Source organism: Duncaniella freteri, assembly GCF_004766125.1.
GTDB classification, from domain to species: Bacteria; Bacteroidota; Bacteroidia; order Bacteroidales; family Muribaculaceae; genus Duncaniella; species Duncaniella freteri.
Genome location: NZ_SJSA01000002.1, coordinates 1 through 57671, shown reverse-complemented (window position 1 = coordinate 57671; position 57671 = coordinate 1). Strand labels below are relative to the sequence as shown.

The following is a 57671-nucleotide window of genomic DNA, read 5'->3' as shown; positions in this document are numbered from 1 at the left end:
CCCAGCCTATGGGCGCAGGCATTTCGCTCACAGGACTTGCCATAGAAGGTGACTATGTGGTATATACCATAGAGATAGCCGACGCTGATACGTTCAATGCAATCGAAATCAATGAAGAAGCCAAGCAGATGGGACTCCAGAATATCGGTGCGCAGGGCAAGACTTTTATAGATGCGAATCTCGGTGCGAAGTTCAAATACACCAACAAAGACAGCAAAGAGAGCAAGGAGTTCTCCATCACACCCGAAGAGCTTGAAGCAAATTACAATGCCAATACAAAGTAATCGCGGACTGAGCTCATAGAAATAAAGCGTAACGGACCGACTGACACAGTGTCCGTTACGCTTTTTATTTTGCATCAGAGCCAAAGCGGAACTGCATGTCAGCTACATTTCAAACGTCTGTTCAATAAGATGCATATATCTTTCCCTTTCATTGGTCAGATTAACAACAGGGATATTTTCTATCGCTCCAGTATGATTGAAATTAAAGTTCATCAAGCTCTGTTTAAAACGGGAAGAATCTTCATACTTATGTATCAATGGGATTGTATTATAATCAAAGGCTATCATTTTGGGAGAGCAGCCGCTGATAAACCGGAACGTTCTCACGTCTGCAAAACTGATGGTATGATTAGTTTTATCGGTCGGTTTCATTACTTCGTTACGTTTTATTGCATGAATGATTCGCGACACAAATTTACTATATGTATAGCAGAAAACCTTGCGCCAATACATGCAAAGAGCTTGAACTAAACGAGGAAGCTGAAATTATATCACTTTTTACGTATGATTTTGCAGTTACAGAGTCTTTTCCATACATTTATTTGATATTTGAACTTCTTTTTATACGGAGAATAATTGGCAGTGTAACCATAAATATAAACCACCCTCTTGTAATCCTGCAATCTCAATTCTCTAATTTACGCCCAGTTTTATCAATATAATACCAGCCATCACTTTCCCAGTAATGGCATTCACCATTACTTCCTTCCACTTCTTTCTTTTCACCATAATCAGCAACCCTGGCTTTTCCATTTTCAAAAGGGAATCCATATACAAACCGAGGTGTTATCACAGTGTTTCCTTGCTCATCGGCATATCCTATCTTTCCTCGTTGATCGACAATACGATAAAGCCCATCCTTAAGGGGATCATCGCCATTGTCATATTTAAATGCCAGATATTTTTTATTCTTTCTTTCATTGTAATCCGACAGTTTAAACATTATTGGTAATGTCATCCATTGATCAATAGGAGTGAGATCAAACTTGCCTGGAATAAGCCTCGGAAAAGACTTTATAATCCTAAGAGCCTCATTATCAAGATAAGAGTCCTTGCTTTTCACTATTTTAACTGAGTCTATTATACCTGTCTTATCAACAAGAAACTGCACAACAACACGACCTTGTATGTTTTCAATATATGCTTCTTTTGGATACCGAAGATTATCGTATATATAATTCAGCATAGCGGAATCTCCACCTGGAAACTGCGGTGGTAATTCATGTGTCACATATGCCTTTTCGTCAATGTCAACCACCTCAAAATCATACATAATGCCAACTTGTTGAGCTACTTTGAACCTCAAGATGGGAGAATCGAATACCAATCGTCTAAACAGATCTATAATCGAATCGTTTTCGCCTTGAATACAGATATTTATAGTACCGTCAGGATTAGAACCAGATGTTAAATTACCTTTGGCTATTTTGTTATAATTCCTGCTTATTGCCTCATCCAATAATTCGCGGGTCTTTATATGTTCTTTCATAGAACATACACCCACCCCCAGATCAAACTCATTTCCTCCAAGTAATTCTGTCAACATTGAGCGTAGCCTTAAAGTGTCTCCAATCACATTTATAGTCAATCTATCCCGGTCATTGACAAAACAACCGGAATACCAGTCAGGGAAATCCATGTCATCAGTAATGCCGACACATGAGGAATCAGCACTGAAAACATGAGAGAGCCGTTCATAATAAGTCCATGCAGGTTCTTGCACCGCTCCGTCCTCCTGTGGAGCTGTGATATTTTCCATGTTTCCATTGTTTGCAATTGATTTATATGTCTTATACGAACAACTCATGGATATCAGTACAAACACTGTCGACAGTATATATATTGGCTTTCTCATATTTTTAATAATGTGAACACTTAGATAATTGGATAGTTTGTCATTGCTCCAGTACAGTATTACGATCAGGTGCATAATTGTTTACGCCCAGTATATTGAACATGTCACGTCTTTCAACAAATTGAATCATAGACAAATCTATTTCAACAATTTACGACCGTCACATTCACTCTCCAATACACTCATCTGATGAATGGCTATCCGGTTAAGCTTAACAAGTCTCTCGCTTTGTGTCATTCCCTGCTCGATAAAAACCGCATTGAGGTTTTCCATATTCGACAGGCAGATAAGTTCGTTGATTGTGGCGTAATCTCGTATGTTGCCTTTCAGGTCGGGGTGAGCCTCGCGCCATTGCTTTGCCGTTACACCGAACATCGCCACATTCAGCACGTCGGCTTCATTGGCATAGATGATGCTTGCCTGTGCAGGTGTAACCTCCGCCGGGATAAGGTTCTGCTTTATGGCATCGGTGTGTATGCGGTAGTTGATTTTCGACAGTTCACGCTTTGCCGACCAACCTAATAACCGCTGCTCCTCCGTTTTTAATCGCTGGTACTCTTTAACAAGCAATAACTGAAATTTTGGGCTTATCCACATTCCGAAATGGTAAGCTATATCACGATGTGCGTATGTGCCGCCATAACGACCGGCTTTTGAACGTATGCCTACGGCATTTGTCCGTTCAAGCCACGTTTTTACCGATAGCACAAAGTTGTTGCTTCCTGCGGCATTTTTAATTGTACCGAATTCGGTACAATTAAAATCGGGATTATAGAGCATTTCCCATTCTCCGAGATACTCGATGGTGCTTTTAAGGCTCAACCAACGGAAAATTATATGCTCCTGCATCTGACTGCGAGCCATGTCTGTCAGGCTGATATAATCCTCCTCGTTGTATTTTACAACTGCTATTTCGGTATTTTGAACTGTGATCTTTGCCATTGTTTCAGATATGGCGTATATGCCAATACGCAAAGTTATACATTTTCGCTGACATCCAGTGTATTCCCTTGAAATTTAGTGTCTCTTTGCTTTCAACCCTAAAACAGAATATGTAAGGGTTAAACTCTTCCATGTATTCATGGTGCCATTGATGAAACAAAGTTAATATAAATACATGAGATTCTATTCATCCTGCATATAATTCAAAGTCCGTTATTGCGAAAAACAAACGTTTTTATGAACCATTTGTTCCTTGCATGATTCTTAAACCCGGATATAACGTTGAGCCCCAACGGCGGAGAGCAATTCTCCGACAAAATGCAAACAGGGCGGATGGGGATGGAAAAATTTGGCTGGGTGGGAGATTTGTTGTAATTTTGTGTCATTGAACTGATTTAAACCAATCACAGACATAGCCAGCTACTTATGGTCGTATTTTTTAAGAAAGGCGCGAATCTGATCTACGCCGTAGAGACGAATCACAAGTTCTCCGCCGAGGAGGCTGCCAAACTCACATGGCTCTTTGACGGAGCCACCCCCCTCAGCTCCACATCAGTGAAGGGGCGTTTCGTAGGTCCCCGCAAGGAGATGATCACCCCCTGGAGCACCAATGCGGTGGAGATCACTCTGAATATGGGCCTTGAGGGGATCACCCGCATCGAGGAGTTTCACCGCACCACCGAGGAGGAGCCAGCATTTGACAAGATGCTCTCCCGCCTGTATGACGGACTGAACTCACGAGTGTTCAGCACTTCGACAGTCGCTGCTCCCATAGAGCACATAGCCGACATAACCGAGTACAACAAGCGTGAGGGACTCGCGCTCTCGAAGGAGGAGGAGGATTATCTGCGTCAGCTCGCCGAGAAGCTCGGACGTGAGCTCACGGACAGCGAGGTGTTCGGATTCTCGCAGGTGAACAGCGAGCACTGCCGCCACAAGATATTCGGGGGCTCGTTTGTGATTGACGGCGAGGAGAAGCCAATGTCGCTGTTCCAGCTCATCAAAAAGACATCGAAGGAGAATCCCAACCGCCTGGTGTCGGCGTACAAGGATAATGTGGCATTCGTGGAGGGCCCGACTGTGGCACAGTTCTACCCTACCCATCCGGAACGCCCCGACTATTTTGAGGTGCGTGACCTCCCCACTGTGCTCTCACTCAAGGCAGAGACCCATAACTTCCCGACAACAGTGGAGCCGTTCAACGGAGCAGCCACAGGCAGCGGCGGCGAGATCCGCGACCGTCTGGGCGGAGGACGCGCATCGCTACCCCTTGCCGGCACTGCTGTGTATATGACCTCATATCCCCGCTTAGGGGAGCATGCGTGGGAGCTTATGATGAATCCCCGTGCGTGGCTCTACCAGACCCCCGCAGAGATCCTCATCAAAGCTTCGAACGGAGCTTCGGATTTCGGCAACAAGTATGGCCAGCCTCTGATATGCGGCTCGCTCCTGACATTCGAGCATGACGAGAACGGAAAGATGTATGCCTACGACAAGGTGATAATGCTTGCCGGAGGTGTGGGCTATGCCGCTGCAAAGGATGCCATCAAGGGCACCCCCGAGGCCGGAGAGGCCGTGGTGGTGATGGGCGGTGACAATTACCGTATCGGCATGGGCGGCGGAGCAGTGTCGTCGGTAGAGACAGGGCAGTATGCATCGGGCATAGAACTGAATGCCGTGCAGCGTGCCAACCCCGAGATGCAGAAGCGAGTGTCAAACGTGATACGCGCACTCGCCGAGAATGACAACAACCCTATAGTGTCGATCCATGACCATGGTGCAGGCGGTCACCTCAACGCTCTCTCGGAGCTTGTAGAGGAGACCGGAGGCAAGATCGAGATCGATGCACTACCGATAGGAGACAAGACTCTCTCGTCAAAAGAGATAATAGGCAACGAGAGCCAGGAGCGCATGGGCATGGTGCTGAAAAAGGAGGATCTCGACTATGTGAGGACCATCGCAGAGCGCGAACGCGCCCCGATGTATGTGGTGGGCGAGACCACAGGCGACCACCGCTTCGTATTCGAGCAGAAGGACGGCGTTAAGCCCATAGACCTGGCAATGAGCGACATGTTCGGCTCGTCGCCCAAAACGACTCTCACCGACAGCACTGTAGAGACCACCTACAAGGATGTGCCCTACAACGAAAAGGATATCGAGAAATATGTAGCCGACACACTCTCGCTTGAGGCTGTGGCATCGAAGGACTGGCTCACCAACAAGGTGGACCGTTCCGTGACCGGCAAGATAGCCCGCCAGCAGTGCCAGGGTGAGATACAGCTCCCTCTCAGCGACTGTGGCGTGGTGGCACTCGACTACACAGGCTCCAAGGGTATAGCCACCTCTATAGGACATGCCCCCCAGGTAGCCCTCATAGATTCAGCAAAGGGCTCTGTGATGGCTGTTGCCGAAGCTCTCACAAACATAGTAGGGACACCTCTCGCCGACGGCATCAAGACACTGTCGCTCAGCGCGAACTGGATGTGGCCGTGCAAGAATCCGGGAGAGGATGCGGCTCTGTACCGCGCAGTGGAGGCGTGCAGCGATTTCGCCTGCGCCCTCGGCATAAACATACCTACCGGCAAGGATTCATTGTCGATGACGCAGAAGTATGGCGACGACAAGGTGTATGCCCCCGGCACCGTGATAATCTCAGCAGCCGGCGAGGTGAGCGATGTACGCAAGACCCTTTCGCCTGTGCTCCGCGCGAAGGACTCCACCTTATATTATATAGACTTCTCAGGTGACAGCCTCAAGCTTGGCGGCTCGGCATTTGCCCAGACACTCGGCGCACTCGGCGCGGAGGCTCCCACGGTCACTGATGCGAAGGGATTCGTGAACACGTTTGACACCGTGCAGAAACTCGTAGCCAAGAAGATGCTTCTTGCCGCCCACGACGTATCAGCGGGAGGACTTGTGACCACTCTTCTTGAGATGGCTTTCGCCAACACAGCGGGTGGCATAGAGCTTAACACGGATGCTTTCGGAGAGGATGACCTGGTGAAGATACTCTTCAGCGAGAATCCCGCTCTCGTGGCACAGGTGGATGCCTCGAAGGTGGCCAAGGTGGACGAGGCTCTCAGCAAGGCAGGGGTGAAGTACTACCACATAGGAGCTCCCTGCGAGGAACGCACACTCATCATAAACCACGGCGGCAGCCAGAGACTCCTCGGCATAGACCATCTGCGCGACGTGTGGATGCACACAAGCTATCTCATGGACTCGATTCAGAGCGGGGAGAAGTGTGCCCGCGAGCGTTTCGAGAACTACAAGAAGCAGCCTATACGTTACCGTATGCCATCAGGATTTGACGGCAAACTCGCATCGAGGGGGATAGCCCTGCGCCGCGATGGTCACGGCGACGGATGCGTCAAGGCTGCGATAATCCGCGAAAAGGGTGTAAACGGCGACCGTGAAATGGCTTATTCGCTCTACCTTGCGGGATTCGACGTGAAGGATGTGCACATGACCGACCTCATGAGCGGACGCGAGACGCTTGAGGATGTGAACATGATAGTGTTCTGCGGCGGATTCTCCAACTCCGACGTGCTCGGGTCGGCGAAGGGATGGGCTTCGGGCTTCCTCTACAACGAGAATGCCAAGCGTGCGCTTGAGAACTTCTATAAGCGCGAGGACACACTGTCGCTCGGCATATGCAACGGCTGCCAGCTGATGATAGAGCTTAACATCATCAATCCTGAGCATCCGAAAAAGACACGTATGCTGCATAACGATTCGCACAAGTTCGAATCACAGTTCATAGGCCTGAGCATACCTCAGAACAATTCAGTGATGCTCGGCTCCCTGTCAGGAAGCAAGCTCGGAATATGGGTGGCTCACGGAGAGGGCAAATTCAGCCTGCCGATGGCTATGGAGAACTATAATGTGGTAGCGAAATATGCCTACAACGGATATCCCGCGAACCCCAACGGCTCACGCTGCTCAGTGGCCGGCATATGCTCAGCCGACGGCCGCCATCTCGCCATGATGCCCCACCTTGAAAGGGCTATCTTCCCATGGCAGTGCGGATTCTATCCCACAACACGCGCAAATGATGAGGTGACACCTTGGATAGATGCCTTCATCAATGCCAGAAAGTGGGTTGAAGAGCACGTTTCACATTAATTTGCATAAAAATCGCTCCGTTTTTCCTAAAAATGATTATATTTGTCGGAAAAACGGAGCGATTAGTTTCCTATTAGATGTGCAAGCCTTGCCGGGCAAGGCACACACTGATACCTGAAAGCTTACAAAACGAATCTTAAAAACCTTAAACGATAACAAAAATGAGTCTCAACATCATCGTGCTCGCCAAGCAGGTGCCTGACACCCGCAACGTGGGCAAAGATGCAATGAAAGAGGATGGCACCATCAACCGTGCAGCGCTGCCAGCCATCTTCAATCCCGAGGACCTCAATGCACTTGAGCAGGCACTCCGGATCAAGGATGCCAATCCCGGGTCGACAATCACATTGCTCACCATGGGCCTGCCCCGCGCAGCCGAAATAATCCGTGAAGCCATATACCGCGGAGCGGACTCAGGCGTGGTGCTCACCGACCGTGCCCTGGGCGGAGCGGACACTCTCGCAACCTCCTATTCTCTCGCCCAGGCCGTGAAGAAGATAGGGAACTATGACATAATACTCGGCGGCCGTCAGGCAATCGACGGAGACACGGCACAGGTGGGCCCGCAGATAGCTGAGAAGCTCGGCATACCTCAGGTGACTTATGCCGAGGAGATCCTTGACCTTAAGGACGGCTATGTGACCGTGAAGCGCAGACTTGAGAACGGCGTGGAGACGGTGAAGGCTCCCCTGCCCTGCGTGGTGACCGTCAACGGCTCTGCCGCAGAATGCCGTCCCCGCAACGCTATGCGCGTGCAGAAATACAAGTATGCCGCATCGCCCAGCGAAGCAGCCGCACTCAGCGACGAGCGCAAGGCTCTGCTTGAGAAGCGTCCCTACCTGAACCTCCAGGAATGGAGCGCGGCCTATGTGGACGCAGATCCCTCGCAGATAGGTCTGCCGGGCTCGCCCACGAAGGTGAAGAATGTGGAGAACGTGGTGTTTGCCACGAAGGAGTGCCGGGTGCTCGATGACAGCGATGCAGCCATCGAGGATCTCATCAAAGAACTTATTACCAACCATACAATAGGATAAGCCCAATGGACCAGAATAATCTTATAGTATATCTTGAAATCGAGGATGGCAAAGTTGCCGACGTGAGCCTCGAACTTCTGACCAAAGGGCGTGTGCTCGCCGAGAAACTTGGTGTGAAGCTCGAAGCCGTGGCTGTAGGTGACAACCTGGACAGCGTGGCAGAGCAGGTGTTTCCCTACGGAGTTGACCGTCTGTACCGCGTGCAGGACAAGCGTCTCTCGCCCTATACCTCGAATCCGCATTCGGCAGTGCTCATCAACCTGTTCAAAGAGATCAAGCCTCAGATATGCCTGATGGGTGCAACCTGCATAGGCAGAGACTTGGGTCCGCGTGTGAGCTCATGCCTGCACAGCGGTCTGACCGCCGACTGTACGGCACTTGAGATAGGTGACCATACCGATGCCCGCACCAAGCAGGAGTACAAGGACCTGCTATTGCAGATACGTCCGGCATTCGGCGGAAATATCGTAGCTACAATCGTCAACCCGGAGTGCCGCCCGCAGATGGCTACCGTGCGCGAGGGCGTGATGAAGAAAGAGGTGTTTGACGCTGCGCACAAGGGTGAGGTGATCGACCTTGAGGCAAGCAAGTATGTGAGCGATGCGGACTTTGTGGTAGAGATCATAGACCGCCACATAGAGAAGTCAAAAATCAATATCAAGAATTCGCCCATTATCGTAGCCGGCGGCTATGGCGTAGGGTCGAAAGAGAATTTCCAGCTACTTCATGAGCTTGCCGATACTCTCGGCGCAGAAGTTGGCGCGTCGCGCGCCGCTGTGGATGCCGGACTCACCGAGCATGCCCGCCAGATAGGTCAGACCGGTGTGACAGTGCGTCCGAAGCTCTATATCGCATGCGGCATATCAGGCCAGATACAGCATATAGCCGGTATGCAGGAGAGCTCGATAATCATCTCAATCAACAATGACCCTGCCGCTCCCATCAACTCGATCGCCGACTATGTAATCACCGGCAATCTTGAGGAGGTGGTGCCAAAGCTGATCAAATACTACAAGAAAAACTCGAAGTAATATGGCTAATTTCTATACTGACAATCCCGATCTCAGACACCATCTCACCCATCCGCTGATGGAGAAGATTGTGGCTCTGAAAGAACGTAACTATACCGATGCAGAGAAGTATGACTATGCTCCTCTGGACTATGCCGACGCTCAGGACAGCTATGACAAGGTGCTTGAAATCGTAGGCGAGATATGCGGTGACATCATTGCTTCCAATGCCGAGGATGTGGACCATCAGGGCCCGTCGGTGGCTGACGGACGTGTGATCTATGCTGACGCCACAAAGGTGAATCTGGATGCCTGCCGCAAGGCCGGGCTTATGGGCATGGCTATGCCCCGCAGATACGGCGGTCTGAACTTCCCTATCACTCCTTACATCATGGCTGCCGATATCGTGAGCCGTGCCGATACTGGTTTTGAGAACCTGTGGGGACTTCAGGACTGTGCGGAGACCATCTATGAGTTTGCCAACGAGGACCAGAAGCAGAGGTTTATCACCCGGGTGTGCCAGGGGGAGACTATGTCGATGGACCTTACCGAACCGGACGCCGGCTCGGACCTCCAGAGCGTGATGCTCAGAGCTACCGAGCAGCCTGACGGAACATGGAGGCTCAACGGCGTGAAGCGTTTCATCACCAACGGTGACAGCGATATACACCTGGTGCTTGCCCGCTCGGAGGCCGGGACTAAGGATGGCCGCGGACTGTCGATGTTTATCTACGACAAGCGCGACGGCGGTGTGAATGTGCGCCGCATCGAGAACAAGATGGGTATCAAGGGCTCTCCTACCTGTGAGCTTACTTATAAGAATGCCAAGGCTGAGCTGTGCGGCTCACGCCGTATGGGCCTCATCAAGTATGTGATGGCTCTTATGAACGGTGCTCGCCTGGGTATTGCAGCTCAGAGCGTGGGTGTGAGCGAGCTTGCTTACCGCGAGGCTCTCGCTTATGCACGTGACCGCAAGCAGTTCGGCAAGGCTATTATCGAGTTTCCGGCTGTGTATGAGATGCTTTCGGTGATGAAGGCTAAGCTCGATGCGTCACGCTCGCTGCTGTATGAGTGCGCCCGATTTGTGGATATGTACAAGGTGTATGACGATATCGCCAAGGAGCGTTCGCTCACTCCCGAGGAGCGCAAGGAGTCGAAGATGTATTCCCGTCAGGCTGACGCGCTGACCCCGCTCGCCAAGGGTATGGGCAGCGAATACTGCAACCAGAATGCATATGACTGTATACAGATACACGGCGGCTCGGGCTTCATGAAGGATTATGCCTGTGAACGTCTGTACCGCGATGCGCGCATCACTTCGATCTATGAGGGCACTACCCAACTCCAGGTGGTAGCTGCTATACGTCACGTCACTACCGGCACTTACCTGGGGCTTATCAATTCTTATCTTGAGAATGATGTGAAGCCTGAGCTCCAGAGCATCAAGGAGCGCATCAGGGTCATGGCTGAGGTATATGCCAAGGCTGTCGAGACTGTAGGCAAGGTGGAGGATCAGGCTTATGGTGACTTTATGGCCCGCCGCCTTGTGGAGATGGCCGGTGTCACTGTGATGAGCTGTCTGCTTATGCTTGACGCTGAGCGTAACGATTCGTTCCGCCGTTCAGCTGAGGTGTATCTCAATCTTGCTCAGGCTGAGGTGACGAAGCATGCTGAGTTTATCAATACTTTTGATCCTGAGAGGGTTGATGAGTATAAGGTGATGTAAAGACTGCTTCATAGTATAAATAAAACAGAAGATATTCCTAAAGACGGGGATATCTTCTGTTGTTTTTTGACGGTGGCGGTGGGGGCACGCCCCACCCTACGAGGCGAGGTTATTGGCGAGAGAGGTGGTTAGTGGGTGGTGCGAGGGGTAGTTGAGTAGTGGATTAATGAATTGAAAGCCAGCCTGATTTGTCAATGTTGACAAATCAGGCTGGCTGGATGTTTTGGATATTGTCTGTTGCTTGGTTTTAGATGTTGTCGAGGACTGAGGTGAGAAGCAGTGCGTTGTGTCCGACAAATGCGATCTTGCCCTGTGGGTCGATCAGCACCATGTGGGGGATTCCTTTGATGCTGTAAGGCTCAACTACTGCCTGGAACATTTCGTCGGGGGCATAACGCTGGTTCCATTCCATCTTTTCCTGTTCCATTGCCTGACGCCATGCCTTTTCGTCCTGGTCGATGCTTATGGCGTATATGTCGACCTTGTCGCTATATTTCTTGTATATCTCACGTACGATGGGGATGGCGGCGCGACACGGCACACACCATGATGCCCAGAAGTCGATGAGTACGTATTTGCCTTTGCCGATGTATTCGGACATGTTGTGACGGTTGCCTTCGGTGTCAAGGAGTGCGAAGTCGGTGTAGTCCTTGCCTTTGACGTATTTTCGGGCATATTCCATGGCTTTGCGGACAGCATCAAGGCGCGCGGGAGAGTTGTTGGTCTTGACCTTGTTCCATATCTCCTGGATCTCAGCTTCGGTGTGTGCGAATGGTGTGTACAGCTCATTGGTCCACATGCCTGTGCAGAAGTGGTATGCGGCATGGTCTTCCTGGAATTTCCTCACTGCGTCAGCATGCTCACCGAAGGCTTTGTTGTAGACTTCTTCGAGGCGTTTCTGCCCTTCAGGTGAGGTGTCGCGCTTCTCGTCCATGAACATGTTGTAGGAGGCATCATAGGAGGCTTTCTCGTAGGGGCGTATTGTCTCAAGGTACTCCATGTATTCCTTTTGCGCCTCGCCTGCCTTGATGGAGAAGCATTCGTAGTTGCCTCCGAACAGATTTCCGGTACCAACATATAAAGGCAGGCTGTCAAGGTGGGTTGCCGAAACCTGTATGGGAAGGTTCTCTACCATGAACTGGAGAGCCTTGATGTCGGTTAATTTTTCAGGATTGGTAAAGCGCAGCTCGAAGAGGGACGGCATGTCGACGGAGCCTTTTATCTCAAAGGAACCATCGGCGGCTGTGGACTCAACACGGCTCTGCGACTCGGTGTTGATAAGCTCGATTTTGCTTCCAGCCTTAAGTCCGGGGATCCTGCCTGTGATGGAGAAGCCAGGGGCTGTCTGTGCCACCATAGCTGCGGACGAGAGGAGCGAGATGAGTGTAACGAAGTGTTTCATAAGTAAGATTCTGCTATCTAAGATTGTTTTCAAGGTATACATCTATATCAATAGGACGGTAGGTAGAGCAGACGAGATTGCCTGCGGGATCGATGAGTATGAGACGCGGGATGGTGCTTATGGCATAGGCGCGTGAGGGCTCTTTGACCTGGTCGGGGTTGAGGCGGAGCTGGGTCCACTCCATTTTTTCTTCGGACATTGCCTTGTCCCAGTCAGCCTTTTCCTCGTCGCAGGAGATGCTATAAACGTTGAGCTTGCCGGCATACTGCTCATGAAGCTTGCGCACATGGGGTATAGCCGCACGACATGGGGAGCACCATGATGCCCAGAAGTCGATGAAGGTGTATTTTCCAGGGGTCACATAGCTTGACATCGGGCGAGCCACACCATCGGTGTTGTCGACGTTGAAATCAAAGAATTTCTGTCCGAGGCAATGCTTCATAGCCCTATCCCCTGCCTTGCACACATAGTTAACACGAGCAGTGTCGGGACAAGCATTGACGCTTTCGACCATTGCCTTGATCTCATCTCCGGTGTAGGCGAAAATCTTTGCGAGCTCCTTTACGGTAAGGTATGCCGAGAAGTGATAGGCGGGGTGAGTAGCGATGAAATCACGTCGGGCCGCTGCGAGCCCAGCTTCGGCTTCGTATTTCATTTTATCATATATCGCCATTGTGTCGGGGTGGTTCTTGGTCTCCATCCACTTTCCAGTATGCTTAAGTCCGATAACCTTGACATCCTCTTCAACACCAGCACATTTAGCCAGATACTCAGTAAACTGGTCGTGAGACGCGCTTCCTGAAACTTTCATGAATTTTTCATTGACAACAAACGGATTGGCTTTGACAATGCTGTCGAACGGGAGGGTGTAGGATACATCGATATCGGAATTCTCGACCATTATACGCGAGGATAGAAGGCGATATAAGCCGAAACTTTTGTTGCGGACCTGAGAGAAGGATAACTCGCACATCGAAGGCATATCCACGGAATTGGAGAAGGAGAAGTTTCCGTCGGTGGTGATGACTTCGGCAATCATCTTAGGATCGGCACCATCAACATTCACGAGAGTCACTTTGGTGCTGTCAGCAATCCCGGGGATGAAGCCCTTGATGGTGAAACTGTCACCCGCCATGGCGGGTGACACGATTCCCATGGCAAGCGCACTTACGAAAAACAAACTTGCTAATCGAGTGTTCATAATATTACATTAAAGTATTTAGTGATTTTTACTGCTTCATGAATCAACGCTGAGCATCGCGGCACCAGCGGACGGATAGAAGGTTGGTGCGATCGGTGGCGTCGCGCCCTACCCTTTCATTGCCGAATACGACCTTGCGGAAATAAGCGGTCTTCTTGAGCCCGGCATCAGGGGCTGTAGTAGAAGTCCAATAGTAGCCATACTCTTTTTCGTGACTTATATTCTTGTCGATCCATCCGTTATTCCTGACTCCTATCATGGCACCGCCGAGGAGCAATCCGATCTGCGGTCCTGAACCCTCAGTCATCAAAGCCTGACCGGCACTGCCACGCATGCCGAAAGAATCCACATCGGCGCTGCCGAGGGTTCTCTCAAGGTTCTTCCAGTCCTCGTCGGTTGGCAATCTCCATCCTTCAGGGACAGAGGCAAGAGCGTCGTCGTAGGTGAGGAGGTTTCCATAGCGAGGCATATACTCGGTCTCAGCATATTCCAACTGGCCGCCAAAGGCGAGTGCGTTACCCCAGTCCTGTTCGTTATCGAACTCATATTCAAGCATTGATGCTCCATTGCGGGCGTTGGAAGTGGTCCATTCAAGGTTTCCGATGCGTACCCATCCGTACTCATTGCCAAGATCGTCGGTCATAGTACCGGAGGCTGACGGAGACACTACCACATCGTCATCATCGCTGCATGAGGCGAACACACACGGAATAACCGCGAGAACCATATATAATAACTTTCTCATAAATAATTCATTCTAAAAATATAGTACGTCAAAACACATATCCTACCGATATGAATGCATCCTTAACGGAATTATACTTGACCATCACCTTGGGATATTCGCCATACATCTCTTCGACCTCTTCAACGGAGTGATCAAACGCAAGGTTGAAAAAGTCGTTGAAGTCGTCGGTGCCGTACATATAGAACATGTCGTAAGCCGGATAGCCCAAATTAAAGAAGCCTATATAACCCAAATTGTATATTAGAGACATATTGATACCATCCCATTCGGGCACGACACTGGATATGTACTTGTTGAGATAGGCACCGGAGAGCTGACGGAACTCTTCAAATTCGGGAGCATTCTGGTACATGCTGCTTACCTTGGTGCTGAGCATGTCCTTGCATACTTCCTTGAAGTACTCCTCAGCTTCGGCATCGGTGGCATCCATTATATCACCGACAGCAATGGCACGGCAGCTCACATTATTGACGGTCTTGATATCCTTTGTCCCATTATAATCAGTCGAAGTAAGAGACTTTGCCACAAGGATGGAGAACGGACGCAACTTCTCACCGAAATGCGGCATAAGATACTTGGTCATAAGTTCAACAGCCCTTGACTTGTCCTGATCGGACTCCAGGAACTCCAATCCGTATTCGATGTACTCATTGTAGGATGTGACGTTGTATCTGAAATCGATCTTATTCTCTTTCCACACATCCTCACCGAAAGCATCCTTGCCTACATATTCCCTTTTGAGGACATCGGAGAACAACAGGTTGACTTTTGTGTCATTGTAGAACTTGCGACGCATATCCGCCTCGGGGCCTATAGCGTCATCGGGGACCTTATAGAAGTTCTCTTCCTGACCAGTTGGCTCAAGGACTTCATCACTATCGGAACATCCTGCAAATGAGAGCCCAATAATCACGCAAAGAGTATATAGAATTGTTTTTTTCATTGTAGGTATTTTTAAGCCATAAAACTGTCAATCATATCACCATTCCCATTCCCAGCCGCTGCCACCTTGGTCACCGCCTTCGGTGTCGGGCTCGGGACGGTCAACACGCACCACCTCACGCCGGGGGCGGTTGTTGTTGCCGATAGAGGGTTGGAACTCCCTGATAGGACGAGGTATGGGCAGGGTGTAGCCTTCGTCGAATTCTTCAAGACGGAACACTTCAGCATAACTGAACTCCTTAAGGCCCCAAGGTCCTGTAGCGGCAAAGTAGCCGTGGGCATGCTCTATGACAGTTGACCATGGATAGGGCTGGCAAACAGTGTAGCGGCGCAGGTCGAACCATCTGTGCCCCTCAAGAATGAACTCACGAGCACGCTCCTCACGGATGAGGTCGATAAGATCATTGCCTGACTGGCTGACAGTGACAGCAGAACGGTAGCGAGTAAGCATAAAAGCCTCAAGTGTGGTACGCGCCAAGTTCTCATTATTGTCAAAAGCGGAAGCCTCGGCGAGTGTAAGATAGGCTTCGGGGGTGCGGAGCAGGAATGTGCTTGAGACATCGGAAACAGTGCTTCGCTTGCTGAACTGCCCATTGCGCTTGAGGAATACCGGCGACACCCCCAAGATCTCGGACTTGCCTATATAAAGCCCGGAACGCAAATCATCGGCGGAATACTTCTGCTCCATCACATCAGAAACGCAGAAATGAGGGGATGTCTGAGAGCCGAAATCGTCAACATTGTCAGAGAAAGCGTCAGCAATCCTGTATCCTCCCATGGAGAAGAGGGTCTCGGGGGATGAGAGATAGACACAATCGTCACCTACAGCCTTGGTGTGGAGGTCGAGAAGACGGCGGTTCTGATCAAGTGTGAGCGAGGCGTAGCGAGCTGCATTCTTCCAGTCCTGCATGTAAAGATACACACGGCTCCTGAACAGAAGGACGGCTGAATAAGTCGCCCTGTGGAGAGTCTTCACAGGGGTGTCCTTAAGAAGAGACTCCGCCTGAGAGAGATCGTCAAGAATCCTTGTGTATGTATCAGCAAGGTTCTCGCGGACATACTCCTGATCCTCCACAAACTCAGTGGTCTTAACAGGGACTCCCGGTGTGGATGCGGCAGTGGAAGGGTCGTAGGGCTTGGCATACATGTTGGCAAGCAGGAAATAGTAGGCGGAGCGGAGGAAGTAAGCCTCACCCTTTACGCGGCGTTTCTGTATCACGTCGTCAGGATCGTTCTCGGGCTGCTCGTCAATAAGGTATATGACCATATTGCACACATTGATGCTGCTATAGAGCTTATTCCAATATTTGTCATCGCCTCCGACATACTTCTTGAGAGGATTGTATCCCATCTCAGCCTGCCATGTGTAATAGGCATACATCGATGAGAGATAACTGTGAGTATCATACTCACTGACATAGGTCTGCTTCATCTCATCTGCCATAAAGTGGAGGCAGTCGATATCATCACCGTTCCTTCCCTGTGCGGACATGGCGGACGGCTGCATGTAGCCGGAACCGAGAAGCACCTCGTCAAGATCCTGCCAGCTCTCAACCTTAGCGAGATCCTGGGAATACTCCTGAAGGAAATCCGAACAGGATGACATGCCAACGGCGGCAAACGCCCCCACGGCAAGACTTAGAATATATTTATTTACAGTTTTCATTGTTGCTGTCGGAATGTAAAGATTAGAATGAGACATTTAATCCGAATGAGAAGCTCGGACGGTCAGAAAGCTGAATGGTGGTGAATCCGCCCTGGGTAGGTGTCTGACCTTTGAGATCCTTGGCACACCATGTGTGAAGGTTATTGCCTGCGGCATGCAGCTCAAGGCGAGAGAGTCCCCATGGAGAGATGAGACGTTCTGGCAGCTCATAGGATATATTGACACTTGCGAGCTTAAGATAGTCGGCACTCACGACACGCAGGTCGCTGTAGTCGTACATGTCCCAATAGCTGTTGGCGATAACATTGATGTAGTCAGAGCCAGAACCTGTGGTGGACCAATGGTTGATATACTTGAAATAACTTGGGTGACCATTGGGGATGATAGCCGGGATATCGGTGTGAAGCTCATCGCCAGGCTGCTGCCAGCGGTCAAGATAATCGCGGCTAAGGTTGAGCTCGGGACGGATCTCGCTTGCGGTGGCAATATTAGCTCCGGAATAGGATTTCGCCGAAGAGCTATACATTCCGAACAGGCGTGTCTTAGCACCGAGACTATAGTTGAATGATGCGGTGACATAAAGACGTTTCCAACGCAGACGAGTGCTGAAGCTGCCTGACATGTACGGCTCACGCGAACCGGTAGCTGAAAGCACGCGGGTGTAGGTGTCGTATTTGCTAAGTCCGATCAGCTCGTCGACATGATCATACCAATCATCGAACATTGGACCACCGTCGATAGGGCTCAGACCGAGATAGCGGTAGGAGTAGAATGTGCCTACAGGCTGTCCCTTCACGATAGCATTACCGTTGAGGAAGTCCTGGAGATTGTAGGACTCACCTGCGGGAAGAGACTCAATGGAGTTGATGACTCTGGAGAAAGAGCCTGAGACACTCCATTGCCAGTAGCGGGTCTGGATAGGGCGTCCGGTGATGCTGACACTGTAGCCGTTGTTGGAGATGTTGCCACCGTTCACCACATAAGAGCTGTAACCGTTGACGGTGGATATGCTCTTGGTCATGAATGCATCCCTTGTGCGCTTGAAATATACGTCGCCTTCAAGTTCCAGACGGTTGTTGAGGAAAGCGATGTCGAATCCGAGATTGACGCTTGTGGTCTTCTCCCACTTTAGATCAGGGTTAGGGTTGCGTGAAACGGTAGATGTGAACTCTCCGAAATAGTCGTCCATGGGACCTTTCTTTATAATCATTACAGGGGACTGGTCGCTGAGCATGTTGCCCTGGAATCCATAGGAAGCCTTAAGGATGAAGCGGTCAATCCACGTCGCCTGCCTGATAAAGCCGAGCTGAGCGGGGTCGAATGACGCAGACACCGACCATATGGGAAGGATTTTGTCGTTAGCCCTGTCGCCGAAATTATTGGAGCCGTCGATACGAGCATTGGCATTAAGGAATATCATGCGACGCCAATTGTAGCTCGCGGTGGCATATGCCGAGATGACATTAGCCTTATTATTTGAGAGCGTGGGAACGTTATTGGAGATCCAAGCCTTGTAGTTGGGATAGTTGTCAAGATTGATACCTGAAACAAAAGTCATGCCACGGTCAGGGAAATATCCTCGGTCGATGCGGTTGTAACCGTCGTAAGTGTTAGAGGATGCTTCAAAACCTATGCCACCACTTATGTTGTGAATCTCATTCTCACCCAGATACCTGTTGGCGTCAAGTTGCAGACGACCGGTCCAGCTGCTGTTACGAGTATTGTTGAATGTGAGCTCTCCGCCCTGAGGCATTACGCTTTCAGCACTCGGTGGCATACCATACTCGCTATCGCGCAGCTCGGCGGCATACCATGTACGGTCGCCCCAGTAGCTATGCATGTCGGTGGAGCTTGTGGTGTAAGAAAATATGGCATTAGCGGAGAGCCAGTCAGTGAAACGGAAACGGAGGTTGGCATTGAGAGAAACAGTTGACTGTTTCTGCTTATTGTAGCTGTTCTCAAGCTCGTTAAGAATATTATAATTGTGTCCGTAAGAGTAACGCTGGAGCTTGCTGTAATAGTAAGGGGAGCCATCGGCATTGAAAGCAGGGATGGCACGGCTCGCGCTGTAGGCATAATCAACAGGATTTATCGACTCCTGATTGTACTGACGCTCGTTGACATTTCCGGTCACACCAAAAGCAGCCGAAAGCCATGGGGCAAAATTGATGTCAAGATTGACCATCGCACTGTAACGGCGGTTGGTGGTGCCCTTGATCACATCATCGTTGTCCATGAATCCGAGAGAAGCGTAGTAGACACCGCGCTCACCACCGCCGCTCACGCTGGCATTGTGCTGCTGGGAGAAGCTGTCGTGGGTGAGGAGGTTGAACCAGTCGGTGTTGACGGTCTCGACATATGCAAGCTCGCTGTTGAACTGCTCCTGAGTAATCTCCTTGTTAAAGAGACGCATCATTAGCCCTTCGTAACCGACCATAGAGGAGTTGGCGTTGTAGACGTAATTGTCGTTCCACAATTCACGGGAGAGCTGTATGCGCTCCTTGGAGTTCATCACGTCGACCGACTTGTCGGAATAGCGTGGACGGATCTTCCAGGTGAATGTGTTGTTGTAGCGTATCTGCGGCTTGCCCTCGCGACCACGCTTTGTGGTGATCACGATCACACCGTTTGCCGCCTTTGTGCCATAGAGGGCTGTGGCGGATGCGTCCTTGAGGATGTCGAGACGCTCGATGTCCTGTGGGTTGAGTCCGGCGATGGCGTTGCCTATACGGTTGACATAGTCAGGGTCGTTGAGGTCCTCGGCCGAGATGGGCACAGGGTCCTGCACTACGATACCGTCGACAACCCAAAGGGGCTCACGGTTGCCGATGATGGAGGATGTGCCGCGGATACGGATCTTGGGTGCAACACCCGTCTCGCCGGAATTGGACATGAACATGAGATCGGGCACCTGACCTTCGAGCATCTGGTCAATAGAAATGGCATCGGGGCGCAGGATATCCTCAGCCTTGATAGAGGTGATGGCACTGGTAGATGCACGTTTATCAATGACCTGATAACCTGTTACCACAACATCTTGAAGCACATTAGTGTCATCCTCAAGCATAATCGAAAGCTCGCCTCCACGCCATGTGACCTCAGCTCGCTTCATGCCTATATAGGAGATTTCAAGGGTTACACTCTTACGTCCTTTTGTCGGTAGAGTAAAAACTCCGTTAAGGTCGGTTGCCGTTGCTGTTTTGGGCGATTTCTTTTCCCATACAGATGCACCAGGAAGAGGTTCTCCGGCAGCATCGAACACAATACCCTTTATTAGGTTAACCTGCTTTATATCAGATTGTTGTGGGGGGGGGACAAATTGCCCTACTGATGTCCCAGAGCCGGCAGCAAACACACCAGGCACTGTCAAAGCAGCCATAGCTACTATAAGACACAGTAATTTCCAAAAAACGTAGGTTCTCATGGAGTGAGAAAATAAAAAAGGTTTATATTATGATTGGTTGACTTATAGAGGCAAATTTAGAAAATAATTCTTAAAGTCGCATAGCTTTAGTAAAGAAAAATTGCATTTTTCGTCCGAATTTAACACCAATGCTATCAAACGATGTTTTTTAACATATTTATATAGCATTCTGACATTAACACAAGCATACAAAAACAGATCAAAAGTAAAATTTTCCAAGAGAGAAAAAACACCACTCCGAAGGCGCATCGCCAATCCGACATATCATAATCTTAAGAATTATTAACTGCGGGAGGCTCCTCCTTATACATATATATAATATATCTTTGCAGTCAAACACGATAATTATCACATTTCACTCTTATGAAACACAGCCTCAGTTCAGCATTGCTAATGACCATAGCACTTGCCGCCCAAGGTAAATCACCGGAATGGGCGGACCCAGGTGTCAATGAGATCAACCGGATGCCAATGCGCACTTCGCACTTCGCCTACCGTGACGGCGAACCACACGACAAGACAGCCTCAGCGAACTTCCTCAACCTTGACGGAAAATGGAAATTCAAGTTTGTGGAAAACCGAGACGAGCGACCGTCGGAGGATGTGTTCTCCAAAGAATACGACGACACCTCATGGGGCACCATGCAGGTGCCAGGGATGTGGGAACTGAACGGTTACGGCTCGCCAATGTATCTCAACGTAGGGTATCCATGGCGCGGCAATTTCAGAAACAACCCGCCCATAACCCCTGACAAGGAGAACTCTGTGGGCACATACCGCCTATCCATCACCGTGCCAGCAGAATGGGAGGGCAAAGATGTGATAGCGCATTTCGGCTCCGCCACATCCAACCTTGCGGTGTGGGTAAACGGCAAGCGTGCGGGATACGGCGAGGACAGCAAGCTCGCCCAGGAATTTGATGTCACCCCTTACATCATACCAGGAAATAAAAACCTTATAGCCTTGCAGGTGGACCGATGGTGTGACGGAACTTATCTTGAGGACCAGGACTTCTTCCGCTTCGCAGGGCTTGCGAGAGAGAACTATCTGTATGCCCGAGAGAAGAACCGCGTGGAGGATATCCGCGTGAACGGTGACCTCACCAACAATTACACCGACGGCAGACTATACTATGAAGCAGACATAAAAGGATCCGGCACACTAAGCATCAGACTGACATCGCCCGAGGGGGAGGTGGTGGCCAATGCCGAGCGTAAAGACGCCAAAGGGAAGGTGAGCATAACCATGGATGTAAAGAACGCTGACAAATGGAGCGCGGAATCACCTGCCCTATACACCCTCACAACAACTTTCACGCCGAAGAAAGGGGCAGCTGAAACCATACCTATCAAGATGGGATTCCGCAAAGTGGAGATAAAGGATTCGCAACTTCTCGTGAACGGCCAGCCTGTGCTCTTCAAGGGAGCCAACCGCCATGAGCTTGACCCTGACGGGGGGTATGTGGTGAGCGAAGAACGCATGCTACAGGACATAAAGAGGATGAAGGAGATGAATATCAATGCGGTGCGCACATGCCACTATCCTGACGATCCACGATGGTATGACCTGTGTGACCAATACGGCATATATGTTGTTGCCGAAGCAAACATAGAATCGCACGGCATGGGCTACGGCAAAGAGAGCCTTGCCAAGAACCGCGCCTACCACAAAGCCCACCTTGAACGCAACCGCCGCAATGTTGCCGCCAACCGCAACCATCCTTCAATCATAGTGTGGTCGCTCGGCAATGAAGGCGGATACGGCAAGAACTTCGAGGATGCCTACGACATGGTGAAGGGAATGGACGCTTCGCGCCCGGTGCAGTATGAGCGCGCAGGCCATGACGGCAAGACCGACATATTCTGCCCTATGTATTTCCCATACGAAGCGTCGGAACGATATGCCTCCAACCCCGCCAGCACAAGACCGCTGATACAGTGTGAGTATGCCCACGCCATGGGCAACTCGGAAGGGGGATTCAAGGAATACTGGGACCTCATAAGAAAATACCCTAAGTTCCAAGGCGGATACATATGGGACTTCGTGGACCAGTCGATACGCCATACCACCCCTGAAGGGAAGATGGTCTATGCCTACGGCGGAGACTTCAAGAGCACAGATCCAAGCGACCAGAATTTCTGCGACAACGGACTAGTCTCCCCGACCGAGTGTTTAACCCTCATGCCTATGAAGTACAGCGAGTGTACCAGGATATACACACCACCCTCACACCGGAGGGTGATATCGAGGTGTTCAACGAGCGTTTCTTCGCACCGCTCGATGACGTGAGGATGGAATGGACCCTACTCACAGACGGCAGACCGACCCGCACAGGAAGCATAAACGACCTGAATGTGTCGCCACAGGGACGCAGCAAGATAAAGATAGACTTCGGTCCTATAAACGATGACACAGAGGCTCTGCTGAACGTAGCCTACACACTGAAAAAATCGACCCCTGTCCTTGACGGCGGCACAGTGATAGCCCGCGAGCAGATAAGACTCACTCCGGAGAGATGCAGAATGGCTCGGCCAAGTGACAAGCCGGTGGACTACATAGACCGGAGCGGAGGTGTCCTTACCATTAAAGGTAAGAATTTCACAGTGGCATTCAATGAGAACAACGGTTTCATAGCCCGCTATGAGGTGGACGGAAAGGAAATGCTCAACAAAGGTGCGATGATAACGCCCAACTTCTGGCGCGCACCAACCGACAATGACTACGGAGCAGGATTGCAGAAGAAGCTTGCCGTATGGAAAGATCCCGGAATCAAACTCAAGAGCATGAAACCGGGACACAGAAACGGAGTGGCTACGGTCAAGGCTGTGTACACCATGAGCAATGTGGCTGCGACTCTGACTATGGAGTATGCTATAAACGGAGACGGAGCAATAAGCATAGTGGAAAAGATGACCCCGGAGGCGGATAGCAAAGAGGTGCCCATGCTTTTCCGTTATGGCATACAGATGCCTATGCCGGCAAGATACGAGACTGTGGATTACTACGGAAGAGGACCGGGGGAGAATTACTGCGACCGCCAGCAAGCCTCAGACCTCGGCATATACCGACAGAGCGTGACATCGCAGGCTTACCCATACATACGCCCGCAGGAGACAGGGACCCGCACCGATCTGCGCCGCTGGGCTGTGCTCGACGAGTCGGGCTCCGGAGTGGAGTTCACATCCACAAAGCCGTTCTCCGCTTCTGCAATCCATTATACCATCGAGTCTCTCGACGGCGGACCGGAGAAGCCTAACAGCCACTGGGGAGAACTGACGCAGGATGATGTGACAAATGTCCTCGTTGACTATGCTCAGCTCGGCATGGGGTGTGTGGACAGTTGGGGCGCGCTCCCTCTCCCACAATACAGGGTGCCATTCGGGGAATACACTTTCAATCTCACTATCACTCCTGTGAAAAACAGGTTCTGACAGTAATTACATTATAATATCGGTATCAAACACCGGTAAAACCCTAAGGGGATTTACCGGTGTTGTCTTATGGGCAAGGAGGCGGGAAACAGCAGCCAAAGGAGGCTGTGGCGCGCTCCTGCCCTACTTGTAAAAAACTATAAAAAACAACCGGAGGTAGGATTTTTAGAAATAATCCACTAAATTTGCAATTGAAAACAATCATTTCAATTGTGTCAGAAAGATAACCGAATCCATATGACATCCGGAGAAGTGGCAAGCTATGAAATGCTCCCAATCACCTGAGCATGTATGGCACTGACAACAATACAATCAATGATACTGAACTATGATACCATGCTTATTCAACCACCTGGGGACCGGTGAGATAATCGTGATACTTGCGGTGGTGCTTCTGCTCTTCGGCGCGAAGCGCATTCCGGAACTCGCCCGCGGAATAGGCCGCGGCGTGAGCTCTTTCCGTCAGGGGCTCAATGAAGTTGCCGACGAAATAGACAACGCTGAAAAGAAAAAGAAAGAGGATTGAGCCAGGAACAACAGGGATTCTGGGATCATGCCGAGGCGTTGAGGAGAGTGCTCCTACAGAGCATCGGGGTGGTAGTGGGGCTTATGTGTATCTATTTTGCTGTGATGCCTGAGCTCTTCGACAGGGTTATACTCGCACCCTGCCACGCGAATTTCCCATCCTACCTACTGCTTGACACCACAGGGGGATCAGCTGACGGAGGACGCCAGGACATACAGATAATAAATATACAGCTCGCCTCGCAGTTTCTCACCCATATGACAACATCGATGTGGCTTGCTGTGGTAACGGCTTTCCCTGTGACAATATACCTGCTGTGGAGGTTTGTGTCTCCGGGGCTTTACGAGTATGAGAAGCGCGGGGCAGGCGCGGTGTTTTTAGGCGGGAATGTGATGTTCTATCTCGGAGTAGCCACCGGGTACTATCTTGTGTTCCCGCTGACTCTGCGTTTCCTTGCCGGATATCAGCTGAGCCCATATATAGCCAATCAGATATCCCTGGACTCGTACATAGACACATTCATGATGCTCCTGCTTGTGACAGGGATATTGTTCGAGCTTCCGGTCGCCGCATGGCTCTTAGGGAGAATCGGTGTGCTGAACAGGGGATTTTTCCATACGTACCGCCGCCATGCCATAGTGGCACTCCTCGTGTTGGCCGCTGTTGTCACACCGACAGGCGACCCTTTCACTCTCGCTGTAGTATTCATACCTATATATATTCTGTGGGAGCTATCGGCACTTACTGTGCCTGCCGGCAATCCCGCAATAACCGTTAACACAGCCAAGACATGACAATAGGAATAATCGTAGCCATGACTAAGGAGCTGAATCTGCTCCTGCCCCTCATGGAGAACCCTGAGGTACAGAACACAGGGGGCACAGAGTTTCACCTGGGAAAGATATCCGGGCACAATGTGGCACTCATGGAGTGCGGAATAGGCAAAGTGAATGCCGCCATAGGGACTGTGACCCTGATAGACACTTTCCATCCCGATCTCGTGATCAATACCGGCGTTGCTGCCGGAGCTGGAGATGATGTAGCCGTGATGGACTCAATAGTGGCAACGAATGTGGCTCACCATGATTTCTGGTGCATAGGCGAGGAATGGGGACGCGTGCCGGGATGTCCGCGCCTCTTCCCTGCGCTGACGTTCGCCAAAGCAGTGGACGGAAGCAATGTGAAACGCGGACTGATAGCCTCAGGGGAGCTCTTCATCACATCGAAGGAACAGGTGGACGGAATCAAGGAACATTATCCAGATGTGCTTGCCATAGATATGGAAAGTGCGGCTATCGCCCAGGGATGCTATATGAGGGGGATACCTTTCTTCTGTATGCGCGTGATCAGCGACACCCCATGGTGCCATCACGATAATTCAAGGCAGTACGAATCATTCTGGGATGATGCGCCACGCCAGTCATTCTCTCTCATACAAAAACTGATATCTTCGCTATAAAGCGGACCTTAACCTGTATTTGCATAACCCATACATGCTGAAAACTATGGAGAAAATAGCGAGCTTCACCATCGACCATGAGCGACTGCTACGCGGCATATATGTGTCACGCCGCGACACCACTCCCGCTGGGGACACTGTGACGACCTTTGACATACGCATGACCGAGCCTAACCGAGAGCCGGCTCTCACACCCGAATCGCTCCACGCAATGGAGCATCTTGCCGCCACTTATCTGCGCAACCGTCCAGACTGGCGCGACCGGGTGGTGTACTGGGGCCCTATGGGGTGCTGCACAGGAAACTATCTTCTAATGCAAGGGGCTCTTGAGCCCTGCGACATACTCCAGCTTATGCGCGACACCATGGATTATGTGGCATCATTCAACGGAGAGGTGCCCGGAGCAACGAGCCGCGACTGCGGAAACTATTCATTCATGGACCTCGCCGAAGCCAAGCGCAATGCCCGCAGATATCTCGATGAGGTGCTCAATTGTATAACCGACGAAAATCTCAGCTACCCGCGGTGAAGGACATCAGGGGAATAAAAGGGAAATTCTACATAGCCTCGCTCATAGAGGAGGGGGAGTACGAGCATCAGGACTTCAAATTCGCTGTGTCAGATGCCCGGAAGATAGCCCGCAGCCTGTCGGCTTTCGCCAATAATGACGGAGGACGGCTGCTCATAGGGGTGAAGGACAACGGCGCGATAGCGGGAGTGCGCAACGAGGAGGATATCTTCGTGGTGGAACAGGCTGCCGAGATGTACTGCGAGCCGCCTCAGGAGATAAAGGTGACTGCCTTCAAGGCTGAAGGCGGGCATACTGTGATGCGAGTGGAGATAGGACGTGCCCCAATACGTCCGGTGCATGTGAAGGAGACAGGAGGCGAATTGCGCGCATACTACAGGGTGCGTGACGAGAATATAGCCGCCCCTCCACTGCTTGTACGCGCCTGGAAGCACGCCTCGGGCAACGAAGGCTCTATCATAGAGGTAAACAGCCAGGGGCGCATGCTTCTTGAGATGGCATCAGACAGCGACGGTGTGACCATAGAGGGGTTCATGCTTGCCGCACATGTGTCGCGCCAGACAGCCGAGGATATCGCTGTAAGCCTCTACGGCATGGGGCTGATCGAATTCATGTATAACGGCACATGTTTCACTCTGAAATCATTATGACACGATACATATCGCGACATCTGCTGCCAGCAGTACTGACAGCCATGTTTCTTGCCGGATGCGGAGGCAGAGAGAATCCGCAGCATTCTGTGGCAGGATTCAAGGATCATGAGATAGTGGGTATAGACATCAGTGCGCATAACGGTGATGTCGACTTCAAAAAAGTAAGGGAAGGTGGGATAGAATTCGTGATAATCAAAGCCTCGGAAGGAGGCACATTCAAGGACCGGAAGTTTGTCGACAATGTGCGCAACGCCAGAAGAGCCGGGATGAAGATAGGCGCGTACCACTTTTTCCGTTTCGATACTCCGGGCTATATACAGGGGCTTAATTTCGCCAATTCCATTCACGGGCGCAGTCTTGACCTGCCAGCAGTGATCGACATAGAGGAGTTCACCAACCCAAACCTACAGACCACCAAACTGGTGATGAGCCGAGTCACAGAGATGGCGGACTATCTTGAAAAACGTGGGTACAGGGTGATGCTGTACACCAACAAGAAGGGGCATGCAAGATTCATCAAGGGTCAGCTTGCCACCTATCCGCTTTGGCTATGCTCACTTGGAACTCCCCCTGAAGGTATAGACTGTGACTTATGGCAGGCAACACATCACGGAAGAATAGACGGTGTGGACCACGATGTAGACATAAATGTGTTCACCGGGACCCGATCCGGATGGGACCGTTTTGCATCGGGAATAATGGCTGAAAAGAAGTGACGGTAAAAAATTCAGCATGTAGGAAAGCCACTTGCGCTTCCGCACATGGAGGCAGGTGGACCGTCCACGTTTCGGATAATCCTGTATGGTGCGGTAATCCCCGAATCCGTTAGAGATTATGTTTTTATTGTACCTGTCTTTGCGAAGTTGCTCTTTCTTCTCATCAAGCCATATGTCCAAGCGGGTATCGCTTTTTTCAAACCGATCAATGTCGAAGTTGTCTATCAGGACTTCGGGCAGGATTGCTCTGAGCAGTTGGTCTGGTTTCATTTTGCAAAGATAACACTATGCTCTTGACATCTTCCCCGCCCACCGGGAAAATCCGCTGATCCGATAAAAGAGCCTAAATTTCACTAATAGATACAAATAAAGCATTGAGAATAAACCTTAATTGGCTTATTTTCAACACCTTATCTATTGAGCGGTAGACGAGGCTCGAACTCGCGACCCTCAGCTTGGGAAGCTGATGCTCTACCAACTGAGCTACTACCGCAATTGCTCAATTTTGTTGATGCAAATTTAGGGATTAATTTTGATGTGACAAAATTAATGGCGACTTTTTTGAAACTGTATATATTATTCTTAATCGAGCTTCAGGACGGCAAGGAATGCTTTCTGTGGAACCTCCACCGAGCCTATCTGCTTCATTCGTTTCTTTCCTTTCTTCTGTTTTTCAAGCAGCTTGCGCTTACGTGAGATATCTCCTCCGTAACATTTCGCCGTAACATCTTTACGTACCGCCTTGATAGTCTCCCGGGCAATGATTTTCGCTCCGATGGCAGCCTGTATCGCTATGTCAAACTGCTGACGCGGTATGAGCTCCTTAAGCTTTTCACACATGCGCCTGCCAAACGATACGGCATTGTCGACATGTGTAAGAGTGGAAAGCGCATCCACACTCTCACCATTAAGAAGTATATCAAGCTTTATGAGCTTACTCTCACGGAAGTCGTGCAGATGATAGTCAAACGAGGCGTATCCCTTCGATATACTCTTAAGCTTATCATAGAAGTCTATGACAATCTCGCCAAGAGGCATATCGAATATCATCTCCATACGGTTACCCGAAATGTACTCCTGCTTCACGAGCTCTCCACGCTTGGAAAGACACAGGGTCATTATAGGTCCGATATAGTCAGCGGCGGTAATTATCGAGGCTCTTATGTAAGGCTCCTCAATACGATCGATAAGCGTCGGGTCAGGCAAACCTGACGGATTGTGCACCTCGGTCATATTGCTGTGCTTGTCATAGACACGATAGCTCACATTCGGCACAGTGGTGATCACATCCATATCGAATTCGCGCCCAAGTCGTTCCTGTATGATCTCCATATGGAGCAAACCGAGAAAACCGCAGCGGAAACCGAAACCAAGAGCCATTGATGACTCAGGCTGGAAAGTGAGCGATGCATCGTTGAGCTGCAACTTCTCAAGCGACGAACGAAGATTCTCAAAATCCTCAGTCTCTATAGGATACACTCCGGCAAACACCATAGGCTTCACTTCCTCGAATCCGTCGATAGCCTCCTGGCACGGACGATTCACATGTGTGATGGTGTCTCCCACCTTCACCTCCTTGGATGTCTTGATGCCTGAAATTATGTAACCAACATTTCCTGCCGACAAGGTTTCACAAGGTTGCATATCAAGCTTAAGCACCCCGATCTCATCAGCATTATACTCCTTGCCTGTAGCGACAAACTTCACGAAGTCATTCTTGCGTATAGAGCCGTTCTCGATCTTAAAATAAGCTATAATGCCACGGAACGGATTGAACACAGAGTCGAATATCAGGGCCTGGAGAGGTGCCTCAGGGTCTCCCACAGGAGCCGGTATGCGGTCAACTATGGCTTTGAGTATCTCAGGAACACCTATGCCTGTCTTGCCGCTGGCACGAATTATCTCTTCATGGTCACATCCAAGCAGATCCACAATCTGATCCTCAACCTCATCAGGCTTGGCACTGTCAAGATCCACCTTATTTATTATAGGGATTATCTCAAGATCATTGTCAATAGCCATATATAGATTTGAGATGGTCTGAGCCTGTATGCCCTGCGAGGCATCCACTATAAGAAGCGCACCTTCACAGGCAGCGATAGACCTCGACACCTCATAGGAGAAGTCAACATGTCCCGGAGTGTCGATAAGATTAAGCACATAATCCTCGCCATCGATGCGGTAATTCATCTGTATGGCATGGCTCTTTATAGTAATGCCTCGCTCTCGCTCCAGATCCATGTCATCAAGCACCTGAGCTTGAAGATCCTTACCTGCAACAGTGTTGGTATACTCCAACAGACGGTCGGCAAGTGTGCTTTTGCCGTGGTCAATATGGGCTATTATGCAGAAGTTGCGAATATTTTTCATTGTAGTGTCAAGTATATTGCAAAGGTACGAATTATTTTTCGTTTGAAAAAATGTGACAAAATATTTGGAGGATTCAAAAATTAGTCATAACTTTGCACCGCAAAACCAAAGATGGTGAGCATAGCTCAGTTGGTTAGAGCGTCGGATTGTGGTTCCGAAGGTCGTGGGTTCGACCCCCACTGTTCACCCTAGAATAGTTGCAGTTAAGCCAGATTTCATGAAGTCTGGCTTAACTTTTTGTGTGACATACCAGGTAAGCCGTATATATCCACCGTAGGGCCAATATCTTTTTTTTGACATTCCTAAACTTTTCAAGGCTCAATATCCTTATATATGTAAGTATAACATATAGACTCATAAATTCAACGATATGAAAGCCTTAGGAAAAACCCTTTTCTGGGTAGGATTCGTAGCCCTCATCGGAGTAGTGCTTGCCTACCTAATCATTATTGTCACCGGAGCAGTAGCCTTTGCCACCACTGCCACTGCTCTCTCAATATGTGCAATCATCCTTGTCGGCTCCCTGCTTATGGTATGGGGACGCTCATACGAAAAATCAGGCGAACGCAAGGAAGAGCTCAGACGTATGCAGCAGATGCAAAATAACCATTAACACATAATTTACAAGACCCTTTTAATCTTTTAATCATTGGGGGTGATAAGGCTACAAGACAGAGATCTTGTGGCCTTATCATGGCACAAGCCGAAATTCCGGTGCATTTGTTAAAACAATTAGAATAGAGTGTTAAAGATTCAGGCGTATAGCTTGACGAGTCGGAAGATAAAGAAATCACGGTCACGGACCCCTCGCATCTGCGAACGGAAGATTTTGACTTTGGAGTTGAATGCTTCGGCCGAGGCATTAGTTGCGCGACGTCGGAAATAATTGAGGATAGTCGGGGCGTGGTTCTTGAACGTCTTGATGACAGAGCGGAAGTTGTTGTTGCCCAATGCCATTACTTTTTCATACCACTTGTTCATCCGACCCATTGCTTTGGTGGGTGATATCTTTGCGTTGAAGATTTGGCGCAGTTCCATAGCCAGATGGTATGCAGCTTTCAGTATCGGATAGTGTCTGAACAGAATGTTTGCGCGATGACGCTGTATGTCAGTCCATTTGTTCTGCGACATCATCAGGGTGTGCTTGCTGCGGGCAAGGATCTGGCGCATGGTCTCGCCGTTGGAATATGTAATTGGAGGCTCTGATTTGTCACGGCTGTTGTCTTCGGCAATGAGCTGTCGGCGGATGTCTATGCGAATTTCGTCGACAGCCTCGTTATAGACCTGCTGCACATGGAAGCGGTCGTTAACGACGTGGGCGTTGTAGAATACCTCGGCGGCTATCAGCATCATCGAGGGCGACAGATCGCAGGTCACTTCTTTTACCCTGCGTCTGACCGATTTACCCATGGCTCCGATGAGGATTGTGGTTATCTCATCGCTCTTTGTGCCGGGGATGGCCGCCGCCAGCGTCCCACGGCCGCCGTGTCCGTCCTTGTTCGTGAGGAAAGTCCATACCTCGCCGTTGCTCAGGCAGGTTTCGTCAAGACTCATGTACGGGCCGATATTGTTAGCGTTGAAGTAGAAGCCGCAACCGAGTTCGGCCTCACGCCATTCGGTATAACCGCTTATCCTGTTGCGATACTGTTCGGCAAAATATTTGCCGTTGACGCAGTACATCTGCGATATATGCTTAATCGACAATGCCGTCGTCTCCACCTTCGTCTTTTAAAAAAGCCACGAACTCGGCGCTGAGTCGTGTCCTCTCCTCGTTGGGCAGTTCCAGGTTATATGAGAATATCTCGTTGGTCTTTTTGTCCCACCATTTGTTCTTGCGCATGTGCAGGAACACCGGTCTGCCGCGCATCGGATAGTCCTGCACTGTAACGTAATCCGTGTATCCACGTGCCACAATGTTCGGATTGCGGAAATCCTCATCCGACAGTTTCTTCTTCTCGTCAAGCCATATGTCGTAGGACTGGTCTGTCTTTTCAAACTTGACCATCTCAAACAGTTCGTCCAATCCTTCTGGCAGGAATTGCCAAAATGCATCTGCGGTTTTCATACCGCAAATTTAACACTTTTCCAAAAATTCATGCACTGGCATTTCGATTTGAGCCCTTATCATTCTTATTTCAGTAAAAACAATAGCATGAGCCGACCTGTTAAATTATATTAACAAACAAAACAATTGACATCATATCTATTGTATAAGTCACGAATGTTTACCTAACTTTGCATTATTTCATAGTAATATGCAAGCGGAAGCGACACCCGACATAGGTCATAGAATCAAGATTCATGACCGTAAGGCATTCCACTCTCTATATGTAACGACATTCGATAAAATGCGGAAATATGCATTCAGATATGTCTATGACTGGGAGGAAGCTGCCGATATTGCGCAACAGGCATTTCTTTCACTGTGGCTCAACGTTGACAATTACTCACCTGACACCAATATAGTAACCTACCTTACCGCCATAGTGCACAATCTTTGCAGCAACTATCTGCGTCATCTTGATGTAATAGACAGCAACCACGACAAGATAGTAGAGGCCACCTTATTCTCTCAGCTCCAAAATTATTTTGAAGAGAACCCTGATATCAAGCGCAAACTTGACGAGGCATTATGCAAATTGCCACCACAAGGATACAAAATTCTTATCGAGCACATAGTAAACGAGAAAAAGAACAGTGTGATAGCCCAAGAATTAGGCATTTCCGAATCCACTGTTAAAACTCATCTAAAAAGAGTCATGCGCATACTTCGCAAACAGATGCTATTGATCATTTTCACTAGTGTCTCTTAAAAAGTGTTAATCAAATTCGAGGTCAAGAGTTGGATGGCAATTTGCTATTTGTGCTGGCACCGGTTCTGGAGTCAACAAGTCCTTGATATGCTCCTTGACAAGCAGGGAGCTGCCGAGGATTCTCATGACTTCGTAGATGTTTCTTTCAAGTTTCATTTTATGTTCGATTATTGCGACAACGCAGTAAGTGCATATAGCCGCATAAATTTGTATTCTGACGGATGTCTCGGAATTACCCCAGAATGTGGTGACTCTAAGGTGCTGTTTGATCCATTTGAAGAAAAGCTCCACCTGCCATCGGTTCTTGTAAAGGAACACAATCTGTTCGGCAGACAGGAAGAAATTATTTGTGTAAAAAACAAAACTTCTCTTCAGGTCAGGGATATACGCTACAATACGTCTAATCCGGGAAGGGTAATTGGATGCATTGCGTCTACCGGTAAACCTTACGGTATAATCTTGAAGAATGTTTCCATTCTCGGGCATGTCCAGACCATCCTCGACAATGAACTTCGGCTTAGCCTTCTCTCTTATGACAAAGAAGGCTCCAAGTTCCTCAATCTTATGAAGCCTATCCAAGTCCCAGTATCCACGGTCGAAGATATAACCGGCCAACGGTTCATAATCAATGATATCCATCGCATTTACATCATGAACCGAGGCATTGGTGATGTTTATCATAACTGGAATCTGCGTCACTATATCAAGTTGGGTATGCAGTTTAATGCCGGACTTGGTGCTTCTGAACTTTGCCCAGTCATAAACACTCATGCAAAGGTCAATCGTGGAGGAATCGAACGCATAGAACTTGCCGCCGATACAAAATTCCCGGTCTATACGGGCTTCCTGAGCCAGCACAATCATATGGTTGGCGAACTCCTCGAACACATGCCAATCACGATTGGTATTGCATCTGGAGAGAATATTACGGTCTACCGCTTCTTTGCCAAATCCGAGATGAAAGGATTTCTTGCGATGTGCTGTAGTGATATCCGAGAGTTCACGGAGACTTCGACATCCGAGCAGTTGACCGAATATAAGGACAAGCAACTGTCCCCAATAAGACAACTGCCATCCGAGGGTTCTGTCCTCAACCTTATTTTTGGTACGATGCTCCATGATTCTTTCAAATTTGCGTTTTGGCAAAAAGTCAACAATCTGGCTGAAAATGTATCGTCCTGCATTCATGAAAAATTGGGGAACCGAGTTTTAAGGCTCCAACCCCAATGTAATCATTTGAAAAGTGCGACAAGGTTTGCAGGCCTGAAAATCGCGTAACCAACATGAATACAGAGTTTAACAATTTCGCATTAACAGATTTTAAAAGACGCCAGTGGATCATTTTCTCTTTTTAAGAAAATAATTATCAAAATTCCATAAAACATGTCACTCGTTTTCCATCTATATATAATCGCCAAAACGAAACGTGCAACTTTCTAAAACGAAACGAGCAAAACTTCTCTTTTTTCGCTTCCTTTTTTCTCTGACTCATTCGACCGCTTAAACACCAATTAAACGCTGATTAAAAGCCTTTGAAATTGGCTTAAAATCAGCGTTATTTTCATGCCTTTTATTTGGTCAAGTCAGCAGATTTTTGTAACTTTGAAGTAGTTAAATTGATCTCGTTTGCACTTGCTTTCACACGTTCAGATCAAACCTTGCAGTTTCATTTCCGGCCAAGAGTTCGCGCGTTCTTTCTATGTTGTTGGCATAAATGTGAACATTTCCCAGATTCAGCGTTATAGACTTTAACGGCGCTTCGATTTGTCGCGCTATCAAATATAAATGGTAAATGTCAGCTGGCAAACCTAAGTTTGCGTCACTGCTTCTCTGATAGGCTGACAAAACGAGTTCTCCATCATCGAGCTGGAATTGAATGAGGCTTAAGCAAGGAGCTTGGTTGGTTTCCGCTCCTGTTGCTCCTAGGAACAGCACATAGTTTTTGCTGCTCCGTTTTTCCCGGTTGATTTGCTCAATCAAAGCCGGCAGTTTCTCAAAATAGGTCGGATAACTGTTAATGAGGATTTGCCCGCAATAATCCCACCAGTTTATCCCGGCTTCTCTGTACTTGGTCAGGTCTCTTTATCCAGCCATAAACAGGGTTAATTCATTGCGCAGCTTCTTGCGCGCGATGTTGTGTCCCTCGAAAATCTCCAGCAGGTCACAAGGCGTTAAATGCAGCTGCTCATTGAGCAAATACATTATGTCACCTTTTTTATTGCTCTGTCGTTTGCCGTGCTGCAATATCTTGCCGAGCATGGCGTAATACTTGTTTGGTGTCATTCAATGCGAATATAGTCCATTTCTGTGAGTTCTGTGGCATATCTTCGGCCGTTCGTAGTGAAACGCTTTTGCAGTCGCCCCCAGACGCTTCACTATGTCATAAATATTGCGCTCGCTGACGTTGTAACGCTCGGCCAAGATTGCGACAATATAACTGACCTTTTCGCCTCGTTTCCGCGCATTCTGGTAGTCCTCAAACAGTCTTACATATTTGTGATCGCTCGGCTTTGCTCCGGCGTCCTCCAGCTTTTCAATTACTCCACCGCATAATTTTAATGCTTCGTACACTGTCATTCAGCATTTTTTTCGTAATTTTGCAACTCCTACCACATATCAGCAGAAGCACCGAAGCACGAGTCAAAGGCTTTTAGCCCCCGGCTTATGTGCTTCGGTGCATTGTGTTTGTATGTGGTAGGATACTGCAAACTAAGCCGGGGGCTTTTTCTATGCCTCCGCTTTGTAGGCGAGTCAGAGTCGCGTTATCATCATATCGTTAAATTTAGCTTGATAGTTCAGCGTGTTTGTGCGCTGGCGTATTTCCGCGCCCCACATTGGTGCCGCTTCCCGGTACTCATCAGCGAGCCACTGGCAGAGCTCGACAATCTGCGACTTGTCGCTTGTGAAATAAACGTATTTCGTACCTTTAAGCAGCCGCAACACGTTCAGATAGTCGGTCAGCTTCCAATAATTCTCATACATTCCGCACTCTGTCGTAAGATACGGCGGGTCCATGAGGAACAACACACGTGGATTGTCACGGTGCAGGTCAAACAGATCCTGGTAATCAAGATGCACGACTTCCAGTCCGTCCAGATAGCCGTCGGTGCGGTAGTCACCGCTGTGGACGCGGTTATACATCGTGTGTCTGCGCAGTTCGTCCAGGCTCTTGGCCCACTTGCCGGAGAAAAGCACGGAGCGACCTATTGTAAGAATATCGGCATAGCCATTTTGTTTCTCATAGTCGTGCACTATATCCAGGACGTCGGCGCACTGCCGGTCTGAGAGGCGCTTGTTGGGTTCAACACCAGTTAAACACTCTTTAATTGCCCTTAAAATTCCATTGGTCTGCTCCACGGCCGCCAGTCTGTCGACATAGCGGTCGAAGTCGTTGTACACCACCCGGCACCCCGGGAGCACCCTTTTTGCCGTGTGCGACAGCAGCCCGGAACCGCCGAAAAGGTCCACCACCGTATCAATCTCACCTACTGCCTGCTCCAGCACCTCGATAAAGGTCCGGAGGAAATAGCGCTTCTGCCCCATGAAGGGAAGCGGCGCGCATTTGTAGATCCTATCCATTTACAAAATCTGTTTGACCATATTAAGTTTTCATACAGTGAAACATGGCCTATCAGGATAGCCGGTCTTGAAATCGTACGCCTCTATATCCTCCTTGGACCGGAGCCCCCTTATCGCTGCTGCATGCTCACGTGTGGCATTGTTGCAGTCTACAGTATAGATCTCAATCTGTCTCAGGATTCCTACAGCCTCTGTAATCGGCATGATAAAACGATGATCGCCGAGCCATATGCTCGTCTCTGTCCTGCCGCTTGCCTGCTCCACCGATATGGAGTTCATCAGCCCCACACGCGTAGCCTTGTCAAGCCATCCGGAGACACCTCCGATGCTGATCGTGTTTACAGCCGAAGAGCGGTCGTACTCCTCCAGCTCTTGGAGTTTGATAATCCTGAGTTCTTCGATAGACGGCTCATACATCCTGAGGACAGGGATCCCTGTCTCATCCTCCAAAATTAACAGCCCTCCATCCTGCCCTTCCAACAATTCTTTGTAATACTCCATGGAGATCTCTACACCTCCATCAACCGGTTTGCTATAGAAGCCATCCCTCCAATACATATTGTCGCCTTCCATTTTTTGTAATATGTCTGTTATTAACCTTTGCCGACAGCTATCCAAAAGAACCTTTCCTTGTTTTTTTGGTTGGCTGACACTTTAAAACTGCCTGCTGATTTGTTGCATATGGTTCTGCCGACATAATATGTCTGATATGAACTGTCAGCAGTGGTCAGTATTGAATAAGAGGTGTCGACAAATGAGTGTGGGAAATATATGGTCTGTACACCATAGGTATCCTGATTATCAGACGGGTGCCCCCACTGTATTAAAAATCCGTCATGAAATCTGTAATAGCCGTTTTCAACAAGCCGTTTTGATAGAGCCTCGTGTTTATGGCTGTTTATCACTCCCGTCAGGACCGCCTCAATTGCCGCCTTTGTCACTGTGGCGTCACTACCTTTGGGCGCCCTTATATTAACAGCCGCGGGGTTTGTGAGCCCGCCGTTGTTGCTCCATGTCAGATTGCCGGACGAGTCCACCACAGGTGTGAACACAGCCCCCTTGTCTCCTTTATCCCCCTTGTCTCCTTTGAGGTCCTGGAGCTGGGATGAGAGCAGATAGTCCCCCTTAGGCTGATAGACAGAATCATGGTTGTGGCTGCCTCCTGCCTTGCTGTTCCATGCAGACTTCTCGGCATCCGTCACAAACCTGTGTGACGCGTCCCCGGTCACCTGTGCCGCCGTATGCGTGTGCGTTGCCGGCGCGTAATTACCTTTAGGCTGATAGGTGGAGTCATGGTTGTGGCTGCCACCTGCCTTGCTGTTCCATGCAGACTTCTCGGCATCCGTCACAAACCTGTGTGACGCGTCCTCATTCACCTGTGCCGCCGTATGCGTGTGCGTTGCCGGCGCGTAATTACCTTTAGGCTGGTAGGTGGAGTCATGGTTATGTCCAGATGGCGATGCTCCTACCTGTGTGGCAGTCACCTGATGCGGATTGTCCCTGCTGCTGATATGTGAGATTAGCGATGACACCGCCTTCATGAGTTTACCGAAAGCAGATGACAGCTTCTCTCCGCTTGACAGGTCTGTCAGAGACGGTGCCATCGTGTAGGTGGGGGTCTGGTCATTTGTCGCAACATTCGGGACATTGCCGAGCCCGACTTGCGATTTGTTGACACGGTGTGGATTATCGGTGTCCGAGACATGCATACGTATACCCAGCTCCAAAGTGTCTGCCCTTCCATCGAGCGAGTCAATGCTCATCTGCTGGTCCCTGTCCGTATCATGCAGTGCTGAGATCTCTTTGTCCTGTGACGAGTCCTTCGTATGGATGACCTCAACTTCGGCATTCAGTGAATCAATCTCCGTTTGTTGCCTCTCATTCTCGGTCTCCAGATCCTCGATACACCCGGATATATTGTCAAAACGCTCATCCGATGTCTTCTTGTGCGTCTCATAATCTCCCTTTAGTTCAATGTGTTGCCGTTCCAGCTCATGCCCTTCCGAAGCGACATACTTGCTGTTGAGCTGCTCCGCTAGCCCCTCCACCTGTATTACGGGGATAATGCTTTCCTCCTTGTGCACGTAGCTATCGAGCCAGTCGGCGAACTGCTCCTCCGTCGGGTACTTCCCACGACGGAACCACGCTTTTAGCTGTGCTATTGTCCTTATTGCCATAATCTCGGGTATTTATTTATGTCTACTTAACGCGCATTATGTATGCCAGCACATAATATGGGGGGCGGTTCTCGTGAGCTTCACCCTTGCCATAGTCCAGTGTGTTTATCCCATGAGGTGAACACTCGAATATTGTTGTGGCATTAGGCCAGGAATTGCTGCCGTGCCCTTTCCAGTCTCCGCTTCCCCCTTTCCACAGCATCTCCTCATGGCTGTGACGGGGTATTGTCTCCTCCGTGAGCGTCACTTTCTTCAGTCCGCCGCCGGTCCCGGGGCTCTCATAGTCCCGGTCACTGTCATGGAGACCGACAACGAAACGTCCCCTCAGGTCAGGTACCCTGAAATAACCATCCTGGGTCGTGTACCTTACGCCGTTCGCGTTTACCGCAGTGTTGAATGTCGAGCCAATGGCATTGAACAGCTCCGGATGATCGGACTTCCTTAATGGCTGTCCGTCACATAGCACATAGCCTTGTGGCACCCGGGAACCGGCCCACATCTGGACTATCCCCAACGGTGCCGGCTGAACGGTCGCCAGCTCATTGCGGAGCGACCGGTTCTCGTCCATCAGTCCCTTTATGCTCTTAATGTCTGTGAAGCTCTCCCAGGTGTAGTTTTCCTCTCCTATGCCGGGCGCAAGACTCCGGCGCGTGTAGGCTTTCGGGTAGTCCGTATTATTGGCACTTACCGGGATTGCTTCTTGTTTCACATACATGCCGCTTGTGGTCGGTCCGCCATCCCAGGGCAGAACCTCACCCTCCGGCGCGTTCTTGGTCCTTACGAATACATAGCCAGCCCCCCTGCGGGTCCCCTCGCTGTTGGGCTCGCAACCCCAGAGAACCACACGGTCGCCTCCTATGTTGCCGGCAATGGCTGCAAGTGCCACCAGTTTTTGCAGATAGTCCAGCGTCTCGCAGTCCAGAGGAAAATCTTTGTTTGCCTGTGTCAGAAAATTACCTAATATTTTGTCCATTGTCATTTATGGTTTATAGCGTAGCGTTTGCCCGCCAGTTTATACATGTTCAATATTGCCCGTAGTCTCGTTTCCGTCTCGGCCGTCCACAGTTCCTCCGGCACCGTCACCCAGAAGTCATAACCGCTCGTGCCGTTGAATCCCTCCCGGTGTATGCTCACCGCGCCCGCGCCTCGCCGCGGCACCATCACCCACCGGTCCATATCGCGAAGCCATACCGCCGCAGCTTCCCGGTTTCCGACACTGTCGCTGTCCTCTATCTCTATGCGGCGCAGTCCCGGGTCAAACTCATCATTAAGTGCCCCGCACAGCTTGCACACCTGCCCGTTATGTCTCAGCCGGTAACTTGTTGCGCTCCTGTATGCGCGCAGCTCCTGGAGCAAACGCCCCAGCGGGCTGACCCCGGCATATATCAGAGCCCCGGAAAGCGGGCGCCGTAGCCACGTCGGCAATGTCAGCAGCGCCAGCCGCTTGATATTTACATTATAGGTTCTGTCAGCCTTGTTCGTCATACGCTTTCATGTTTACAGTTATCGCCCCTGGTCTGAAATAGCCCGCTGCGGGGGTCAGACGCGCGTTAATCTGTGTCGTTGTACTCTCGTTTACGGCCTGCGCGGTGCTACCCCGCAACTCCACTATTTTCACCCCCTCTACCTCTTGCAGGCGGTCAACGAGGGCCATATTCGTATATTCGCCGTTAAAAGGCAAATTCTCAATATAATCGCAGATCACATCACGGCATGCGGTTTGAACAACGGCAGGATCCAGCATAGCATTGTAGTAGATATCCACAGTACAGTCGAATGTATCCGCCTCCATATTCACAAGTGCGGTGCGCACGCCGGCATCCTTAATCTCGTTTATATAGGCTTTCAGCTGCTTTTCCTGTTCCGCTGTTATCGGTTTGCGCACTCCGCCACTCTCTCCGGCTACTTTTATTGTCAGCAGACTGGCATCCTTGCTCTCCATAGCGACCGCATGTTTTACGACACACGCCGCCGCTATATCCCCCTCAGTCATTCCGGTAGTGTCGTATGTGTCGCTGTCCTGTTCAAGCTCGTGGCCTGCCATGAAGCGGAGCACCTTATCGCGGTACCATTTCGGGCGGTGGGCTATAAGTTCCTCCAGTTCCGCCGTTACCTCCGCTTTGTGCCTGCTTACAAGCTGCTCGACGCTCCAGGCACAGACCGCCCAGACATAAAGCAAAATATTTTCAACACTTGCCGCACCGAATATGTCGCCGAACTCTGAGCCCGGGGTAAACCCGTACAGTTCCGCCGCAGACTCATTGCGCATAAACTCGCGTGCGATCTCTGTTTTAATTTCGTTAATATTGCGTGCCATTTTACTACTCATTTAATAGCTGTTTAATCGATTTTTAATCGCTCTGCCTAAGCAGAGAAATGCTGTTTAACTCACGATAAAATCTATTTCAATGCCCATAAAGCCAATACCGCCGTAAGGGCAAGCCGCCATATCTTCCGGGCTTATTTCGGTTGCCGGCTCCACCTTGTGCGCCTTGTAAAGTTCAACGGTTCGGGTGTCTCCACCCTCCACCGGTACCGGAACTATCAGCACACTCCCATCCTCCAGCCGGTCGGTTATGCTCATACCGTTAGCCTCTGCCAGTGCGAGCACCGTTTCAATGTGTCCGCCCGTTTGCAGGGCAATATCAAGCAGTGTTTGCCTCTCTTTCGCTGTCGTTCTCATCGTTCTATGCTGATAGTTCCGTCAGTCTCCATTACTACACGCTCACAATCGACCCCGCAACCGCGTAACATCTGGCGAACCTCACCGGGCCACATTACATCGGGCTGACCGGCGCGAAGTCTGCCGGCTTCACCGCCTAAAAGGGGGTGCTCCTTAATGTCTCCGCGCATGGTGGTGACAACCGCCTCGGCGGTTTGCCCCTCGGTGTCTCCAATCGCTATGCGGCCGTGTTCGGTCAGCAGGTCGCCGGTGATACTGTCAATTAACATGCCTTTCATCGCTGTTGTTATTTTTTCGGTTGCTCATAATCGGTGCTGAATATCTCGTAATCTTCATCGCTGACCGCGCTGATTTCAACTACCTGATAATTGGCTTCTGTCATTTGGCTGAGGGAATAACTTCTAATCACAAGCCGCCCGATATTCAAAGCGTCTAAAAATTCGCTGTGAACTCTCAGAGCCTCATTTGCTTCCAACAGCTTGCGAACTTCCCGCACCTCATTGGTCGGCCATTTATCGGCTATCTCTCCACCCTCGACACATTGCAAGCCCAGCACGATATTAACCGCCCAATCGCCGGCGTTTATATACTCTTTCACCGTGCCGTCTCTACCGGTCAGAGCCGTGCTTATAATCCTATGTTCTCGGCTGGCTGCTGCCACTGCATCGGCAAATGTCAGCCCCACGCCGTTTTCTCGCTCCAGTCTGAGGGGGCAGAGTACCCAGCGCCCCTCCCAATATTCCGGGTCGGTGATAGGCTGCCCAATCTCGTGCACGGTTATGCCGTCACGCTCAGGACTTCCGCCCAGTTCCTTGAAGCGTATAAGTTTTTTAGCCATGTGCTGCCCCCAGCTCATAGCTGCAAGATCTATGCTGACAGGTAATTTTTTACCTCCTAAGCTCGGTTGTGGAATTAGGCTCATGACATTGCTAATTGTGTGTCGTTTAGCGCTCCCATAAGGGTCTCCAAAATAACAGCCTTGACCTTTTCGGTACTTTCGCCGACGGTCGCGGTGTGTATCTCGAAGCGCTCGACAAGTTTGTCAATATTTACAGTTATGTTTCTTATTTTTCCGCCTCCGTCACTGCCGGATCCTTTGCCGCCTGTTCCACTCGCACCGCTCAGAGTGTTGCCGGTGGGGTTGACTTCCGGAACAGTCACCCCCGGAACCGTCGCACCGCTTCCGTTGGTTGTTGGCTTGTTTCCTTTGGGACTCTTTTTGCCCTCTTTTTGGGCGGACTCTGCCATTTCGGCATTGTAAGCCTCATTAAACGCCTGACCCACCTGTTTGCCGTAGTCACTGAAACCGGCTTTTAACTTTTTCAGGGCTGCATCTATTCCGGAGGGGGATAAATTGAACGCTGCTTTTATCAGGTCGCCGATTGCTCCAAAAGTGTTTTTAGCAAGTTCGCCGATACCGGTAAAACAAGCCTTGAACGCCGCCCATGTCCCTTTGAGCACTGCCCGGAATTTAGCCGACGTGTTCCAGAAGTAAGCACCTATCGCTATCAATGCAGCAATGGCCGCAGCTATCCAGCCAACAATCGGAATGCTCATAATTGCGACCGAAACGGCGCGACAAGCTGCCGAGGCAGTAGTGGCAAAAGTTCCGAAAGCTGTTGAAGCAATGCCGGAGAATGTGGCGGACGCTGTGCCACTCGTCACAAGTGACAATATGAGTGCGCCCAGACCTTTCAGAGCGTTAAAAACTCCTACGGTGGCAAATCGAATTAACCCTATTGTTGCGCGTCCCATATTACCGATAAAGCCCAGTGATACCATGTTGGTAGTTGAGAGTGTGCCGTTCATCAGCGCGAAGTTAACGCCGGCTGCACGAACCCAACCCACAACACTGCTCCACATACTTGCCCATTTGAGATTTTTAATTAACAGCATTAGTCTCCAGCCTGCTGTAAGTAATGGGGCAAGTTGAGCAATCGGCACAAGTGCAGAAGTCAGGACACCGCACCATAACGAAAAATCGCCGGTGGCTTGGAATATGGTAATTTTGAAGTCCTCAAATTGTTGGTTTACTCGTGCCTGTCGCTCGGCATAGCTGTCCATGACAATAGCGGCCTGCTCGGTCGCGCTGTTGGTTCCAGTTACGGCGGTCGTGAAGTCTTGCAGGCTTTCGGTGCCTTGTATAAGGGCACGGGCGGCGTTGGCATTTTCCACACCAAAGAATTTTGACAACAGCGCGGAGTCGTTAAGCATCGGTTTCAGCATCTCGAGGCGCTCTTTAAGGCTCTTGGAGTTGTCGCCCAGAGCCACAACATCAATGCCGGCCTTTTCAAGCTCCTCCCGTGCCTGCTTCTCGACGAAGCGGCCTTTGCTGAGCTGGCCCAGAACGTTTCGCAATGCGACACCTCCCTCGCTGGCTTTTTTGCCCGCCTTGTCAAGTACCTGGATTGCGGCGTTTGTTTCCTCGAAGCTCACATTTGCAGCCTTGGCAGCCATACCGCACTGCTGGAGCGCCGCGCTTATCGCCGGAAGTTCCGCCGATCCTGCCTGTCCGGCTGCCGCCATTACGTTCATCATGCGCGCCATTTCCCCGGCTGCCGCCGTCGGGTCCTCCATGCTCACCCCGTACTGGTTCATCGCCGTGGTAAGCACCTGAGCCGCCGCCACGCCGTCCCCGCCCATCAGCTTGCTGGTCGTCTGTATGCAGTCGCCCATCTCCCTGAGCGCGTCCGGGTATTTGCCCAGCTCCGGCGTCAGCTGCGAGAGCAGCAGTTTGTAACCCTCAACCGCCACGGCGGCGTCAGTGCCGAACGCCTTTGCGCTCTGCCGCGCGAATGTCTCGATCTGTTTCAGACCCTCGCCCGTAACGCCAGCAACAGCGCTTAAATCGTGCATCTGGCTGTCCAGCTTTATGCCCGCACTGCTCAGACCGCCTATTGCCTCGCTTAGGTTCCGCGCCATGTCCGTAGCGTATGAGAACGTGGCAAGCGACGCAGCAAAACTGCGCCCGCGACTTTCGGCGACCTCCGCCCTTGCGGAAAATTCGCCGGCCGCTGCGCTCATGCCGCTTATCTGCGCCACAAAATTGCCGCCTATCCTAAAAATGTAGTCAAATACGCTTGCCATGTCGTTTTTATTCGCTATATTTGTAGCACCTTACCAAAGTAACAAGACCATGTTTACCAAAATAATCATATCAGTTTTGGCCCTGCTGTGGAAACTCTTCGTAGTCCTTGGCTTTATCGGCTTGTTCATCTGGCTGTGGCGCGGGTTTCGGAGCATGGTTAAGGGCGACGGCCCTGGCTCGCTGCCCTGGCTTTAGGGCTTCTCTCCGAACAATGACGCGATAAGTTCTGCCCGGTTCCGGTTCCTCCATCGCTCCAGCCATAGTGCCTCGCAGTAGAGCCGCGCCCATTCCTCCTCCGTCTCAATCTTTTCAATATCAATGTGCAGGTTAGCCCGGATCAGGGCGCACCCCTTGGCGAAGCCGTCCTCCTCGTCAGACTCCGCCAGTGTGTGCGCCTCTACAAGTTTTTTATTAGACCCTGGAAGCCGTTGAGCACTTCACCCAACTTCTTTTGAACAGCCATGAAGAGCAGCGCATCGGTGCGCAGTTCCTTACTACCGCCCAGCCAGCAGTTGTCGAACATCACTTTACCGGCTTCCACTTCGTCGCTTTTTGCAACCTTGGTTACAGCCTTGAGAGTCTCCAGAGTGGGACGCTTGAAATAGCCGATATGCACCTCGTCGCCGTCCTGAATTTCAACTGCGAAACTTTTGCGGTGCTGAGCCTTGAAAGCGTCAACCTGTGCTTCGGTCAAATCGCCGTTAAATACTTTAGGGGTGTTGTTAACCTTTTCCATGCTTTTTAATCGGGGGTTAAATGGTTTTTTAATCGATTTTAAATCGCTCTGCCTAAGCAGAGAATAACTGTTTAAGTTTGATTATTAGTGACCGTTAAGGGGGTCAGCCCTTAACGGCCTTAAAAGGGTGCGAAATGGGGATTATGCAGCTTTGCCCCATTCGATATGTGAGGGAACGAGCGGAAGTTCTACCTCCTGCCCGGTGTCTCCCTCTTTCCACTTGCGAGTATTGCTTGAAATATGGCAGTTGCGGATCTTGTCAGTTACCACGACCCCATTTTCAGGCAAATAACTCACCTGTATTTCAATGGGTGGGAGGTCTTGCAGTCGTCCGTTCACGCTCTGGGATTGAAGCGCCACAACTTCCTCGTGGTAGAGGGTAATTTTAGCGGAGGGGGTTATACGTCCTTTTGCACGTCCCACCGGGTGACGCCCTGCGCCCCACTTGTTAACGATTTCCTGCTCATCGCCATACTCCACACCTGTAATGCCGGTAACAGGCACACCGCCGACAAGTACGACAATATCAGCCCACGCAACTAACATGCCGTTAACCATAGGCACGCCGTTTTTAATGCTTACGTTCATTGCTTTTGCCTTTTGTGTTTAGGTTATACGGATTTAGCGAACCCGATTTTAATTCTCACATGTCGCATAACCGGGACTGCAACATTCTTGATTACGAACTCTACCAGGCTGGTGCTTGCGACATCCTGCTCCGGGTCTATCTCAACTTTGTAGCCGCTAAGTTCCCCGGCTCGTTCCATAGCCTCGAGGGCTTGGTTTGCCACAGTTTCCAAATGCGCCACGGTATAGCTTGCCAACTGTCCGGTGGAAGCGTCAACATATACGTTGCCGCCGAGTTCCGGCTTTACGTATGTGCGTATGCCGCGCACAGCCTTATCCATAGTTCGCACGCTCTCAATGGCTGCGTAGTCGCTGATTGCGGAGTCCATTGTGTGGCTGTCATTCATATAGCTTCCGGCTTGCCCGGTATGAGTGATAAAGAACAGATAACGCGCCGTGTCAAGTGTCTCGAGCAATGCTTTATCCACATCGCGCAACAGTGTACCGTCACCGAAAGCCGGGAGACTTACACCGGTGGGGAACTCTTTGATCCATGCAATACACTGGTGAACCTTTGCGCTGCTAAGCAAGCCCATAACGACACCCAGACCGCTGACGCTTGCTTTCCCGGTGTTGGTCTTGTCGTTAAACAGGTCTGCTCCTTTGCCGCTTCCTGCCTGACCTATCACCACGCTGACGCGGCTTTTATTCTCACCCGCAAGGTTAACCGGCATTGTGTTGAGCGTGCCCACTTTCGGGGCGTACACGACAGACAGTTCCGCCTCCTCCCCGGCAAGTGCGTCCGCGACACCCTGCAGGGCCGTGAGGTCGTCACCGCTAAGGGTGCGGTCGCCACACCATACGCCGATCTGACGGATACGGCCGGCCGCAAAGTTCTGCACTGTCTTAAGCTCGGCGAATGTCTGGGACTCACCCTGCGGCTTCTCGAAGATCGCCACATACAGGCTTACAGCCGGGTTAATTCGGTAAAGTTCGCTGAGCTGATAGTGAAGCACACGCACGCCCCAGCTTGCTGCATCCTCCTTAATACCCGCAGCCTCCGCCGCGTCAATGGTGCTGAGTGGCTGCACGTGGTCGGTTTTGAACGCGGCCGGAATATCTGCCGCCGGAAGATAGACCACAAAACCGGTTATATGGTCCTCACCGGGCAGAGACTTGGGGACATTGCCGTTCTGTCTCTGTATATTCAGACTTGTTGCCATTACGCTTCCACTTTTAAGGGTACTGCCGAAAATCCCAGACTTTTGCCGTGGTTTCGGGCGTCAGTTTCCTGTTTGAAACACTGGCCGTCGGCTGTCACCCATACTGCCGGGAGACTGTGACGCCGGCACGCTGCTTTACCCACAGCAGTAAGGGCGTCAGTTTCCGCCTTTGCTTTGGCGCGGGCTGCTTTCAGTTTTGCGACCAGTTCCGGCTCGGGCTGGTTCTTGCCTTTGCCTGACTTTTTCGCCGAAGCTGTCTCTAAGGTTGCCGCGACGTGTGCCATCTCCTCCGCAGTGACGGCGCCGGCTTCATTAATCGTTGCCAGATTTTCCGCTGCGATTTCGGCTGTGGTCTTTTCTTTTGTTTCGTTGCTCATATCTTTTTACGTTTTAGATTATATATTTTCCACCCTGCTACTGACAGGATCAGAACTGCAGCCAATATCAGGGTGGCGACTTTCAACCGTTCCCACAGGCTCGGGGCTTTGGTAGCTGTTACCGTCACTTCGTCAAGCGTGCCGCCGTCAATGGTCTGCACCGCTTCGGTTTCGGTCTCGGCTTTCTCCTCGGCGGTAATATCTGCCGCCTCATTACTCTGCTGCTCCTCGCCGTGGGTCTGCCGGATCTTGGCTTTTAACGGTCTTTGTCCGGTGTCCGGGTCGGGTTGCTTTTCAGTGTCGTAGACCTCAATCTCCGTAACCGTCAGCCCCCGGGTTTGGGTCTCCCTCGTCAGGGTCGCCTCTTGGTGTTGGGTGTGCACCTCGCAACCTTTGGCGCTCGTCGTCACATGCTCCGTTGTTTCCGTCCTGGTGTGCTCCGCGACCTTTCGGTGTGAGCAGCAGCTCGAATTTGACAGGGCAGCTATCAATATGACGACAGCCCCAAATGCGCTCCAGTGCGTTGTTGAGTCTTTGCACATCTTTGCGTAAGTTAGTTATTTCGGCTTTGAGCGGCGGCACAATACTTTCCATCAGTATGTCCGCAGCCTTTCGCACGTTTTCAAGCTCATTGCTTTTGACCTCTGCGAGCTTATTATTCATTTCAGCCCTCAGCGTCTTAAGTTCAATGCGGTATTTAGTGCGCTCCAGTTTGCGGCCAACCCATGCCCCTACGGGACCAGATACCGCCGCAACAAGCGCCGATACTATGATTGTTATTATTTCGCCGCTCATTCATTGTTCCAATGCTTTGTCGGCTGCGCTCGGCATAGCCGGAGCAAGCTCCGCTCTGCTCTCACTGGCACGACAATTCATATTGTTACTGTTTAATACCCACTTTTGTGAGCCATTTTTTTACATCGAAGCCGGGGCACGGTTTATTAGCAAATTCGTTATGACCGTGAACAGTAGCGCCGGGGTATTTCTTGAGAAGTTCTTTAACCAACTTTACAAGCGTAGCCTCTTGTGCCGGGGTTCGTGTGTCCTTCCCGATATTTTGCCAATTCGGGGTCTTACGTGGCGGACATCCGCCAACGTAACACACACCGATTGACCGCGTATTATGTCCGGTGCAATGCGCTCCGGCCACTGCCTCGGACCGCCCGGGGCGGATTTCCCCGTTTAGTCCGATAACATAGTGGTAGCCTATATCAGAAAAGCCACGCGCCAAATGGCTTGCTTTTATCCGGGTATTTGAAAACTCCTCACCCTCCGGCGTTGCCGTATAGTGCAGAATGATTTCATCGACCTTGCGCTTTCCGGGTGTCGCGCCCATAGCTGCAAGTGTCTGCGCTCCGGCTATTCCGTCAGCCGTTAACCCCTTACGCTTCTGAAACTCTTTGACGGCTTCCTCGGTCAACGGTCCGAAAATACCGTCAGGTATGAGGTTTAACCGCTGTTGCAGGGCTTTTACCTCCGCGCCTCTGCTTCCTTGTTTCAGTGTAGCCATAGGTTTTTTACGCTTTTGCGCTGACTATTGCCATACGACAATTGGTCTCAGACAAAGGCAGACAAATGCCGTACTGGTCAAAGTTAACGAGGTTGCGGTGGTTCTGAGGGTCGTTCTCGGCTTTACTCCAGTAGAATGTTGTTGAGCCTGCGGCTTTCATCATTCTGCCGGCATAGAACGCAACGGAGCTCTGCGAGTCGGTCGCACCGGGAACAGCACCCCATGCAAGTTTTTTACCTGCCGAGTTGTAATAGGGTGTGCCGTCATATTCGTAAATGTCAAAACCATACAGGCGGCCGATTTTGCCCTCGGTCTGGTTAATGTTGTAATGGTCTTTGAAACGCTGCTCTGTCTGGAGCAGGTCGTTCACATGGTCGGAACAGAGCACCAGCACGCGATCCTGCTTGGGTATACCCATTTTGTCAAAGCTCCTTTTGACTGCCAAAAGGTCAGCCGAAGTCATGAGCTTGCGACCCTCTACAGCTTCGCCGGTAGTGAAAAGCACAGGCACGCCGGTTTTATTCTCATCCGGGGCAATGGCGTGTATTGCACGCTGACCGAACGCCTCGACCAATACATCGCGGTGGCGTTCCTGAACGCTTGCCATTTTGTCGTAACTGATAGCGTGCAGCTCATCATTGGTCACAGGGGTTGCCTCGGTTGTGAACTTGTCAAGACTCACAGGCTTGTCCGCATCCTCCAGAGCAGTAACAGGAATTGGGTAGGTGGTATTATTTACAAGCACCGTGGGGTCACCGCCGATTTCAACGAAGTGGATAACGTCGTTATTTACATACTGGTTATAACTGCGGATTCTTGCAAGCCAGCCCCACGACTCCAGGGCGGTGCGGAACTGTTTGATCTGCTCACCGGTCCATATCTCTTTGAGGACACCGGCACGGAATGAACCCGCGGGGGCTGCCTGACCTAATGCAAGTGCCAGAACATTGCCGGCGATTGCTCCGGTTTCAGGGGCGCAGCCGATTGCCACAGCACAGGTAGCGCCGGCGGCGGCATTGAACGCAACGGCCATAATCATGCAGCTGACTATGCCGAGCAGCTTCTTAAAAAAATTGCTTTTCGATTTCATTGCTGTTGTTGATTGTGTTTATAGGGTTTATTTATTCGCTTAGGGGCGGGCAGTCTACGCCGTACTCTTCTTTATACAGGCGCATATATTCCGCGGGCTGGTCTTTGCGGAGTGCAATGAGTTCGCTCTGCGGCACTTCGCTTAACTTGGTGTATTTCTTAGGCTGTTCACCTGCACCGGGGGCACTCTGTTTGTTCAGGTTCAGTGTGTCGGTGGGCTTCTGCTGTCCGGGCATAGCCTTGAATGTGTCTGCGAGCATTTCTGCGCCGGCGGCTTTACCGAGCTTAATGTAATGTTCACGCTGCGCCGCTAAAATCTTTCTGTCGGCAATAGCCTGATCCACGTACTGAGTTACGGACGCAAGCTGCAAAGTTTCGGCGCTGTCCGCCTTGGTTTTCATCAGCTGGAGCGCGGCTGTTACCTGCTCGTCGGACGCATCCTCGGGAAGTCCTAAGAGGATTAACTGGTCTTTGTTCATCGCTGTTTTTATTATTTTATTATTGTTATTGATTTCCTCCCCCTCGCCGGGTTCATTCTCCGGCGCGGGCTTGGGTTCGTTCAGTTTCAAGAGCGGAAGTGTCGGGGCATCCTCACCGGCGGCGAGCTTCAACTGCTTGCCGTCTGCTCCACAGAGTTGCAGGGCTTCATCATTGCCGCCAATATCCACAATGCTAACCTCGATAAGTTTGCACCGTGTCACCGTTGCACGTGTCTGCCCTTCCAATGCTAAAGCCGGGTCTGGGTTCACTTCGGTAGGCTCCAGGGCTGCCGAAGCCATGCGCAAAAATCCGCTTTCCCATTTGCTCTCTATCTTCCGGGCAAATTCATCGTTTTGGTCAAATATCGGGGTGCCTATCAGCTTCCCCTCCTCAACTCTGAGGTTGTCAATTTTGCCGATAGGCATTGACTGACCGTCGAAAGCACGGCGGTGCATCCATAGCAAAACCGGGTTGCGCTTGAACTGCTCCAGGTCTATGCCCGAAGTCAGCACACGCGTGCCGTAGCTGTTTACTGCCTCAGTTGAGATTATTACTTCTTTCATTGTAGTTGTCTCGTTTCACTTATCGTGCTTGCCACGCTTTGTATTTTAAAATATTAACTCTCGCAAAGAAAATGCCCGGGGCACTTAGGGGCTTGGTCCGGAGGTGGTGGGTGTGTCCCCTGTGCCCGGGGCGGTTGTCCTAATCTTTTTTACCTTGGTGGCGGAGGCAGGACTCGAACCTGCGACCTTTGGGGAATGAGCCCAATGAGCTACCGGCTGCTCTACTCCGCTAATCGGCTTGCCGCTTTGCTATGCAAAGAATGTATTTAAGTCGTTCAGCGGTGCAAAGTTGAGCATTGTTCACAACCCTAACAAAAAGAGTGTAAAAGTTTTACACTCTTTTTTACCATAGCACTTTTTTACCCCAACTTTGCAGTGTGAATTATCGTGCAAACCGAACGCAGAGCGGAGTTTACTCCTGCTATGCTGAGGTGCCGCCGATAATGCGAAATATCGAAAACGCCCCCGCAGTGTGGGTGTTAACTTAAATTCTCGGTTTATTATGAATGGCAACTAAAACCAAAAAGGAACGCGAACAGCAACGCGAACACGCGCGCCTCCTATATATGCAGGGGAGCCTCAGAAGTCTATTGCTGAAAAAGTCGGCGTATCTGCTCAGACTGTCACAAAATGGGTTGCGGAGGGTGGCTGGGAACAGGCACGAGCCGCCGCCAACATTACGAGACAGGAACTGGTTAATAAAATTTTTAACTCCATAAATGTGTTACTGGAGGATTTGGCAAATGACCCCAGCCCGGAGAAAACAGCCGCCAGCGCTGACAAACTTGTGAAGTTTGCCGCCACTGTTGAACGCCTCGACAAAAAAACTTCCGTGGTTGACATTATAGAGGTATTTATGGCTTTCAGCAAATGGCTGCAATATCGTATGAGCTTCGACCCGAATGTCACCCCGGAACTGCTCAAAACCATTAACCATTATCACGACCTTTTCATCTCTGAAAAATTAAAAGAGTCTTTCTAAAGTATGACAAAAGCGGAATTAAAAAAAGCGATTGAGGAATGGAAACAGCACTGCGAAACGGTGCAGGCTGCCACTTCCATTAACATCATAGAATCGCCGGCACAGCGTCTCGCGCGCATTGCCCGGCTGCGCTCTGATTATACCGCTTTCGTTGATTACTATTTCCCACACTGGACTATTAACCCCGAAACCGGGAAAGCTACCCCTTGCGCTAAATTCCACATTGACGCGGCCAATAAGATAAAAGCCAACCGAAACCTCAAAGCCGGTTTTGTCTGGCATCGTGGTGCGGCTAAGTCTACCAATATGGACGTATTTGTCCCTATGTGGCTAATGTGTCAGGAACGCCGCGAAATTAACGTTATGGTCATCGTCGGCAAGTCTGAGGATAACGCTAAAACTCTGTTGGGTGACATTCAGGCGGAGTTACAGTACAACCAGCGTTATATTGCCGATTTCGGGGAACAGTACAACGCCGGATCCTGGGAGGAGGGAGAATTTGTAACGCAGACGGAAGTCGCATTTTTTGCCCGTGGTCGCGGTCAGTCTCCGCGTGGTCTGCGCTACCGCTCACACCGTCCGGATTACATCGTTATTGACGACCTCGACGACGACGAACTGGTGGAAAGTCCGGCGCGTGTCTCTAAGCTGTTCGACTGGGTGCGCTCGGCTCTGTTCGGTACTCTCGACGGTGGGCGCGGCCGCTTCTTTATGGTCGGTAATATGATTGCCAAAAATTCAGTGCTGGCGAAGTGGTGCGATATTAAGAGCGTACACGTTACCCGTGTAAACATCTACGACAAAAACGGCGATATTTCCTGGGCTGCCAAATGGACCCCGGAGGAAGTGCAGGCAATTGCCGACGTCGCCGGTTATCGTGCATTTCAAAAAGAATACATGAATAACCCGATAATTGAGGGTGCAGTGTTCCGCAACGAGTGGATCCGCTGGGGTAAGCGCCCTGCCTGGTCTAAGTTCTCGGAAATTGTGCTTTATATCGACCCCAGTTTCAAAGGCTCAAACAAAAATGACTTTAAGGCGGCGAAACTCTGGGGGAAAGCCGGGACTCAGCTCTGGCACCTCCGTGCTTTTGTCCGTCAGTGCTCCGTTGCCGAAATGGTACGCTGGTGTTACGACCTTTACGAATGGGCGCGCGCTCAGGGTATCGCCGTGCGCTGGTACATGGAGGCGAATTTTATGCAGGACACCATCCTCGATGAATTTATGCGAGAGGGTGAACTTCGCGGCTACCAGCTCCCAATGACCGGCGACAAGCGCAAAAAGCCTGACAAGTTCCAGCGCGTTGAAGCTGTTTCGCCACTGTGGGAGCGTGGGTTCGTCTATTACGACGAGAGCCAGCGAGACGACCCCGATATGCTCGCCGGCATCGACCAGACCCTCGCATTTGAAAAGGGTATGCGCGGACACGACGACGCACCGGACGCCGACGAGGGCGCTATATGGATTTTACAGAGAGATACCCGACAAAAGAAAATTGTTTCATCCACTTCAATAGGGTTGCGACCTAACGCAAAAAATGTATCATGGTAATATTTGAATACTTCCGCGCCCTCCTGTTCGACTGGCGCAAAAAACGCGCGATCCGTGAAGCTCAGCGCTCCGCTGACCTCCACCGTAAAAAATTCCTGGTGCTTGTGCTTCATGGGCGCCCGGTCTGCGTATCTATGCAGGGCGTTAAAAAAATGATCCGGCAAAAGCGCCTCCCCGGCCTGACTGCCGAAAAAGCCCGCGAAATTGCAATTTATGAAGCTATGCCCAAAACTTCCGGCCTATGTTCCTGACTCTTGACGACTACCGGGGCGTGTGCGACGAATACGAGCTCAAGCAGATAACACAGAACGAAGAAACACGCCTGACCGCCGAAGCCGCCGCCCTGGAGCAAATCGGTTCTTATCTGCGTTATCGCTACGATATGACCCGGGTATTTGCTTCTGAGGGCTCAGAGCGTAACGCTATGCTCGTACAGTGCGCCGTAAATATTTCCCTTTGGCTAATGGTTCACCGTCTCCCTCAGAATATGGGACACGAACGCCGGGAATGTCTCTATAACGACGCTATCAAATGGCTTCGCGATATTCAAGCCGGCAAAGCCTCCCCCGACTTACCTCTCTATGAGAGTGAGGACGGGGACGACGCACGCAACCCGGTGCGCTACGGCTCTATGAAACCAAACAGATACGACTATTAAACACCCGTTAAATACCGTTTAACCCATGTTTAAGCTGTGTGCTAAAATTGAGATAACCGGCGAGCGCTGCTGGGACATCGGCTTTGTCTCGGCGGTGGAGATTGTACGCGACACTGAGAAGCTCACAGCCGAAGCCAAAATAACACTCCCTAAAAAAATGAAGTGGAACGGCTCGGCTGAAATTCCTGTGCATCGTGGCGACTCCGTGCGTATTTATCTGGGATATAACGGTAATTTACAGCTTGCTTTTGTGGGTTATGTCCGTGACGTAGGCTTCAAAACTCCGGTTGTCATTACCTGCGAGGATGATATGTTCAAACTCAAACAAATGCCGGCACAGAAAAAAGCCTACCGCTCTGTTACTATTGAAACGCTTCTTAAGGATCAGGGCATAACTTACCGGCTCAATGTTATGGGCGAACAGTCGCTCGGTGCTTATCGTGTCACCGCTGACACTGTGGCCGCTTTGCTCGGAAGATTATCAGAACAGGGCATCCGCTCATTTTTCCGATATGAGAACGGCGAGCCGGTTCTTTACTGTGGCGTGCTCTTTGACCGCGACAGTACTCCCTCGCAAGTGTTCCGCTCCGGGCTTAACATCATTTCAGACCAGAGCCTCCAGCAGCAAAAGGCTGAAAATATGCGCCTGCGCGTTAAGGCGGTCAGCCTTATGCCGGATAATAAAAAAATCAAAGTTGAGGTCGGCGACGCCGACGGCGAACACCGCACGCTCCACACCTACAACAAAACCGAAAGCGAGTTAAAGGCGTGGGCCGAACAGGAAATTAAACGCCTTAAACGCGACGGCCTCACCGGCTCTTTTACGACTTTCGGGGCTTCGCTTGTTGACTGCCTCGACGCTATCGGGCTAATTATCGACGGCAAAAAAGCCGGAGTCTATCAGGTCAAAAAGAATGTAATTAAATACGGCACGTCCGGCTACCGTCAGGAAATAACGCTCGGGCTGCGTGTCGGCGACTAAATAAACAGTTATGGCAGATTTACGAAATATCATCAGAGAACTGGCAAAGACCGACGGCGAGACTGTCGCGCTGGTCTGCACCGTGGACGCCGTGGACGAAAAAGCCCGCACAATCGACTGCACCCCGCTTAATGAGGGCGCCCCGTTGCTCGGTGTCAATCTACAAGCAAATCAGGGCGCGAATTACGGCTTTTGGCTTTATCCGGAAGTTGGCAGTTTTGTTATTGTCGGCTTCGTCGCAGACGGTGCCGCCGGGGTGGTTCTGAGCACTGAGAAAATAAAACAGGCCGAAGTCGTCATCGGTGACACCTCCGCCGTCATGGACGCTGACGGCTGCCGTATTAAAACCGCCAATATGTCCGCCAACATCAACGCCGACAATATAATTTTTAACGGTGGCAAACTCAACGGCCTTGTTAAAATCGACGACCTCACAAAGCGGCTTAACACAATCGAAAACGAGATTAACAAGTTAAAGGGTATTATGGCCGGTTGGGTCCCTGTTGCTCAGGACGGCGGCGCAGCTCTTAAAACTGCCGCTGCCGACTGGAGCGCCGACACCCTTTTGCTGACAAAGCGCAGTGATTACGAAAACGAAAAAATTAAGCAATGAACGGACTGCAAATAGACACAACAACCGGCGACCTCCTTGTCGCACCCTCCGGCGCGCTCATCGCCCCGGCTGACTCTTTCATTGCTGAATTTGTCATCCGCTCCCTCCGCGGCGACATCAAGGAACACCCCCTCCTCGGTGCAGAAGCGCCCCTAATGCTCGCCGGCACTCCCGACCCGTTCTGGCCGGGCAACACTAAAAAAATGCTGCAAGCCTGCGGCCTCCCTGTCTCTAACCTCACACTATCCCCCGACGGGGTGGTTATAATCTCTTAGCCTATGCAGTTTATTGTTTCAGACCGTCAAACACTCCTCGACGCCGCAGTTATCGCGCTTGGCTCGGTCGCCGGTGTGTTCGCCCTCGCTCAGCGCAACGACATCAGTATAACGGCCACACTCGCCGACGGCCTCCCGCTCATCTTTGAGCTCGAGGACGTTGTGGCCCCGGCTGTCCGCTCGGCCTATGCCGTGCAACACATCAGCCCTGCCACCGACATACCCGCGCCGATTATCTGGAGTTGCTCTACCAGACCGGAACACGCCGCCCGCCTGTCGCCCAGAAGTTCGACCCCGATAACGTCGGCATTGTGGTTGACAAAATCGACGAAGTGATCGCCGACCTTAACGCCGGCCGACCGCTCAACATTCAGAGCAAAAACGAACTTACACGAATTTTTCAGGACCCTTTCGACGAGGTGTTCTCTTAACTCTTTTAATCCCTCAAAATGGAACCACTCACCCAAAACGACCTCAAGCAGCTTGACACGGCGCGCTGCTGCTTCAAGCTCAGGCCATACGCGACGCGGTGGCCGCTAAAACCGTGTCGGCCCGTCAGGTTGGCGAGCTGTTCTGCGGCCTCATTGAAGCCTGCGACGACATCAACGCTGCCGTCAGCCTCTTTTTATCGGTCAACCTCCCGGAGATTTTGGCCGACATCGACAAACGGCTCGCCGGGGCTGACACTGCCGCAGCCGACACACGCGCGGAGCTCCAAAAGTCCGAAGCCGCCCGCGCCCGTATCGACTCGCTCATCTCCCAGCTATCCGGCCAGAGCCTCGCGGCTCCGCTCCGTGTTGACATCATCAGCGCGCCCCGTACTGTAACGCTCGCCAATCCCGTGCGCCAGCAGATACGCGCCCGCCTGTTCCCCAGCTTCGGCCTCGCTCTGTCCTCTGCATGGGCGACCACCAAGCCCTCGACGTTTCGCCCGACGGCTTCATCACCCCCCGCGCGTCTCGGCCGCTCTTATGTCAATGCCGTGGCTACCTCCGACACATCGGTTTACAAAACACTTTGCATCGATGTTGTGCCACCGCGTTGCCGTCTCACGGCCTCCGGCGCGCTACGTCTCGACGGCAAAGGTAATTTAAGACTCACATAATGGCAACCGAAACACGACATATAAACTACAAAAGCGACTTTGTCTCCGTGAGCGCTTCCGCGACGCTGCCGGCCAAAATCGTGCCACTCCCCGACGGGGTGGACTTTGTGCTGACATATACAGTTAAGCACGGCCATACTTTCACGGCCTCGCGCTCCGGTGACGCTTATAAAAATTGCCTGCCCGACGGTGACGCCCTGCTTGTCATTTTCAAGGATCACGGCTTATGTGAGGGCACGCTGCGCCGTGAACTGCATTTGCAGCTAATTAACGACCTTATGCCCGACGGCCTGCAAAATGTATATTACCCCGCCGACCCGGCGTAGAGCTCTGGCAGTTCGCCACCGACTCCCCGGGCGTCGTGGAGTGCGACCTTGGCATACACCGCCGCCTGCCGTTCACTTATGAGGATTTCACGCCGGAGCAGTTGGCCGCCCTCAAAGGCGACAAGGGCGACCCGTTCACATGGCCGACTTTACCCCCACACAGATTGAGATCCTGAAAAAGCCGGCGACCGAAGCCGCGACCTCCGCCAACACAGCAGCCAAAAAAGCAAGACACCGCCGCAAATGAGGTG

General features: G+C 50.8%; 57 protein-coding genes, 3 tRNA genes and 3 pseudogenes (1 of these 63 running past the window's edge). 26 read left to right on the top strand and 37 right to left on the bottom strand.

Going from position 1 to position 57671, the window contains the following annotated elements; all coding sequences use genetic code 11:
* Positions 1–284, top strand: the 3' portion of a protein-coding gene (locus EZ315_RS10180) for a hypothetical protein (RefSeq protein ID WP_135471977.1). It extends 175 nt beyond the left edge of the window; 284 of the gene's 459 nt are visible here — the last part of the coding sequence; its start codon lies beyond the left edge, outside the window; the stop codon is at positions 282–284.
* Between the two features lie 102 nt (positions 285–386).
* On the opposite strand, the gene EZ315_RS10175 is transcribed toward EZ315_RS10180, so the two are convergent.
* The 3 genes from EZ315_RS10175 to EZ315_RS10165 all read right to left on the bottom strand — a co-directional run bounded on the left by EZ315_RS10175 (position 387) and on the right by EZ315_RS10165 (position 3081).
* On the bottom strand, positions 387–737 hold the full coding sequence (locus EZ315_RS10175; RefSeq protein WP_286525060.1) for an STM3941 family protein: 351 nt from the start codon (positions 735–737) through the stop codon (positions 387–389).
* 172 nt (positions 738–909) lie between these two features.
* On the bottom strand, positions 910–2043 hold the full coding sequence (locus EZ315_RS10170) for a TonB family protein (protein WP_160658742.1): 1134 nt from the start codon (positions 2041–2043) through the stop codon (positions 910–912).
* Between the two features lie 234 nt (positions 2044–2277).
* On the bottom strand, positions 2278–3081 hold the full coding sequence (locus tag EZ315_RS10165; RefSeq protein ID WP_135471974.1) for a KilA-N domain-containing protein: 804 nt from the start codon (positions 3079–3081) through the stop codon (positions 2278–2280).
* Positions 3082–3507: 426 nt separating this feature from the next.
* On the opposite strand from EZ315_RS10165, the gene purL reads away from it, so the two are divergent.
* From purL to EZ315_RS10145, 4 genes are all read left to right on the top strand, one after another.
* Entirely contained in the window at positions 3508–7206 is a 3699-nt protein-coding gene (gene purL / locus EZ315_RS10160; protein ID WP_135471973.1) for a phosphoribosylformylglycinamidine synthase, read from the top strand.
* Between the two features lie 161 nt (positions 7207–7367).
* Positions 7368–8240, top strand: a complete 873-nt coding sequence (locus EZ315_RS10155) for an electron transfer flavoprotein subunit beta/FixA family protein (RefSeq protein ID WP_135471972.1) — start codon at positions 7368–7370, stop codon at positions 8238–8240.
* A 5-nt stretch (positions 8241–8245) separates the two neighbouring features.
* A complete protein-coding gene (locus EZ315_RS10150; RefSeq protein ID WP_135471971.1) occupies positions 8246–9271 on the top strand; it encodes an electron transfer flavoprotein subunit alpha/FixB family protein in 1026 nt (341 codons plus the stop codon).
* A gap of 1 nt (position 9272) precedes the next feature.
* Entirely contained in the window at positions 9273–10976 is a 1704-nt protein-coding gene (locus tag EZ315_RS10145) for an acyl-CoA dehydrogenase family protein (protein ID WP_135471970.1), read from the top strand.
* A gap of 247 nt (positions 10977–11223) precedes the next feature.
* Here the strand turns inward: EZ315_RS10145 and EZ315_RS10140 are convergent, their stop codons facing one another.
* From EZ315_RS10140 to EZ315_RS10115, 6 genes are read right to left on the bottom strand one after another with little or no spacing between them, the layout of a single operon-like run.
* On the bottom strand, positions 11224–12378 hold the full coding sequence (locus tag EZ315_RS10140; protein WP_170957525.1) for a TlpA disulfide reductase family protein: 1155 nt from the start codon (positions 12376–12378) through the stop codon (positions 11224–11226).
* 13 nt (positions 12379–12391) lie between these two features.
* A complete protein-coding gene (locus tag EZ315_RS10135; protein ID WP_135471968.1) occupies positions 12392–13579 on the bottom strand; it encodes a TlpA disulfide reductase family protein in 1188 nt (395 codons plus the stop codon).
* Between the two features lie 43 nt (positions 13580–13622).
* Positions 13623–14324: an FISUMP domain-containing protein gene (locus tag EZ315_RS10130; RefSeq protein WP_135471967.1), complete on the bottom strand. Its 702-nt coding sequence runs from the start codon at positions 14322–14324 to the stop codon at positions 13623–13625.
* Positions 14325–14352: 28 nt separating this feature from the next.
* On the bottom strand, positions 14353–15270 hold the full coding sequence (locus tag EZ315_RS10125; protein WP_135471966.1) for a hypothetical protein: 918 nt from the start codon (positions 15268–15270) through the stop codon (positions 14353–14355).
* Between the two features lie 36 nt (positions 15271–15306).
* Positions 15307–16935, bottom strand: coding sequence for a RagB/SusD family nutrient uptake outer membrane protein (locus tag EZ315_RS10120; RefSeq protein ID WP_160653639.1), 1629 nt, complete (start codon positions 16933–16935; stop codon positions 15307–15309).
* Between the two features lie 22 nt (positions 16936–16957).
* On the bottom strand, positions 16958–20314 hold the full coding sequence (locus tag EZ315_RS10115) for a SusC/RagA family TonB-linked outer membrane protein (RefSeq protein ID WP_160653634.1): 3357 nt from the start codon (positions 20312–20314) through the stop codon (positions 16958–16960).
* A 408-nt stretch (positions 20315–20722) separates the two neighbouring features.
* On the opposite strand from EZ315_RS10115, the pseudogene EZ315_RS10110 reads away from it, so the two are divergent.
* From EZ315_RS10110 to EZ315_RS10080, 7 genes and pseudogenes are all read left to right on the top strand, one after another.
* Positions 20723–23790 (top strand): annotated as a pseudogene (locus EZ315_RS10110) (glycoside hydrolase family 2 TIM barrel-domain containing protein).
* Between the two features lie 328 nt (positions 23791–24118).
* A complete protein-coding gene (locus tag EZ315_RS10105; protein ID WP_135471963.1) occupies positions 24119–24316 on the top strand; it encodes a Sec-independent protein translocase subunit TatA/TatB in 198 nt (65 codons plus the stop codon).
* Positions 24313–25110 (top strand): twin-arginine translocase subunit TatC, encoded by a 798-nt coding sequence (gene tatC, locus EZ315_RS10100; protein ID WP_135471962.1) that lies wholly within the window; start codon positions 24313–24315, stop codon positions 25108–25110. The genes EZ315_RS10105 and tatC overlap by 4 nt, the downstream gene beginning before the upstream one ends.
* Positions 25107–25775, top strand: a complete 669-nt coding sequence (locus EZ315_RS10095) for a 5'-methylthioadenosine/adenosylhomocysteine nucleosidase (protein WP_135471961.1) — start codon at positions 25107–25109, stop codon at positions 25773–25775. Before tatC ends, EZ315_RS10095 begins: the two co-directional genes overlap by 4 nt.
* A 46-nt stretch (positions 25776–25821) precedes the next feature.
* Positions 25822–26304: an S-ribosylhomocysteine lyase gene (locus tag EZ315_RS10090; RefSeq protein WP_135471960.1), complete on the top strand. Its 483-nt coding sequence runs from the start codon at positions 25822–25824 to the stop codon at positions 26302–26304.
* Positions 26301–26954 (top strand): AlbA family DNA-binding domain-containing protein, encoded by a 654-nt coding sequence (locus tag EZ315_RS10085; protein WP_170957524.1) that lies wholly within the window; start codon positions 26301–26303, stop codon positions 26952–26954. Before EZ315_RS10090 ends, EZ315_RS10085 begins: the two co-directional genes overlap by 4 nt.
* Positions 26951–27673 carry a glycoside hydrolase family 25 protein gene (locus EZ315_RS10080; RefSeq protein WP_170957523.1) on the top strand — a complete coding sequence of 241 codons (723 nt, stop codon included), beginning with the start codon at positions 26951–26953 and terminating at the stop codon, positions 27671–27673. Before EZ315_RS10085 ends, EZ315_RS10080 begins: the two co-directional genes overlap by 4 nt.
* Before the next feature lie 33 nt (positions 27674–27706).
* Here EZ315_RS10080 and EZ315_RS17040 read toward each other — a convergent pair.
* The 3 genes and pseudogenes from EZ315_RS17040 to lepA form a co-directional block, all read right to left on the bottom strand.
* Positions 27707–27943, bottom strand: a pseudogene (locus tag EZ315_RS17040) (ISAon1 family transposase N-terminal region protein); the annotation flags it as partial.
* A gap of 150 nt (positions 27944–28093) precedes the next feature.
* A tRNA-Gly gene (locus tag EZ315_RS10070) sits at positions 28094–28166 on the bottom strand.
* Between the two features lie 89 nt (positions 28167–28255).
* Entirely contained in the window at positions 28256–30043 is a 1788-nt protein-coding gene (gene lepA / locus EZ315_RS10065; RefSeq protein WP_135471957.1) for a translation elongation factor 4, read from the bottom strand.
* 114 nt (positions 30044–30157) lie between these two features.
* Between lepA and EZ315_RS10060 the strand changes: the two genes are divergently transcribed.
* Together EZ315_RS10060 and EZ315_RS10055 are read left to right on the top strand one after the other, a co-directional pair.
* Positions 30158–30231: transfer RNA gene (locus tag EZ315_RS10060), tRNA-His, on the top strand.
* A gap of 182 nt (positions 30232–30413) precedes the next feature.
* Complete coding sequence (locus EZ315_RS10055) at positions 30414–30656, top strand: hypothetical protein (RefSeq protein ID WP_135471956.1); 243 nt, start codon at positions 30414–30416, stop codon at positions 30654–30656.
* Positions 30657–30796: 140 nt separating this feature from the next.
* Here the strand turns inward: EZ315_RS10055 and EZ315_RS10050 are convergent, their stop codons facing one another.
* Together EZ315_RS10050 and EZ315_RS10045 are read right to left on the bottom strand one after the other, a co-directional pair.
* Positions 30797–31762, bottom strand: coding sequence for an ISAon1 family transposase (locus EZ315_RS10050; protein WP_242452468.1), 966 nt, complete (start codon positions 31760–31762; stop codon positions 30797–30799).
* On the bottom strand, positions 31737–32108 hold the full coding sequence (locus EZ315_RS10045; protein ID WP_123612966.1) for an ISAon1 family transposase N-terminal region protein: 372 nt from the start codon (positions 32106–32108) through the stop codon (positions 31737–31739). The genes EZ315_RS10050 and EZ315_RS10045 overlap by 26 nt, the downstream gene beginning before the upstream one ends.
* A gap of 190 nt (positions 32109–32298) precedes the next feature.
* On the opposite strand from EZ315_RS10045, the gene EZ315_RS10040 reads away from it, so the two are divergent.
* On the top strand, positions 32299–32856 hold the full coding sequence (locus EZ315_RS10040; RefSeq protein ID WP_135471955.1) for an RNA polymerase sigma factor: 558 nt from the start codon (positions 32299–32301) through the stop codon (positions 32854–32856).
* 6 nt (positions 32857–32862) lie between these two features.
* On the opposite strand, the gene EZ315_RS10035 is transcribed toward EZ315_RS10040, so the two are convergent.
* From EZ315_RS10035 to EZ315_RS09920, 23 genes and pseudogenes are all read right to left on the bottom strand, one after another.
* Positions 32863–33975 carry an IS4 family transposase gene (locus EZ315_RS10035; protein ID WP_242452481.1) on the bottom strand — a complete coding sequence of 371 codons (1113 nt, stop codon included), beginning with the start codon at positions 33973–33975 and terminating at the stop codon, positions 32863–32865.
* A gap of 519 nt (positions 33976–34494) precedes the next feature.
* Positions 34495–35139: pseudogene (locus tag EZ315_RS10030) on the bottom strand (thymidylate synthase).
* A complete protein-coding gene (locus tag EZ315_RS10025; protein ID WP_175577978.1) occupies positions 35140–35433 on the bottom strand; it encodes a hypothetical protein in 294 nt (97 codons plus the stop codon).
* A 174-nt stretch (positions 35434–35607) separates the two neighbouring features.
* Positions 35608–36435 (bottom strand): DNA adenine methylase, encoded by an 828-nt coding sequence (locus tag EZ315_RS10020; RefSeq protein ID WP_135471553.1) that lies wholly within the window; start codon positions 36433–36435, stop codon positions 35608–35610.
* Between the two features lie 30 nt (positions 36436–36465).
* Positions 36466–37008: a DUF4376 domain-containing protein gene (locus EZ315_RS10015; RefSeq protein WP_242452537.1), complete on the bottom strand. Its 543-nt coding sequence runs from the start codon at positions 37006–37008 to the stop codon at positions 36466–36468.
* Between the two features lie 20 nt (positions 37009–37028).
* The gene (locus EZ315_RS10010; protein WP_135471552.1) at positions 37029–38612 is read right to left on the bottom strand and encodes a gp53-like domain-containing protein; all 1584 of its coding nucleotides are present in this window, start codon (positions 38610–38612) and stop codon (positions 37029–37031) included.
* Between the two features lie 22 nt (positions 38613–38634).
* On the bottom strand, positions 38635–39585 hold the full coding sequence (locus EZ315_RS10005; protein WP_135469412.1) for a tail fiber protein: 951 nt from the start codon (positions 39583–39585) through the stop codon (positions 38635–38637).
* A gap of 2 nt (positions 39586–39587) precedes the next feature.
* Positions 39588–40097 (bottom strand): hypothetical protein, encoded by a 510-nt coding sequence (locus tag EZ315_RS10000; protein WP_135469414.1) that lies wholly within the window; start codon positions 40095–40097, stop codon positions 39588–39590.
* On the bottom strand, positions 40081–40929 hold the full coding sequence (locus EZ315_RS09995; RefSeq protein WP_135471863.1) for a hypothetical protein: 849 nt from the start codon (positions 40927–40929) through the stop codon (positions 40081–40083). The genes EZ315_RS10000 and EZ315_RS09995 overlap by 17 nt, the downstream gene beginning before the upstream one ends.
* 66 nt (positions 40930–40995) lie before the next feature.
* Positions 40996–41295: a LysM peptidoglycan-binding domain-containing protein gene (locus EZ315_RS09990; protein WP_135469417.1), complete on the bottom strand. Its 300-nt coding sequence runs from the start codon at positions 41293–41295 to the stop codon at positions 40996–40998.
* Entirely contained in the window at positions 41292–41573 is a 282-nt protein-coding gene (locus EZ315_RS09985) for a hypothetical protein (RefSeq protein ID WP_135469420.1), read from the bottom strand. The genes EZ315_RS09990 and EZ315_RS09985 overlap by 4 nt, the downstream gene beginning before the upstream one ends.
* An 8-nt stretch (positions 41574–41581) precedes the next feature.
* Positions 41582–42217 (bottom strand): DUF6046 domain-containing protein, encoded by a 636-nt coding sequence (locus EZ315_RS09980; RefSeq protein WP_135469422.1) that lies wholly within the window; start codon positions 42215–42217, stop codon positions 41582–41584.
* Positions 42214–44382, bottom strand: coding sequence for a phage tail tape measure protein (locus tag EZ315_RS09975; protein WP_135469425.1), 2169 nt, complete (start codon positions 44380–44382; stop codon positions 42214–42216). The genes EZ315_RS09980 and EZ315_RS09975 overlap by 4 nt, the downstream gene beginning before the upstream one ends.
* Positions 44383–44780: 398 nt before the next feature.
* Positions 44781–45119, bottom strand: a complete 339-nt coding sequence (locus tag EZ315_RS09970; protein WP_135469428.1) for a hypothetical protein — start codon at positions 45117–45119, stop codon at positions 44781–44783.
* A 141-nt stretch (positions 45120–45260) separates the two neighbouring features.
* Positions 45261–45707, bottom strand: a complete 447-nt coding sequence (locus EZ315_RS09965; RefSeq protein WP_135469431.1) for a hypothetical protein — start codon at positions 45705–45707, stop codon at positions 45261–45263.
* A gap of 23 nt (positions 45708–45730) precedes the next feature.
* The gene (locus EZ315_RS09960; protein ID WP_135469434.1) at positions 45731–46909 is read right to left on the bottom strand and encodes a DUF2586 family protein; all 1179 of its coding nucleotides are present in this window, start codon (positions 46907–46909) and stop codon (positions 45731–45733) included.
* A complete protein-coding gene (locus EZ315_RS09955) occupies positions 46909–47286 on the bottom strand; it encodes a hypothetical protein (protein WP_135469437.1) in 378 nt (125 codons plus the stop codon). Before EZ315_RS09955 ends, EZ315_RS09960 begins: the two co-directional genes overlap by 1 nt.
* On the bottom strand, positions 47283–47669 hold the full coding sequence (locus EZ315_RS09950; RefSeq protein ID WP_135469439.1) for a hypothetical protein: 387 nt from the start codon (positions 47667–47669) through the stop codon (positions 47283–47285). The genes EZ315_RS09955 and EZ315_RS09950 overlap by 4 nt, the downstream gene beginning before the upstream one ends.
* Entirely contained in the window at positions 47596–48081 is a 486-nt protein-coding gene (locus EZ315_RS09945) for a hypothetical protein (protein WP_175577975.1), read from the bottom strand. The genes EZ315_RS09950 and EZ315_RS09945 overlap by 74 nt, the downstream gene beginning before the upstream one ends.
* A gap of 85 nt (positions 48082–48166) precedes the next feature.
* Complete coding sequence (locus EZ315_RS09940; RefSeq protein ID WP_135471546.1) at positions 48167–48796, bottom strand: peptidoglycan recognition protein family protein; 630 nt, start codon at positions 48794–48796, stop codon at positions 48167–48169.
* 7 nt (positions 48797–48803) lie between these two features.
* Positions 48804–49886: a hypothetical protein gene (locus EZ315_RS09935; RefSeq protein ID WP_135469442.1), complete on the bottom strand. Its 1083-nt coding sequence runs from the start codon at positions 49884–49886 to the stop codon at positions 48804–48806.
* 31 nt (positions 49887–49917) lie between these two features.
* Positions 49918–50928 (bottom strand): hypothetical protein, encoded by a 1011-nt coding sequence (locus EZ315_RS09930; RefSeq protein ID WP_135469445.1) that lies wholly within the window; start codon positions 50926–50928, stop codon positions 49918–49920.
* Positions 50929–51083: 155 nt separating this feature from the next.
* Positions 51084–51159, bottom strand: a tRNA-Met gene (locus EZ315_RS09920).
* A 505-nt stretch (positions 51160–51664) separates the two neighbouring features.
* Between EZ315_RS09920 and EZ315_RS16670 the strand changes: the two genes are divergently transcribed.
* The 11 genes from EZ315_RS16670 (at position 51665) to EZ315_RS16375 (ending at position 57596) form a co-directional block, all read left to right on the top strand.
* Positions 51665–51910, top strand: a complete 246-nt coding sequence (locus tag EZ315_RS16670) for a hypothetical protein (RefSeq protein ID WP_242452576.1) — start codon at positions 51665–51667, stop codon at positions 51908–51910.
* Positions 51911–51913: 3 nt separating this feature from the next.
* On the top strand, positions 51914–53461 hold the full coding sequence (locus EZ315_RS09910; RefSeq protein WP_135469450.1) for a hypothetical protein: 1548 nt from the start codon (positions 51914–51916) through the stop codon (positions 53459–53461).
* Entirely contained in the window at positions 53455–53712 is a 258-nt protein-coding gene (locus EZ315_RS09905; protein ID WP_135469453.1) for a hypothetical protein, read from the top strand. The genes EZ315_RS09910 and EZ315_RS09905 overlap by 7 nt, the downstream gene beginning before the upstream one ends.
* On the top strand, positions 53703–54119 hold the full coding sequence (locus tag EZ315_RS09900; RefSeq protein ID WP_135469456.1) for a phage protein Gp36 family protein: 417 nt from the start codon (positions 53703–53705) through the stop codon (positions 54117–54119). The genes EZ315_RS09905 and EZ315_RS09900 overlap by 10 nt, the downstream gene beginning before the upstream one ends.
* A 25-nt stretch (positions 54120–54144) precedes the next feature.
* Positions 54145–55101 carry a hypothetical protein gene (locus tag EZ315_RS09895; RefSeq protein WP_135469459.1) on the top strand — a complete coding sequence of 319 codons (957 nt, stop codon included), beginning with the start codon at positions 54145–54147 and terminating at the stop codon, positions 55099–55101.
* Positions 55102–55111: 10 nt separating this feature from the next.
* Complete coding sequence (locus tag EZ315_RS09890; RefSeq protein WP_135469462.1) at positions 55112–55714, top strand: hypothetical protein; 603 nt, start codon at positions 55112–55114, stop codon at positions 55712–55714.
* Positions 55711–55989 (top strand): hypothetical protein, encoded by a 279-nt coding sequence (locus tag EZ315_RS09885; RefSeq protein ID WP_135469464.1) that lies wholly within the window; start codon positions 55711–55713, stop codon positions 55987–55989. The genes EZ315_RS09890 and EZ315_RS09885 overlap by 4 nt, the downstream gene beginning before the upstream one ends.
* Before the next feature lie 242 nt (positions 55990–56231).
* A complete protein-coding gene (locus EZ315_RS09880) occupies positions 56232–56420 on the top strand; it encodes a hypothetical protein (RefSeq protein WP_135471954.1) in 189 nt (62 codons plus the stop codon).
* A 113-nt stretch (positions 56421–56533) separates the two neighbouring features.
* Positions 56534–57094 carry a hypothetical protein gene (locus EZ315_RS09875; protein ID WP_135471953.1) on the top strand — a complete coding sequence of 187 codons (561 nt, stop codon included), beginning with the start codon at positions 56534–56536 and terminating at the stop codon, positions 57092–57094.
* Positions 57094–57420 carry a hypothetical protein gene (locus EZ315_RS09870; protein ID WP_135471952.1) on the top strand — a complete coding sequence of 109 codons (327 nt, stop codon included), beginning with the start codon at positions 57094–57096 and terminating at the stop codon, positions 57418–57420. The genes EZ315_RS09875 and EZ315_RS09870 overlap by 1 nt, the downstream gene beginning before the upstream one ends.
* Before the next feature lie 35 nt (positions 57421–57455).
* Complete coding sequence (locus EZ315_RS16375) at positions 57456–57596, top strand: hypothetical protein (protein WP_170957522.1); 141 nt, start codon at positions 57456–57458, stop codon at positions 57594–57596.
* Positions 57597–57671: the final 75 nt, after the last annotated feature.

Bases quoted from the DNA above. Each gene is read 5' to 3' on its own strand.
- EZ315_RS10125 (WP_135471966.1), bottom strand. From the start codon at position 15,270: ATGAAAAAAACAATTCTATATACTCTTTGCGTGATTATTGGGCTCTCA.
- EZ315_RS09935 (WP_135469442.1), bottom strand. From the start codon at position 49,886: ATGAAATCGAAAAGCAATTTTTTTAAGAAGCTGCTCGGCATAGTCAGC.
- EZ315_RS10130 (WP_135471967.1), bottom strand. From the start codon at position 14,324: ATGAGAAAGTTATTATATATGGTTCTCGCGGTTATTCCGTGTGTGTTC.
- EZ315_RS09870 (WP_135471952.1), top strand. From the start codon at position 57,094: ATGGCAACCGAAACACGACATATAAACTACAAAAGCGACTTTGTCTCC.
- EZ315_RS09905 (WP_135469453.1), top strand. From the start codon at position 53,455: ATGGTAATATTTGAATACTTCCGCGCCCTCCTGTTCGACTGGCGCAAA.
- EZ315_RS09955 (WP_135469437.1), bottom strand. From the start codon at position 47,286: ATGAGCAACGAAACAAAAGAAAAGACCACAGCCGAAATCGCAGCGGAA.
- EZ315_RS10135 (WP_135471968.1), bottom strand. From the start codon at position 13,579: ATGAACACTCGATTAGCAAGTTTGTTTTTCGTAAGTGCGCTTGCCATG.
- EZ315_RS09960 (WP_135469434.1), bottom strand. From the start codon at position 46,909: ATGGCAACAAGTCTGAATATACAGAGACAGAACGGCAATGTCCCCAAG.
- EZ315_RS10140 (WP_170957525.1), bottom strand. From the start codon at position 12,378: ATGAAACACTTCGTTACACTCATCTCGCTCCTCTCGTCCGCAGCTATG.
- EZ315_RS09930 (WP_135469445.1), bottom strand. From the start codon at position 50,928: ATGAAAGAAGTAATAATCTCAACTGAGGCAGTAAACAGCTACGGCACG.
- EZ315_RS10040 (WP_135471955.1), top strand. From the start codon at position 32,299: ATGCAAGCGGAAGCGACACCCGACATAGGTCATAGAATCAAGATTCAT.
- EZ315_RS09965 (WP_135469431.1), bottom strand. From the start codon at position 45,707: ATGAACGTAAGCATTAAAAACGGCGTGCCTATGGTTAACGGCATGTTA.
- EZ315_RS10145 (WP_135471970.1), top strand. From the start codon at position 9,273: ATGGCTAATTTCTATACTGACAATCCCGATCTCAGACACCATCTCACC.
- EZ315_RS09990 (WP_135469417.1), bottom strand. From the start codon at position 41,295: ATGAGAACGACAGCGAAAGAGAGGCAAACACTGCTTGATATTGCCCTG.
- EZ315_RS10095 (WP_135471961.1), top strand. From the start codon at position 25,107: ATGACAATAGGAATAATCGTAGCCATGACTAAGGAGCTGAATCTGCTC.
- EZ315_RS10175 (WP_286525060.1), bottom strand. From the start codon at position 737: ATGTATTGGCGCAAGGTTTTCTGCTATACATATAGTAAATTTGTGTCG.
- EZ315_RS09985 (WP_135469420.1), bottom strand. From the start codon at position 41,573: ATGAAAGGCATGTTAATTGACAGTATCACCGGCGACCTGCTGACCGAA.
- EZ315_RS09980 (WP_135469422.1), bottom strand. From the start codon at position 42,217: ATGAGCCTAATTCCACAACCGAGCTTAGGAGGTAAAAAATTACCTGTC.
- EZ315_RS09910 (WP_135469450.1), top strand. From the start codon at position 51,914: ATGACAAAAGCGGAATTAAAAAAAGCGATTGAGGAATGGAAACAGCAC.
- EZ315_RS09890 (WP_135469462.1), top strand. From the start codon at position 55,112: ATGGCAGATTTACGAAATATCATCAGAGAACTGGCAAAGACCGACGGC.
- EZ315_RS09895 (WP_135469459.1), top strand. From the start codon at position 54,145: ATGTTTAAGCTGTGTGCTAAAATTGAGATAACCGGCGAGCGCTGCTGG.
- EZ315_RS09945 (WP_175577975.1), bottom strand. From the start codon at position 48,081: ATGAGCGGCGAAATAATAACAATCATAGTATCGGCGCTTGTTGCGGCG.
- EZ315_RS10045 (WP_123612966.1), bottom strand. From the start codon at position 32,108: ATGAAAACCGCAGATGCATTTTGGCAATTCCTGCCAGAAGGATTGGAC.
- EZ315_RS10005 (WP_135469412.1), bottom strand. From the start codon at position 39,585: ATGGACAAAATATTAGGTAATTTTCTGACACAGGCAAACAAAGATTTT.
- EZ315_RS09975 (WP_135469425.1), bottom strand. From the start codon at position 44,382: ATGGCAAGCGTATTTGACTACATTTTTAGGATAGGCGGCAATTTTGTG.
- EZ315_RS10120 (WP_160653639.1), bottom strand. From the start codon at position 16,935: ATGAAAACTGTAAATAAATATATTCTAAGTCTTGCCGTGGGGGCGTTT.
- EZ315_RS10090 (WP_135471960.1), top strand. From the start codon at position 25,822: ATGGAGAAAATAGCGAGCTTCACCATCGACCATGAGCGACTGCTACGC.
- EZ315_RS10010 (WP_135471552.1), bottom strand. From the start codon at position 38,612: ATGGCAATAAGGACAATAGCACAGCTAAAAGCGTGGTTCCGTCGTGGG.
- EZ315_RS09940 (WP_135471546.1), bottom strand. From the start codon at position 48,796: ATGGCTACACTGAAACAAGGAAGCAGAGGCGCGGAGGTAAAAGCCCTG.
- EZ315_RS10155 (WP_135471972.1), top strand. From the start codon at position 7,368: ATGAGTCTCAACATCATCGTGCTCGCCAAGCAGGTGCCTGACACCCGC.
- EZ315_RS10000 (WP_135469414.1), bottom strand. From the start codon at position 40,097: ATGACGAACAAGGCTGACAGAACCTATAATGTAAATATCAAGCGGCTG.
- EZ315_RS09900 (WP_135469456.1), top strand. From the start codon at position 53,703: ATGTTCCTGACTCTTGACGACTACCGGGGCGTGTGCGACGAATACGAG.
- EZ315_RS10165 (WP_135471974.1), bottom strand. From the start codon at position 3,081: ATGGCAAAGATCACAGTTCAAAATACCGAAATAGCAGTTGTAAAATAC.
- purL (WP_135471973.1), top strand. From the start codon at position 3,508: ATGGTCGTATTTTTTAAGAAAGGCGCGAATCTGATCTACGCCGTAGAG.
- EZ315_RS10035 (WP_242452481.1), bottom strand. From the start codon at position 33,975: ATGGAGCATCGTACCAAAAATAAGGTTGAGGACAGAACCCTCGGATGG.
- EZ315_RS10015 (WP_242452537.1), bottom strand. From the start codon at position 37,008: ATGGAAGGCGACAATATGTATTGGAGGGATGGCTTCTATAGCAAACCG.
- EZ315_RS10055 (WP_135471956.1), top strand. From the start codon at position 30,414: ATGAAAGCCTTAGGAAAAACCCTTTTCTGGGTAGGATTCGTAGCCCTC.
- EZ315_RS10105 (WP_135471963.1), top strand. From the start codon at position 24,119: ATGATACCATGCTTATTCAACCACCTGGGGACCGGTGAGATAATCGTG.
- EZ315_RS09970 (WP_135469428.1), bottom strand. From the start codon at position 45,119: ATGGAAAAGGTTAACAACACCCCTAAAGTATTTAACGGCGATTTGACC.
- EZ315_RS10025 (WP_175577978.1), bottom strand. From the start codon at position 35,433: ATGACAGTGTACGAAGCATTAAAATTATGCGGTGGAGTAATTGAAAAG.
- EZ315_RS10020 (WP_135471553.1), bottom strand. From the start codon at position 36,435: ATGGATAGGATCTACAAATGCGCGCCGCTTCCCTTCATGGGGCAGAAG.
- EZ315_RS10080 (WP_170957523.1), top strand. From the start codon at position 26,951: ATGACACGATACATATCGCGACATCTGCTGCCAGCAGTACTGACAGCC.
- EZ315_RS09885 (WP_135469464.1), top strand. From the start codon at position 55,711: ATGAACGGACTGCAAATAGACACAACAACCGGCGACCTCCTTGTCGCA.
- lepA (WP_135471957.1), bottom strand. From the start codon at position 30,043: ATGAAAAATATTCGCAACTTCTGCATAATAGCCCATATTGACCACGGC.
- EZ315_RS10115 (WP_160653634.1), bottom strand. From the start codon at position 20,314: ATGGCTGCTTTGACAGTGCCTGGTGTGTTTGCTGCCGGCTCTGGGACA.
- EZ315_RS10150 (WP_135471971.1), top strand. From the start codon at position 8,246: ATGGACCAGAATAATCTTATAGTATATCTTGAAATCGAGGATGGCAAA.
- EZ315_RS10170 (WP_160658742.1), bottom strand. From the start codon at position 2,043: ATGGAAAATATCACAGCTCCACAGGAGGACGGAGCGGTGCAAGAACCT.
- EZ315_RS09995 (WP_135471863.1), bottom strand. From the start codon at position 40,929: ATGGCACGCAATATTAACGAAATTAAAACAGAGATCGCACGCGAGTTT.